Annotated in this window: 47 protein-coding genes and 2 pseudogenes (1 of these 49 running past the window's edge); 19 read left to right on the forward strand and 30 right to left on the reverse strand. The window is 39.6% G+C overall.

The window, feature by feature from the left end:
* Nucleotides 1-84 precede the first annotated feature (84 nt).
* Entirely contained in the window at nucleotides 85-942 is an 858-nt protein-coding gene (locus V7K89_RS19500; RefSeq protein ID WP_335189935.1) for a helix-turn-helix transcriptional regulator, read from the forward strand.
* Nucleotides 943-1050: 108 nt separating this feature from the next.
* Nucleotides 1051-1173 (forward strand): hypothetical protein, encoded by a 123-nt coding sequence (locus V7K89_RS19505; RefSeq protein WP_335189937.1) that lies wholly within the window; start codon nucleotides 1051-1053, stop codon nucleotides 1171-1173.
* Nucleotides 1174-1255: 82 nt separating this feature from the next.
* On the opposite strand, the gene V7K89_RS19510 is transcribed toward V7K89_RS19505, so the two are convergent.
* The 23 genes from V7K89_RS19510 to V7K89_RS19620 form a co-directional block, all read right to left on the reverse strand.
* Entirely contained in the window at nucleotides 1256-2905 is a 1650-nt protein-coding gene (locus tag V7K89_RS19510) for a GMC family oxidoreductase (protein WP_335189939.1), read from the reverse strand.
* A gap of 120 nt (nucleotides 2906-3025) precedes the next feature.
* Nucleotides 3026-4156 (reverse strand): glycosyltransferase family 4 protein, encoded by a 1131-nt coding sequence (locus V7K89_RS19515; protein WP_335189941.1) that lies wholly within the window; start codon nucleotides 4154-4156, stop codon nucleotides 3026-3028.
* A gap of 32 nt (nucleotides 4157-4188) precedes the next feature.
* A complete protein-coding gene (locus V7K89_RS19520; RefSeq protein WP_335189943.1) occupies nucleotides 4189-5658 on the reverse strand; it encodes an O-antigen ligase domain-containing protein in 1470 nt (489 codons plus the stop codon).
* 46 nt (nucleotides 5659-5704) lie between these two features.
* Nucleotides 5705-6631 carry a glycosyltransferase family 2 protein gene (locus tag V7K89_RS19525; protein ID WP_335189945.1) on the reverse strand — a complete coding sequence of 309 codons (927 nt, stop codon included), beginning with the start codon at nucleotides 6629-6631 and terminating at the stop codon, nucleotides 5705-5707.
* Complete coding sequence (locus V7K89_RS19530) at nucleotides 6549-7742, reverse strand: glycosyltransferase family 4 protein (RefSeq protein ID WP_335189947.1); 1194 nt, start codon at nucleotides 7740-7742, stop codon at nucleotides 6549-6551. The genes V7K89_RS19525 and V7K89_RS19530 overlap by 83 nt, the downstream gene beginning before the upstream one ends.
* A 174-nt stretch (nucleotides 7743-7916) precedes the next feature.
* A complete protein-coding gene (locus tag V7K89_RS19535; protein WP_335189949.1) occupies nucleotides 7917-8909 on the reverse strand; it encodes a glycosyltransferase family 2 protein in 993 nt (330 codons plus the stop codon).
* Nucleotides 8910-8973: 64 nt separating this feature from the next.
* Nucleotides 8974-10134, reverse strand: coding sequence for a glycosyltransferase family 4 protein (locus V7K89_RS19540; protein WP_335189951.1), 1161 nt, complete (start codon nucleotides 10132-10134; stop codon nucleotides 8974-8976).
* 184 nt (nucleotides 10135-10318) lie between these two features.
* On the reverse strand, nucleotides 10319-12169 hold the full coding sequence (gene hepA, locus V7K89_RS19545; protein ID WP_335190059.1) for a heterocyst formation ABC transporter subunit HepA: 1851 nt from the start codon (nucleotides 12167-12169) through the stop codon (nucleotides 10319-10321).
* Nucleotides 12170-12380: 211 nt separating this feature from the next.
* Nucleotides 12381-13100, reverse strand: a complete 720-nt coding sequence (gene hepC, locus V7K89_RS19550; protein WP_335189953.1) for a heterocyst development glycosyltransferase HepC — start codon at nucleotides 13098-13100, stop codon at nucleotides 12381-12383.
* 813 nt (nucleotides 13101-13913) lie between these two features.
* Nucleotides 13914-16142 (reverse strand): GumC family protein, encoded by a 2229-nt coding sequence (locus V7K89_RS19555; protein ID WP_335189955.1) that lies wholly within the window; start codon nucleotides 16140-16142, stop codon nucleotides 13914-13916.
* Nucleotides 16143-16250: 108 nt separating this feature from the next.
* Nucleotides 16251-17351 (reverse strand): glycosyltransferase, encoded by a 1101-nt coding sequence (locus V7K89_RS19560; RefSeq protein ID WP_335189957.1) that lies wholly within the window; start codon nucleotides 17349-17351, stop codon nucleotides 16251-16253.
* A gap of 187 nt (nucleotides 17352-17538) precedes the next feature.
* Nucleotides 17539-18852, reverse strand: coding sequence for an NAD(P)H-dependent oxidoreductase (locus V7K89_RS19565; protein WP_335189959.1), 1314 nt, complete (start codon nucleotides 18850-18852; stop codon nucleotides 17539-17541).
* Between the two features lie 299 nt (nucleotides 18853-19151).
* Nucleotides 19152-19709, reverse strand: a complete 558-nt coding sequence (rfbC, locus tag V7K89_RS19570) for a dTDP-4-dehydrorhamnose 3,5-epimerase (RefSeq protein WP_335189961.1) — start codon at nucleotides 19707-19709, stop codon at nucleotides 19152-19154.
* Between the two features lie 110 nt (nucleotides 19710-19819).
* The gene (locus tag V7K89_RS19575; protein ID WP_335189963.1) at nucleotides 19820-20665 is read right to left on the reverse strand and encodes a phytanoyl-CoA dioxygenase; all 846 of its coding nucleotides are present in this window, start codon (nucleotides 20663-20665) and stop codon (nucleotides 19820-19822) included.
* 21 nt (nucleotides 20666-20686) lie between these two features.
* Entirely contained in the window at nucleotides 20687-21529 is an 843-nt protein-coding gene (locus tag V7K89_RS19580; protein ID WP_335190061.1) for a phytanoyl-CoA dioxygenase, read from the reverse strand.
* A gap of 50 nt (nucleotides 21530-21579) precedes the next feature.
* A complete protein-coding gene (locus V7K89_RS19585) occupies nucleotides 21580-22587 on the reverse strand; it encodes a glycosyltransferase family 2 protein (RefSeq protein ID WP_335189967.1) in 1008 nt (335 codons plus the stop codon).
* A 38-nt stretch (nucleotides 22588-22625) separates the two neighbouring features.
* A complete protein-coding gene (locus V7K89_RS19590) occupies nucleotides 22626-23585 on the reverse strand; it encodes a glycosyltransferase family 2 protein (protein ID WP_335189969.1) in 960 nt (319 codons plus the stop codon).
* 97 nt (nucleotides 23586-23682) lie between these two features.
* Entirely contained in the window at nucleotides 23683-24711 is a 1029-nt protein-coding gene (locus V7K89_RS19595) for an NAD-dependent epimerase/dehydratase family protein (RefSeq protein ID WP_335189971.1), read from the reverse strand.
* A 416-nt stretch (nucleotides 24712-25127) separates the two neighbouring features.
* Nucleotides 25128-26342 carry an L-2-hydroxyglutarate oxidase gene (lhgO, locus tag V7K89_RS19600; RefSeq protein ID WP_335189973.1) on the reverse strand — a complete coding sequence of 405 codons (1215 nt, stop codon included), beginning with the start codon at nucleotides 26340-26342 and terminating at the stop codon, nucleotides 25128-25130.
* A 120-nt stretch (nucleotides 26343-26462) separates the two neighbouring features.
* Nucleotides 26463-27236 carry a glucose-1-phosphate cytidylyltransferase gene (gene rfbF / locus V7K89_RS19605; RefSeq protein WP_335189975.1) on the reverse strand — a complete coding sequence of 258 codons (774 nt, stop codon included), beginning with the start codon at nucleotides 27234-27236 and terminating at the stop codon, nucleotides 26463-26465.
* Between the two features lie 328 nt (nucleotides 27237-27564).
* On the reverse strand, nucleotides 27565-29733 hold the full coding sequence (locus V7K89_RS19610; RefSeq protein ID WP_335189977.1) for a tetratricopeptide repeat protein: 2169 nt from the start codon (nucleotides 29731-29733) through the stop codon (nucleotides 27565-27567).
* A gap of 58 nt (nucleotides 29734-29791) precedes the next feature.
* Nucleotides 29792-30574 (reverse strand): PP2C family serine/threonine-protein phosphatase, encoded by a 783-nt coding sequence (locus V7K89_RS19615; RefSeq protein ID WP_335189979.1) that lies wholly within the window; start codon nucleotides 30572-30574, stop codon nucleotides 29792-29794.
* A 52-nt stretch (nucleotides 30575-30626) separates the two neighbouring features.
* Nucleotides 30627-31301, reverse strand: a complete 675-nt coding sequence (locus V7K89_RS19620; protein ID WP_335189981.1) for a vWA domain-containing protein — start codon at nucleotides 31299-31301, stop codon at nucleotides 30627-30629.
* 755 nt (nucleotides 31302-32056) lie between these two features.
* Here V7K89_RS19620 and V7K89_RS19625 point away from each other — a divergent pair.
* Nucleotides 32057-33463 carry a response regulator gene (locus tag V7K89_RS19625; RefSeq protein ID WP_335189983.1) on the forward strand — a complete coding sequence of 469 codons (1407 nt, stop codon included), beginning with the start codon at nucleotides 32057-32059 and terminating at the stop codon, nucleotides 33461-33463.
* 272 nt (nucleotides 33464-33735) lie between these two features.
* Here the strand turns inward: V7K89_RS19625 and V7K89_RS19630 are convergent, their stop codons facing one another.
* Nucleotides 33736-34896: a hypothetical protein gene (locus V7K89_RS19630; protein WP_335189985.1), complete on the reverse strand. Its 1161-nt coding sequence runs from the start codon at nucleotides 34894-34896 to the stop codon at nucleotides 33736-33738.
* 1029 nt (nucleotides 34897-35925) lie between these two features.
* Between V7K89_RS19630 and V7K89_RS19635 the strand changes: the two genes are divergently transcribed.
* The 6 genes and pseudogenes from V7K89_RS19635 (at nucleotide 35926) to V7K89_RS19655 (ending at nucleotide 41409) form a co-directional block, all read left to right on the forward strand.
* Nucleotides 35926-36435 (forward strand): hypothetical protein, encoded by a 510-nt coding sequence (locus tag V7K89_RS19635; RefSeq protein ID WP_335189987.1) that lies wholly within the window; start codon nucleotides 35926-35928, stop codon nucleotides 36433-36435.
* 280 nt (nucleotides 36436-36715) lie between these two features.
* Nucleotides 36716-39166, forward strand: coding sequence for a phenylalanine--tRNA ligase subunit beta (gene pheT, locus V7K89_RS19640; RefSeq protein WP_335189989.1), 2451 nt, complete (start codon nucleotides 36716-36718; stop codon nucleotides 39164-39166).
* Nucleotides 39167-39313: 147 nt separating this feature from the next.
* The gene (locus tag V7K89_RS19645; protein ID WP_335189991.1) at nucleotides 39314-39583 is read left to right on the forward strand and encodes a YciI family protein; all 270 of its coding nucleotides are present in this window, start codon (nucleotides 39314-39316) and stop codon (nucleotides 39581-39583) included.
* Nucleotides 39584-39900: 317 nt separating this feature from the next.
* Nucleotides 39901-40695 (forward strand): Tab2/Atab2 family RNA-binding protein, encoded by a 795-nt coding sequence (locus tag V7K89_RS19650; protein WP_335189993.1) that lies wholly within the window; start codon nucleotides 39901-39903, stop codon nucleotides 40693-40695.
* 307 nt (nucleotides 40696-41002) lie between these two features.
* A pseudogene (locus tag V7K89_RS35980) lies at nucleotides 41003-41206 on the forward strand (histidine phosphatase family protein); the annotation flags it as partial.
* Nucleotides 41164-41409, forward strand: coding sequence for a histidine phosphatase family protein (locus V7K89_RS19655; RefSeq protein ID WP_335189997.1), 246 nt, complete (start codon nucleotides 41164-41166; stop codon nucleotides 41407-41409). The pseudogene V7K89_RS35980 and the gene V7K89_RS19655, both read left to right, overlap by 43 nt.
* A gap of 275 nt (nucleotides 41410-41684) precedes the next feature.
* Here V7K89_RS19655 and V7K89_RS19660 read toward each other — a convergent pair whose 3' ends face one another.
* Entirely contained in the window at nucleotides 41685-42584 is a 900-nt protein-coding gene (locus V7K89_RS19660; protein WP_335189999.1) for an aspartoacylase, read from the reverse strand.
* 177 nt (nucleotides 42585-42761) lie between these two features.
* Here V7K89_RS19660 and V7K89_RS19665 point away from each other — a divergent pair, with 177 nt between their 5' ends.
* Both V7K89_RS19665 and V7K89_RS19670 read left to right on the forward strand, forming a co-directional pair.
* A complete protein-coding gene (locus tag V7K89_RS19665; protein ID WP_335190002.1) occupies nucleotides 42762-43964 on the forward strand; it encodes an AGE family epimerase/isomerase in 1203 nt (400 codons plus the stop codon).
* A gap of 71 nt (nucleotides 43965-44035) precedes the next feature.
* A pseudogene (locus tag V7K89_RS19670) lies at nucleotides 44036-44619 on the forward strand (Uma2 family endonuclease).
* A gap of 368 nt (nucleotides 44620-44987) precedes the next feature.
* On the opposite strand, the gene V7K89_RS19675 reads toward V7K89_RS19670, so the two are convergent.
* Nucleotides 44988-45221: a helix-turn-helix domain-containing protein gene (locus tag V7K89_RS19675; protein ID WP_442941716.1), complete on the reverse strand. Its 234-nt coding sequence runs from the start codon at nucleotides 45219-45221 to the stop codon at nucleotides 44988-44990.
* 386 nt (nucleotides 45222-45607) lie between these two features.
* Between V7K89_RS19675 and V7K89_RS19680 the strand changes: the two genes are divergently transcribed.
* Nucleotides 45608-46090: a cupin domain-containing protein gene (locus tag V7K89_RS19680; RefSeq protein ID WP_335190004.1), complete on the forward strand. Its 483-nt coding sequence runs from the start codon at nucleotides 45608-45610 to the stop codon at nucleotides 46088-46090.
* A 202-nt stretch (nucleotides 46091-46292) separates the two neighbouring features.
* Here V7K89_RS19680 and V7K89_RS19685 read toward each other — a convergent pair whose 3' ends face one another.
* From V7K89_RS19685 to V7K89_RS19695, 3 genes are all read right to left on the reverse strand, one after another.
* Entirely contained in the window at nucleotides 46293-47621 is a 1329-nt protein-coding gene (locus tag V7K89_RS19685; protein WP_335190006.1) for an ATP-binding protein, read from the reverse strand.
* Nucleotides 47622-47713: 92 nt separating this feature from the next.
* Nucleotides 47714-49051, reverse strand: coding sequence for a tellurite resistance TerB C-terminal domain-containing protein (locus V7K89_RS19690; protein ID WP_335190008.1), 1338 nt, complete (start codon nucleotides 49049-49051; stop codon nucleotides 47714-47716).
* A 178-nt stretch (nucleotides 49052-49229) separates the two neighbouring features.
* Entirely contained in the window at nucleotides 49230-50579 is a 1350-nt protein-coding gene (locus V7K89_RS19695; protein WP_335190011.1) for an ATP-binding protein, read from the reverse strand.
* Nucleotides 50580-50666: 87 nt separating this feature from the next.
* Here V7K89_RS19695 and V7K89_RS19700 point away from each other — a divergent pair, with 87 nt between their 5' ends.
* The 4 genes from V7K89_RS19700 (at nucleotide 50667) to V7K89_RS19715 (ending at nucleotide 54137) form a co-directional block, all read left to right on the forward strand.
* On the forward strand, nucleotides 50667-50987 hold the full coding sequence (locus tag V7K89_RS19700) for a TMEM14 family protein (RefSeq protein ID WP_335190013.1): 321 nt from the start codon (nucleotides 50667-50669) through the stop codon (nucleotides 50985-50987).
* A gap of 232 nt (nucleotides 50988-51219) precedes the next feature.
* The gene (locus V7K89_RS19705; protein ID WP_335190015.1) at nucleotides 51220-51429 is read left to right on the forward strand and encodes a hypothetical protein; all 210 of its coding nucleotides are present in this window, start codon (nucleotides 51220-51222) and stop codon (nucleotides 51427-51429) included.
* Between the two features lie 255 nt (nucleotides 51430-51684).
* A complete protein-coding gene (locus V7K89_RS19710; protein ID WP_335190017.1) occupies nucleotides 51685-52944 on the forward strand; it encodes a phosphotransferase family protein in 1260 nt (419 codons plus the stop codon).
* Between the two features lie 104 nt (nucleotides 52945-53048).
* Complete coding sequence (locus tag V7K89_RS19715; RefSeq protein ID WP_335190019.1) at nucleotides 53049-54137, forward strand: T3SS effector HopA1 family protein; 1089 nt, start codon at nucleotides 53049-53051, stop codon at nucleotides 54135-54137.
* A gap of 91 nt (nucleotides 54138-54228) precedes the next feature.
* On the opposite strand, the gene xth is transcribed toward V7K89_RS19715, so the two are convergent.
* Complete coding sequence (xth, locus tag V7K89_RS19720) at nucleotides 54229-55011, reverse strand: exodeoxyribonuclease III (RefSeq protein WP_335190021.1); 783 nt, start codon at nucleotides 55009-55011, stop codon at nucleotides 54229-54231.
* Nucleotides 55012-55469: 458 nt separating this feature from the next.
* On the opposite strand from xth, the gene V7K89_RS19725 reads away from it, so the two are divergent.
* The 3 genes from V7K89_RS19725 to V7K89_RS19735 form a co-directional block, all read left to right on the forward strand.
* The gene (locus V7K89_RS19725) at nucleotides 55470-56540 is read left to right on the forward strand and encodes a glycosyltransferase family 4 protein (protein WP_335190023.1); all 1071 of its coding nucleotides are present in this window, start codon (nucleotides 55470-55472) and stop codon (nucleotides 56538-56540) included.
* Between the two features lie 56 nt (nucleotides 56541-56596).
* Nucleotides 56597-56791, forward strand: coding sequence for a hypothetical protein (locus V7K89_RS19730; protein WP_335084683.1), 195 nt, complete (start codon nucleotides 56597-56599; stop codon nucleotides 56789-56791).
* A 107-nt stretch (nucleotides 56792-56898) separates the two neighbouring features.
* Nucleotides 56899-57671, forward strand: the 5' portion of a protein-coding gene (locus V7K89_RS19735) for a zinc-dependent alcohol dehydrogenase (RefSeq protein WP_335190063.1). The gene runs 250 nt beyond the window's last position; the window shows 773 of its 1023 coding nt (coding positions 1-773); it begins with the start codon at nucleotides 56899-56901; the stop codon falls past the right edge of the window.

The following is a 57671-nucleotide window of genomic DNA, read 5'->3' on the forward strand; positions in this document are numbered from 1 at the left end:
ATTTCTAGCTGATATATCCCTGACATTGTTCATCCTTCATCTGGTTTATTCTTATTCTCTCATCTGTAGTCCAATTTTAGAGAATTGGTATTACAAGTTGCGCTCAATGCCCTACACTCTCAGGCAAGGTATCAGGAAGATCCTCAAATTAACCTGATCTATCAAAGACTAATACGGCGATTAGGGGGATTAAAGCTGAAAGATGAGATGCTTTATCCGGTGAGAACCCAATTAGATCGAGTTATTGTCTACACCGATCCGGTGGAAATGATGGCCAAGGGCAAATATCAAAGCCGAGGCACGCTATTTGAAAAACTAGATGCACTTGAAGCAGCAATTATCAAAGGACAAGCAGTTGAGCTTTATCGCTGTCGTAATCCGTACAATCCTAACAAAGTCAGATATGAGCAAGTTTATCCTTTACAACTGATTTATGCAGATATTGCCTGGTATTTGTTGCACGAGGACTATAAAGACGGTCATCTGGCAGTGTCACGTATCGATCGCTTTACCGATTACTTTAAGGTTCTAGATAGCAAAGGTCGCGGCTCAATTACCCAATGGAAAAGCTTACATATCGCTCATCGGCTCTTAAAGGCGGGTTGGGGCTTGAAGTTAGGTTCAAGAAAAGATCAGCAAAGGGAGATTCATGGAGAACTAGAGCTTATAAAAGTAAAAGTTCGATTTTTTCCTGAAGTTATGGAATTTATCCAGGAAGGCGAAAAGCGACATCCTAAGCAAGAAATCAAACCAGGGCCAACGGGAAAAGATAGCAAACCTGCTTACGTAGATTATATTGTTCAATTGCCTGAGCGATCGCTAGAAGAATTTTGTCGCTGGGTTTATCGTTTTATGGACAATGCTCAATTTATCTATCCTCAATATCTAGCTGAACAACACCTGAAATTTGCTTCTGCCTTAATAGCTCGGTATTTTGTGTAAAAAAATAAAAGATGGTTTGTACAACTATGAGCTTCGTCTGCTCAAAATTGAATCTGTTTAACTGACTTTTGCAAGAGGTCTATTGATTATTACAACGTCTTCCGCAACATGAAGCAAGTCTTGGCAGATTACACTTTGGGCGATGATGGAGGCAAGGAAGACTCACCCATTCAAGAAAAGTCTAACCTGTTTGAGTTACTCGATGATGCGATCGCGCCATCGACAGATTGACGCTTACACCCAACAAATTTGGGCTTTAGTTCCTTAAGTTGCCACCAATGGGTATACCATGACCCTACACTTGCTGCTATATTTAGTGACAAAATTGTGATTTCAGATGGTCAGCCAATCGAATTGCCAAGGCAACAATAGTGAGCGTAGGATTAGCATAGCCTCCTGTAGGGAAAACAGAGCTACCTGCCATAAATAAATTAGAGATGCCGTGAACTTGACAATTTGCATCGACTACTCCTTGTTTTGGGTCATGATGCATACGCGTTGTTCCCATATTATGATGGGTGCTAAGAGAAGCAACTGGACGATCTCCATCCAATTCAATCTGCAACTCACCCAGTCCGGCACTAGCAAACTCTTGTGCAAATACTAACTGCGATCGCTTCACACTGCAAATATCTATTTCGCTCCAATGATTAGTTAATTTTGCTTGCGAATAACCAAGCTTATCTAATTGATTACTGAGTGTCACTCGATTATCTGGATTTGGGGTTTGTTCAGTTTGGCTGAGAACTTCAAACTTTGTATATTTCTGTTCATTATTTTCATGGTAGGACCATCCTCCATGACTCAAATCAGGGAATAAATATTCTTTTTTGAGATTATATTTATACCAATCAATTACTAAATCATCAATATTTGTAATCACATTTTGCAAATGCTGAAAAACATTTTTCGGTAACTGTTTTTGTCGAACTGAAGAGAACAAAATTTTTGCAGAAGCCTTTGCTGCCGATCTAAACCTTTCATCTCTGGGATACAATAAGGCGGTCATATTTAGTAATTTATCGCGGCGCATAACTTGTTCTGTTAAAGCAAATTTTCCCATGACTGTGACATTATTCACGCGGCGTAAGTCATACAAAGCCATCGAATTAAATATTTTGCGATTTTGTGGGATAAGCATACCACAACGAATAAAAGGATGATCCATAAAGAACCTACCCACTAAATCATGTTGATTGCCTAATCCATTCTTTTGAATTCGGTTTGATAGCAGCAATAAACGGGCGTTTTCAATACCACCTGCGGCTAAAATAAATACTTTTGCCGCAACCCAAAATTTATTACCAGATAAACAAGCAACTTGCACACGTTTCACTGTTTGGGCTGCTTCATCTGCTTCAATTTCTACCACATTGGCGTTGAGGAATGTAGTTATATTAGGAGATTGATTAATTTGATGTCGATATTCATTGGTAAAAATATCGCGCGGGCCAAACTGAAACATACTGGTAGTAACTCGGTCACTTGTGAAATGTGTCCGAGGAGATTGAGCATTTTCCCAAGCTTCAGCTTCATAAGCAAAAGAACCGAGTTTACAGACTGCTTGAGCGCGCTCATAAAATGGATTGAGGTGAGATTTACTAAAAGGCCAGCCACTGTATGGCACCCAATCTCGTTTTTCAAAATCTATTTCGTCTAAGGGCATGTGCCTTAGACCAAGTTGATTTTTATTAATTTCAATATTCCAGACATTAGCCAATCCACCAAATTGACGATGACGCATATCTTGCAGTGGTGGAAAAGGATCTCCAACCGTTTCGCCTTGACCAAGAGATGCAGTCTCTTGATTAAATTCTAAATCACCACTTTCTAGTAAGCACACTCGAAAGTCTTGCTTAATTAATTCCTGTGCAAGTGTAATTCCTGCTGGCCCAGCACCAACTATACAAACTTCGGTATTAATAATTTCATCTCTTGGCAATTTGCGGCTATCAATCAACATTGATTTAGTTCCTTTCAATCTAATTTATTATTTTTAACCACAGATTGACATCAATTAATTATCTATGTAAATCTGTAGTTTTGTTTTTATAAAATTGGCTTTTGTAAGAAGTTTAGTACTTCATTCAGCTGATGAAACACTCGGTATTGCAGAACGAATTGCATTAATAAAATTTTGGGCATAATTCTGCGTTGAAAAATCGAGGGCGCGTTGTCTGGCAGCTACTCCAGCACTCTGGGCAAATTCTTGCTCGTCAAGATAGCGGAGAATTGCGATCGCTAATTTATCCGCATCCCCGTAAGGTGTTAATAGTCCATTCATGCCATCAGTAATAATCTCTGTCGGGCCACCTGCACTGCCAGCAATTACAGGTTTACCCAGCGCCATCGCCTCAATAATCACAATCCCAAAGGGTTCTTTATCTGATGCATGAACGAATACATCCATCGCTTGCACCCATTCCGGGATATTACGCTGTAATCCAGCCATAATTATTTGGTCTTTCAAGCCCAAAGCGGTGATTTCGGTTTTTAAGAAGTCTTCATAATCCGGTTCTAAATCATGCTTCCCGCCAACCACTACACAATGAGCATCGGGATACTTTTGTAGAATTTTGGGCATCGCTTGCACCAATACGTGCATTCCCTTCCATCGTTGCAATCGTCCCACAATTCCAATCAACGGCCCGTGTAAAGGTAAGCCTAGTTTTCGCCGTGCTTCTTCAGGAGCAGGTAAAGCATTAGGCTCAAATCGGTCTAATGCGACACCAGGATAAACTAAAGATGTTGGTCTGTGGGGCCAAATTTCTGCTTGTGCTTGCTTGCCATCTTGCGAGAGGGTGATAACTGCCCGCGCTGGGATGAAAGTTGCAATTCGTACCAACCAAGTTTTATCACTAGGTACTTCTAGTTGATACCACACAGCAGGCAACCCCACCAGCATCGCCGCCAAACCTCCAGATATATGTGTAATCCACATCCAATTGACAATTATATCTGCACGTTCGCAGCGAGCGATCGCAGCTATCCGCAAAACAGCGCCAATAAAACGGTGGATTTGGCGTAAACGCCCACTTTCTACAACTCGCGCATCAATACCCAGAGACTTTACTTGTTCGACCATCGGGCCGGATTCTAAAAATATCACCAGCCACTCAACACCAGCATTACGTCCCTGCTGCACCAAATCCCAAAGCATCATTTCACCACCGCCTCGTAGCTCGGCCAGTGGCATAACAACAATTACTTTCATAATCTATAAAAGTCCTATTTAAGTTGGAAGATTTATGAGATTCTCGATTTATTAGAGAAGTTAGGAATGTTGGAGAACATCTGAGGATTGCTATAGTATTTATGTCCTGCCATAGCTATAGCTAAAAATCCCCAAAGAATCATCCCTGACACGCTCAACATCCCACTACCGATAACTAACTGTGAAGCAGAACTGATCCCAATGGCGCGGGCAGCACTGACAAAACTATCGAAACGACCTTCACCATAACTGCTAATAATAATAATTAAGAAAATTAATCCACCCATATAAAATATGCCTCCAAACCAACCGAGGGTGAAAAACATATCTAAAATGCCACTATCAATTACTACTACTTCAATTTGACCAGTTTTTTCGTTGACCTTCCAAATATTTCCTAAGCCGTTACCTAGACCATTAGAAAGGGCTAAACCAAGATTTCTGTCATAAGTTCCCGATCTATCTTTAAAGCTACCATCTTCTTGAATATTAGAAAAAGTTTCAAAACGCGCTGCTACTACCCCAGCAATTGGTTCGATAGTTGTTAATGGCACAACACAAATAGCCATGACCAAAATTATTATAATTAAGCGCATTTGAATTTTGGCTCTGACTGAACCCATAATCATAATTATTCCAAATAACCAGCCTCCCCAATTAGTACGTGCTTGTGTTAATAAAAAAGACAAGTAACCAACAGCTGAAGCCGGAAAAATTAAGTTTCCTGAACTGGTCAATAACAACAGTAACCCAGCCTGCATAACAGAACCAAAGGGGCCGACTGAGTGTAATGTACTCCAGACGCGCATCCCGAAAGGTACAGGGTTTCCAGAACTCATGAATAATTTTGATTGTATGAGCCAGTACCTATCCCATTCCGGAGCTACCACAAATTGATATACGCCATAAGTTCCTAAAATCAATACAGACCAGAGAAATGTTCGTTGAATGTTCTGGCGATAGCTGGGATAATCTCGCCAGTTAATAAATAAGTGAAAAGCGAAAATCACAGGACTGAGCCAATCCATCAATCCGCGTGCTACAGGGATAGGTGGGTTGTAAATTAGACCTACAAGAAAGCCATAAAACACTCCAATAAAAGCCAAAACAAACGGTAAACCCCCTTGGTGAAAGGCACGGGGAAAGTGTCGTAAGAATGTTGCCATAGTTATAAACACCACTAAGTAGGGTGCTATGAGCATTTGGCGGCTAGCATCCCAGCCTACCCGATAGTCAACTAAGCGAGTTGCTAAGGGTGTGAGAAACCAAATCCACCAAGTAAAGCCAATGTAGAGAATGGGATGCCGCAAGTATAAAAATACAGCTACTACTAAAGCTGTCACCGGGAAAATTAGGCGTAATGCGGCAGTAGCACCAGCAAAATAGCAAACTACAGTTAGTAATATAAAGCCTGCGATCGCCATCCAACCCTGTAGCGATCGCTCTTCAGGAGAATAGTTTTCTTGTAAAAAACTATTGAAAAGTATCTGCTTAGAATTCATTCAATTTTAGATGTACATAATTAAAAGTAATTCACAATTTAGTTCTTCAATTACGAATTACAAATTGTTTATATCCCTGCCAACGTCCACGCCAAGATGCTAATAACTTTTTCCCCGCTAACTGCCCTTGGGTAGGTAAAAATCTCAGCCATTGTACTAAGCCCAAACTATCGCATGTACCCACGAATACTGCCCAGAACAAAAATGCAATCCGGTGGAGAAATGGTAAATGCTCTAGTAGAACTAAGGTTTCATTATGGACTAAATTAATAAAGGCAATTTCATTAAAGTTATTTCGCTGATCTTCGTCAAAACGTTGTGCTGGATAATGATCTACAGCAACGCGAGGATCGTAAATTATCTTCCAACCAGCCCGCTTTAATGCCAGGGTGAATGCCATTTCAAAGTGTACTTGCGCTCCAGTACCGCGCATCCGTTCGTCAAAGCGCAGTTGTCCGATTGCTTGGGTACGAAAACTCATGTTCACGCCCTTAAGAATATCGACTTCACGGGGTTCTCCCACTCCCAGGTGATGGTTGCCAATGACTCGCCCAAACCACTGCAACTGTCCCACTACTGAACGGGATTCGTTTTCTAATTTGCTGCCGTGGTATATCCAATCACGCCCTCCCAGTCCGCCAAGGCGACGATCGCAGCTAAAGTAAGCCGCAATTCGCTCTAACCAATCCGGGTGGGGTGCGGCATCATCATCAGTAATGGAAACAATATCGCCCTCCACTGCTGCTAGTCCGGTGTTGAGGGCTGCTACTACCCCTGGTTGTGTCACTTTCACAGTATGCAGTGGCAAGTTGTGCGCTGTATATTGCGCCAGAAATTGCCAAGTTTCTGCATCCGTATCGCGGACAACCACTATCACCTGATCGACTGGTTTAGTTTGCTCCTGTAGCGCCAAAAGGCAGCGTGAAAGGTCTTGTGGACGGCGATAAGTCGGTATCAGAACGGTGTTCCGCATTGCTTAACTCCTCGAATAGATCCACATAAGTTTGTGCCATCGCAGTCCAGCTGTGTTGTTCTGCCACAGAACGAGCAGCTTGACTCATTTGCTGCATATCTACACTTACCAAAGACATCATCGCCACAGCTAAAGCATCGATATCATTTGAGTCGGGTAAGACAATGCCACATTCTGGTGTGACTAACTCTGCACCCCCCGTAGCTGTGGCAGTAATTACTGGTAGTCCTGAAGAAAGTGCTTCTAACAATACGAGGCTACAAGCTTCATATCGGGAAGGAAAAATAAATAAATCTACTGACCGCATAATTTCGGGGATATCACGGCGAAATCCGACAAAATGCACGCGTTCGCTTAATCCCAAGGATACTGCTAGTTGTGGGAAGGGACTACCTTCGATATGACCTACCACCGCCAAATGTAAATCGGGTACTTTCACTAAAGCGTGTAGTACTGTATCTAAATTTTTTCTGGGTGTGCGGATGTCTCCAGCAAACAAGGCTAAAGTGACATTCTGCGGTAAACCTAATTTTTGGCGCTGGCTTTGACCAGGGGTAAACTCTTCTAAATCAACGCCATTGACAATTACCCGAATTCGAGAACGCGGTACACCAATGTTGACTAATTCTTGAGCTACTTTTTCAGATACAGCCACTACAACCTGGGCTTTTTGGAAAGCCTGTTTTTCCCAACGGGCATTAAAAGCCGTAAATAGCCACTGGTAAAAACCATATAAATCGCGGTGGTTACGAGATATATGAACAGGCGATCGCAACCATGAACTATGGACAAAATGTACAGCATTCACATCAGCCGCAGCCAGATTAATTGCTCCATTGACTTTAACTAAATCAATGTTAAAGCGATATTTACGTAACCAATCTGCACTTTTTTGAGCAAATATGAAATTACGTACAAATTCTGTAGGATAGCCTTTGACTGGAATTTTAATCCAATTAACTTGGCTATTGTCTTCTAGTTCTGGTGCGACTTCACTAGCTAATAATGTCAAGTGATGACCGCGACGAATTGCTTCTTTAGCAACCTCATAGTTTACTCGCCCCTGACCATCACCTTTTTTGATTTTATGAGTAACAATACAAAGTTTCATACACCACTTCCTTTAGAATAAAGAGCTTCACGCAAAGGTAGAGGCGCAGAGAAAGAATTTAAAAATAATCTTCTTTTCTTCCCTTTACGCTCTTTACACCCTTTGCGTTAGCCTGCGGCAAGGCGTGCATCTACGTTTAATAAATAAATTTCCCAATTTAGAGATATTGAGATATTATTTTGATACTCCGATTAACTTACTTGCTAAAAATCGCGGAGTAAAACTAAGACTAAGTGCTGCCATAGTTCGCACATTAAATTTTTGTTGATTCAACGCCTGCAAAAAATAAGGACGTGCGGCGGCTATCTGTTCGCTTCGTAGCAAACCAATTCCTAAAGTAGTATTAGCTTCTAACCATTTATGTTGAAAATGAGTTCTAAATTCCTGTAAACGAGGGTCTTCCATAAATACTTGATAACAAAACATTTCGCTTTTAGCTTTGCGAATTTTTGCTTGCACATCTCGACTCCCACTGAGCATAGTATCAGTTTGCTCATGGGCGCGATATCGTGTCAATCTTTCTGGACAATAATAAGCACCATAGCCAGATATACAAAATAAATAGCTTAAATATAAATCCCACATTCCACCAACTTCTGAGGGAATACTATACCAATCCACCAAATTATTCCGAATCACGCAAGATGCAGCAGTAGGTATACTTTTATCTACCAATCCAATTTTATAAAAAGGTTGATGAATTCCTTTTGCTAATTTGTCTCGCTTGTAAGCACGGGTATTTTCTTCGGTGCCAGCATGATTAATTCTGCTATTAGCATCTATAATATATTGGTCACAAAAAGCGAGAATTAAATCAGAATTTGCTTCTAGTGGTGGTACAAGCTTTGCTAAAAAGTCTTCATTCCAAATATCATCATCATGTAAACTAGCAACATACTTGCCTTGGGCCATTTTAAAGCCATACTGCTGATTAGCTAACATACCTACATTTTGCTGATGCTGCCAAAATTTGATGCGTGAATCTCCAAAAGAGGCGACAAGTGCTTGGGGATTTTCGGAACTACAATTATCAGAAATAATAATTTCAATATTTTGATAAGTTTGGTTTATAGCACTTGTGATCGCTTGCTTGAGATAGTCTGGTCGATTATAGGTGGGGATAACAACACTGACTAAAGGTTGTTGACATTCCTGATGTAATGACATATTTTTCTTCCTTTATATTTTCTAAGTAAAAGATGTACTATTTGATATTTTTAGTAAATTCAGCTTATTTAGCTTGAGAGATACTATATAGTTTGTTGGCTTGAGAAGGAAATTCAGCTATTGTTTTTGCATAAATTGTCTGGAGATTATTTACATGAGCAGCCATTGTAAATTCCTTCATCAATAAAGTATGACCTTGCTCACCCATGTATCGGCTTTTTTGATAATCTCTATACAATTCATTAATAGCATCAGCCAGCTTTTGGATATTATTGCTGGGAACAAGAATACCCGTTTCTCCGTCTTGTAAATGTTCTGGAATCCCTCCGACTGCACTACCAATTACAGGCCGACAACGAGAGTATGCTTCCAGAGTTACAAGACCAGCAGGTTCAGGCCAAACACTGGGAAAGATGACTGCAAAACACTGTTGATAAAGTTTATCTAATTTATCCGCATCGCACCAACCATGCCAAGTGATTCGCTTATTTAATCCGAGTGTGCTTGCTAACTTTTCTAACCGTGGTCGTTCCCAACCTTCACCTGCAATATCAAGTTGAATTTTTGGGTCTGTATGTATTAAGGTTTTGAGTAGCCATTCCAGACCTTTATCAGAAACAATTCGTCCAGCGAATAAAATTCTCTGATTTTGATGTACTTCCAAACTTAGAGGGGAAGTTGCTGTTTCTGGTATAGAGATTCCACAGTGTAGCGTTATAGTTTGTTCTGGGGGTACACCGTTTTGAATTAACTCTTGCCGCACATATTCGCTATTAGCAATGAAAGTAATTTTTAGCCTTTTCAAGATATCTAAAAACTGATGAGTAGTTAGAAGTTCCTTAAAAGTTCTTAAAGGTCTACGGCTACCACATTTATCTATTAATTTACCCCAGGTACATCCTAAGTAAGAGAAGTTACGATCGCAGATTGTCCGTTGCTCTGCTAAATACTTTGTGCCACTAGGGCAGTAAAATGAGTGATTATGAACGCTGAAGATAGCAGGACATTCTCCTGTAAGCTGCAATAGCAAATCTGGACTGTGGATATGCAGCAGTTTGAACTGACTTTGATCAATGTTTTTAAGTGATTTTATCACGCGATCGCTAACATCAGGTGGTCGATGTTCAAAAAGAGAAGCCAAATAAGTTTCAACACCTCCGCTCCCACCGACACCGAAACTTGAGCATTGATAGATTAGGTCTTTATCAAAGATTTCCTGGGACATATTTTCTATGAATTTTAAGTATATAGGACTAATTTTAATAACTTATTTATCGGAATAATAAGTGTTTAAAATATTATTGTTTTACTTTTTAGCAAAATTATTGTTACATATTTGTTAGGTTACGGCTGTAGAAATTTACAGCCGATAAATATGTTGTAAGTACTTTGTTAATTGGATGTTTTTTCTAATCTTGCTGCCTTACTTCATACTGCATTTGATGATATTTCCAAAGCTTGCCTTTTAGTTCCAATAGTTCTTGATACTTACCTTGTTCTACTATCCGTCCCTCTTCTAAAACTACAACTTTATCTGCTTTAGAAATAGTAGAAAGACGGTGAGCGATCGCAATTACTGTTTTACCAACAGATAGCTTTTCTAATGAATCTTGAATCAAGCGCTCAGATAGCGAATCTAAGGCGCTAGTTGCTTCATCCAAAATTAAAATTTCTGGGTTACGCAGTAAAGCTCGTGCAATCGCAATTCGCTGTCTTTGTCCTCCAGATAATCTGATACCCCGGTCTCCTAATTTTGTATCAAAACCTTCGGGCATTTCCAAAATAAATTCTAGTGCATTCGCTAGTTTAGCGGCTTCTTGAATTTCCTCACTTGTTGCCTCTGGAGTTCCGTAAGAAATATTTTGCCAAACATTAGTATTGAAAATAAAAGTATCCTGACTGACAACAGCTATTTTGCGGCGTAGAGAGTTAATTTCAAACTGTCGGATCTCGATTTCATCAATGTAAATATATCCATCTGTAGCATTATAAAATCGGGTAATCAAATCAGCTAGAGTTGTTTTACCAGCGCCAGATGCTCCGACTAATGCTGTCATTTTTCCCTTTTCAATTGTCAGGGTAATATTATGCAGCACTAAATTTTCATCATCATAGCCAAAATCCACAGATACTAAATCTATTGATCTATTTAATCCCTTAAACTTGACTCTGCCATTTTGAAAGTAATATTTTTCATCACTTGTCAACAGATTTTTAATATTGTCTGCTGAACCATGTAAAGTACTAAGATATGCTCTCGTACCATTAATATCTTGAACAAATGGAATAAAGCGAAATAGTACAAAGAAAAAGGTTAGTAAAGAAGCAACTTGTAGCGTTCCATTGGTGACAAGACTAGTGAATGCCAAAATAATCATTCCAATCAACACCGTAGTCGCTACCCCTTCGGCAATTGGCTTCACTAGTGTCCAGGTAAATACAACTTTTGTTGTAGTACTTATTACCTTATCGCTAGCTTTATAATAACGTTGACGCTCAAAATCTTGAGTACCACAAGAATGAACAGTGCGAATACCATTAATAAATTCTACGGCTGTTGATGTAAAATTAGCATTAGCAGTTGTCATACCAAAACTTGATTCTCTGACTTTAGCATTCAGATTTGACAACCCTACACCTAAAAGTGTAAATAGCAATGCTGATATTATCGTCAATTGCCATGATATCAAAAACATTGATATTAAGTAGACAAAGGTTGTTAGTCCTCTAGTTACTAAAAAAGCTCCACCACTAAAACCTTGTCTGATTCTTTCAATCTCTGTAGTAATTGTGTTGATTAGTTCACCAGAACGAGTTTTACTAAAGTAACTTAGCGATAAGGATTGTAACTGTTCAAAAATTTGCTTGCGTAAGCGATCGGCAAGATGTAGTTGAGATAATTCAGTATAGACTTGAGAAAAATAATTGAAGGTGGCACGTAACCAAGTACTCAATAGAATCAGCAAAGATACGCGATATAAACGATTAATTGCTGATGTCTTGGCTCCTAAAATCCAAAGATCAAACCATTCTATTCCTGTTTGCACAGGTTGAGCATTGGGGCTAGTTAAGCTTTGCAAAAATGAAAGTAAAAAACCAATACTTACACCTTCAAAGGTTGCTGCCAAAATTGAGAAAATCAGAGCTAAAATTGCAATTTTGCGAAAGTGTTTGAATTCTCGCAATATCAAATAGTTGTCCTGCCAAAAGCTGCTAGCCTTAAGTAGATTACTGAGTGGTTGAGTCAGATGGAAATTCATGGATGTTATCATAATATTTTGGCAAGGTAGATAGATATCTATAGATTGATACGGTTCAGAATGAGCAATAAAATCTTGATGTAGAGATGCGATTTATCGCGTTTTGAAAAACCAATTATCTAAAACCGAATTACTCTATAGATGCTACGTAAACAACTTTTGTTTGAGCCTTAGTGCGGTAGATGAAATCATCAATTATCGCACAGATAAATTACAGGGTTTGGCTATCCAGATGTAATAGATGAGACTGTGCCTCTACTTCCCAGGAAGCTGTAATTTCTGGTAATTTATTTAGCTGTACTGCATCTTCCAAAGTCCAACAACGAGATCCGGTTAAACTCATGTCACCCCGTAGCACGTTAAATAACTGTGGCAGATTGTCGAGATTGTATTTAACCATCCAACGCGCTAGCGGTGTGGTATTGTGGGTACAAAAACCGATCGCTTCAAAGAGTTTACCCCGTTCCCCAACACGCCATTCATGACAAAAAAGTGACCCTGGCGAGTAAACCTGCATTAATCCAATCAATCCCAACATGACTGGACTTATTAATAGCAGCAATACGAAAGCAGCAATCCAATCAATTACTCGCTGCAATTGTCTCAAGGGTTGGTTAGGAAGTTTATTGCTAGCAGGTATGCTTAGGAATATTGGTTTTTGAGCTGCTTGACATGCATCTGCCCAAAATTTGAGCCAAGCCTCACCCAATTTTGGATCTATGCTGACCAAACTTACTGGAGAATGTTGTAAGCATTCTACTAGCGATCGCTTATTATCTAATGAAGCCAAATATGGTTGTTTAACTCGTCCAGGTACTTTCACCAAAAGCTTACCCCGTCGCCACTGAAGTGTGCAGTACCCACAATTATCTTGGTGTGACTGGGTTACATCATATAAATTCTCTAAAGTTGGAATTATTGAAGTTGTCATAATGTCTTTGGGTTTATACAGGAATAAATTACTGAGGCGTTATCAAAGGCTATTAATGCCAAAGACCCAAATCCGAATCTTGTTGTAAGTCCAAAAAGTTGGAGATAATTGAGGGCAAAAATATGCTATAGTATTTGTCACTCAGCCAGGCACGTATTGCGTAGAATTCTGCTGATGTATAAATTTACAAATTAGACAGATACTAATTACATAGGTAGCAATCACCGCTACTATTAACATTCATGGGCAAATCATGATTTTCCGGAAACTACTGACAGTAGAGAAGTGTAGAGAGAAATTACCCATGAATCTATATCTACGTTTAATTACGCTGAGGTGTTCATTGTCTTGATAGATTAAAAAAACCAGTCTGCTCTTGTCTTCTAGCCTTTATGAAGGTGCTTTAATCTCTAGAATATAAGACTATGTAGAAATAGCGATCGCTCAAATAACTTCTTTATTTATTCTTTAAAGAGTCAGTGATTTCTCTGAAAACTTATAAAGATAGCATAAATATACTGAATTCTTCCCGATAGCAACAAAATTCAATTTTGTTGATCAAAACGTGGAGGCAATTTACAAATCATTGCTGTCAATCTCAGGTAAAAGCCAGTCTATAAGCAGCTTTTAGCAGATTGTCTTCCTTTCCAGTTTCAGACTGGAAATGCCCATCCTTGAGGCTTTGCCTGTTTTACTCGCGGCAGCAGCCCAATTAACAGCATTTCTAGCAGAGGCTATAAACGAGAAAAAATGCAAAACGCAAAATCCCCAACTTCTCTAGGAAGTCGGGGATTTTTCATCTAGCCGTACTAGCTATTTTTCTACAGCTTGACGTAGAGCTAATTGCTGTTGTTTGATGTTAGGTACGTAATTACTACTATTTGATACCCCATTAGCTACAACCCCAATTAGATTTAACTTACTCAACATAGCTGTCGCTTGATTAAGCTGACTTCGCGTCACAATACCAATGCTTGCCACCATAACCACGCTACGACAAGATGATGCGGTAAGCATGGCATCCACTAAGCCGAGAACTGGGGGAGCATCTATAAGTACCAAATCATAATTTTCCTCAAATGCTGTCATTAATTGGATCATCCGAGGAGAACTCAATAGATTAGCTGGGTCGGCAGGTTTGGGGCCAGCAGTCAAAATATCGATGTAGGCAGAGCCTGAGTATTGAAGACTAATTTGGTTGGGTAGAGTTGTATCACTCGCCAATAAAGTTGAAAGCCCCTGCTCATTAGGAAGATTCAGTTGATGGTGCAAACTGGGATCGCGTAAGTTGGCATCAATCAGCAGTACCCTTTTGTGTAAACGAGCAGCACTCATTGCCAAACCCAACGCCAAAGCTGATTTACCCTCATCGGCTAAAGCCGATGTAATCATCAAAGATTTTAAATTAGTAACAGTATTTAAAAGTTCAATGTTTTTGTAAATCAGATCCAGCGATTCCCAACGCGGTGGAGATTGCAATACCTGAATCGTCCAAGGAGCGAGAACTTCTGGCTTGCCAAAAGGCAACTTGATCATTGATTCTCTGGGTTTGGCTGGCGGTAACTTGGGAGTTGTTCCCAACAACGGCATGGCCATTTGCTTCTCTAACTCAGCAGTGGTGTGAACTGCATCATCAGCCGATTCGCGAATAAAGGCAGCAATGCCTCCCAACATTAAGCCAACCACAGCACCTAACAGCAAATTCTGTTGGAGATTGGGGCCTAATTTTTCGCCTTTTTGAGGATCTTCTACCACTTCCCAATTAAATCCACCCTTGGAAAGTTCTTGCCGCAATTGCTGTTCTGCTCTTAAAAGCTGCTCTAATCTTTCACGACTAAATTGCAACTGCGGTAGCATCCGATTGTAATAAGCCAACAGAGGCGGGAAGCGTTTGATTTCAAAACGTAGCTCGTTTTCTTTCTGAGCCAAAGTTTGATCGCGAGCAGTTAAAGCAACTATAGTTGTCTGCGTTTCTACTAACTGACCAGCAAGGTTGAGATCGATTTGGCCCAGCTGTCCTTTTTCGAGAAGAGAGTCTCCAGAAGTGAATGCACTAGCAGACTTTCCGCCTAAAGTTCTTCCTACCTCTTGTTGCAATAATTCCTTCTGCCCCTGAAGCTGTTCTTTGAGCTTTTGCACGCTCGGAGTTTGATCTGTAAAGCGTAAGCGTTCCTGTGCTAGTGCCAATTCGCTTTTTTGGATTTCGTTTAGTAAGCCTTGATAGCGAGTAGACTGACTCAAACGAGAAGCAACTAGAGCATTTTGAGGAGAACGGTTAAGTTGTTCTTCTAAAGATTTTTGGCGTGCTAAAGCTTCCCCATACTGAGCACGGGTTGTCTGTCTTTCTTGGGAAAGATTGTTCAAAGCTGTTTCAATCGCTTTGGCTTGTGATTCTGGATCGATTAAGTTCTGATTTCTGCGAAATCTTTGTAAATTTGTCTCAGCCGCGTTTACTTCTTCACTGGCTTTACTTAACTGTTCTCTGATGATTTGCAGACCTTTTTGTAAACGCGAACTCTGTTGTTGTTTGTTATATTCTAGATAAACTTGTCGAATTGCATCCAGGACTTTTTGGGTCTTTTCAGGATCTCCAGCGGTGTATTCAACTTGAAAGATTTTAGTAGCGACATTATCTTCTTTGCTCCTGATTTGAGTTAAGACCAAAGAAGCTTTAATTTCAGCTGAAGTTATATCTGGATAACTAGACTGAAGTTTATCAACTGCTTTTTGAATTAGTCCCGAACTTTGCATCAAGTTAAGCTGGGTGGCAGTATCTATGACCACATTAGAGTCAGTAAACTGATTGTCTACCCCCGCACCACCTTCTGTCTTACCTTGATAGTTAGGTTCTACTAGCAGTTGCATAGAACTTTTATAAGTAGGTTTTGTTTTTACAGTTACGATGCTGGAAATAACAAGAGAACTAATTAATACTGCTAAGAACCAAGGAAATCTCCGCACAAATACAGCAAACATTTGCCCGTAACTTGGTTCACTTTCAGAAGCTGGAGCTAGATGAGGATTTAGACTAGTTTGAACCACTTTGATATCCTTGTCTTCAAGATTTACGCTAAGAGATTCTCCGAAGAATACCTATTTGTTTTACGAACTGCCAAATAGGTAATCTGATAGTGGAAAGAGATTCAGAAATCAAATGAATAATTGATGCACGCCACAAGCTTGATTGATAATTTGCTCAACCTTGCTAAAGAATGCATTCTCTGAAAAGTTTGCTACAGCATGATTGCGGATGCGATCGTAATTCCAAGAAATGCCATTGGCTTCTAGTAAGGCAACTTGTAAAGATTCGGGTGTTTGTCTTTTGAAAAAGACTCCTGTTTCACCTGGAATTTGAGTATCTAATACTCCACCTGCTCCATAAGCGATGACTGGTGTACCGCTAGCATTAGCCTCAACTGGAACTAATCCATAATCTTCTAGGGCTGCGACAATAATAGACTTGGCTTTGGAAAACAAGTCTTTGCGGGTTCTATCACTTACGTGTCCCAAGAACACAATATTTTGTAATGCTTTGGATTTTAACCGTGCTAGTTCTGGCCCGTCACCAGATATTAATAGCCGCCACCCTAACCAATTAAAAGCTTCGACTATTATATCAAGTCGCTTATAACTGATCATCCGGGCAGAGGCCAGATAATATTCATCTTTTATATCGGAAAAAACAAATTTACTAGTATCAATTGGATAGTTCACCATCATTGCCTTTTTGCCATAAGTCTTTTCAATCCGGCGGGCAACAACACTGGAATTAGCTATGTAAAGGTCAGGCTCCTGTGCATATTTCAAATCTACCTTTCTCATTACTTGAAATACTTGTTCGATTAAAGGAGCAAAATATCTATAGTCTCCGTACTCTCTTAAATAAGTTGCTGTATCCCATAAGAAACGGGTGACGTTATGGCAAAAACAAATATGGTGGGCATTGGGATTTTTTCGCACTGCTTTGGCAAAGCTGGTGCTACTACTAATAATTAAATCATAGTCTTGCAGATCCAAGGCACGAAAGGCAGGGAAATATAAAGGAGCCATTGACCTGAAATATTTTGCTCCACCAGGAATCTTTTGTAAGAAGGTTGTATTAACTATGCGATCGCCTAAATCGATCGTTTTTTGGGGATCGTACAAAGATGTGAAAATGTCTGCTTCAGGATAGCGCTTACAAAGCAGTTCAAACACACGCTCTGCCCCACCTCGCTGGGTTAAATAATCATGGACGAGAGCAATTTTCATGAAATTTGACCTAAAGTTTCGATCGAGTTTGTGGAAACGCTTCCCAGCAAGTTACTATCAACAACTTTAGTGTCCCGCAGTATAGCTTTTTATCCTCTTGATGACATTCTGGCGACAAATATATAGGAGCGTACAGCTGTACGCCCTACAGCTAATTCATTTGTGGCAAATATTTTTAGAACCGATATTATCCAACTGCTACTAAGATTTTTTCTGGAGCGAAATAGGTGTTTTGCTCAGTTCGTAGTTGATCGCAGAGTCTGCCTTCAGGTAATTCTACATCCTCATAAGTGAGGACTCGATCTTTAGAAATATCTCGTTTGAGGCGGCACCCTTCAGCTAAACCCATTGGTAGAAGATTTTGCTGTTGGACGATATCGGAATTTTCACATTGTCCGTAGGTCATGTAGTAGCCGATGCCATCTAAGGTTTCTCCTGCTTTCAGGTCGATTTTGGCGGTGGTGACAACATCTACTAGCGGGCCTGCTAGTGGAGACATCACAGCATCACCAAATAAAACAGCACGCGCTACGGACAAGGGAACTTCAAAATGACAGAGGTGATAAGGAGTATAGAAGCTGTAAAGTGGGCCTTCGCCTAATTTGTATAAGTTGAGATAGTGGCGTTGCTTGGGGTCGTCGTGAGTGGCAAATACATATACGCCTGGGCCTGGTTTTGCTCCAACTACATAATCGACAATACCGCCCAGTTCTTTAAGTTGTTCAACATCATATAACTGGGTCATTTCATCGACATGACCGCTAAAGTCATATCCCAACATTCCCCGTTTGGCGACTTTCATGCCTGTGGCATTGGCAACGATCGCTTGCTCGAAGGAAATTTTGCTTCCGTCGGCGAAGCTAGTCACCATGTGGGGCTTTTGACCCCAACGTTTAGCAAATCCTTCCTGGGTGGTGGGATTGCGATAGGGGTCCTGGAGTCCTTTAATGTTACCGCACAATAAGGGAGTTAAACCAATGCTTTTTACAAAGCGATAAAGGTTCATTTGCACCCCTGGCTGATCGCCATCACAAGCGCTGAGAATCACGCCTGCTTTGTCGGCATACACTTTCAGGATGGGGCCAATGGTGCCATCAAGTTCGGTATTCATCATAATCACATGTTTGCGGTGGGCGATCGCTTCCATCACGATCTCAGCGCCAAATTCCACTGCACCTGTGACTTCGATTAATGCATCGATGCCTTCAGCCCGACACAGTAACTTAGCGTCTTCTGTGACTGCATACTTACCGTTAGCGATCGCATCTTCTAATTTGCTGACAGTTGCAACAACTTGAATATCTTCAATTCCTGCTTCCGAATAAGCTTGTTTAGCTGCACCAATCTGACGATTAGAGATAGCAACTAACTCCATTCCTGGCACTGAATTGACAATTTGGTTGGTAATTCCTCGACCCATAAAACCAGCACCAATCATTCCCACCTTGATAGGATTTCCTGCTGCTGCACGGGCTTGTAAGGCGCGATCGATAATAATCATGAACTAAACTCCTTTTTGGAACTGTTTGTTGTGTTACAAATTCTCGATAATTTTGTACTTAATAATTCGTTACAGCTAAATCTTAAGTACATTTTCATGGAAATTATCATTACTGATAGCTACTAACTACTTGTTTGCTAGATGTTATAGTAGTCTGTTTTTTTTTGACTGTGATTTTTAATAATTTGCTCCACAGCATTTCTGTAAGCTTGGGAAAACTTTTCTTTGGTATGATTTGCTCATGCAGAGGAGCCAGTGTGTTGTACATAAAACACCTGGCACAAAGAAATAGTCTATAGTTATCTGGAAGCTGTACCGCCAACAGTCATCATTCTCAACAAAGGCCAATTTAAATCTTTCTCGGAGATTTCAGTTACATCTAGAGGCCAATCAATGTTAAAGAATGGGTCATCATAGCGTAAACCTCTTTCATATCCTGGAGTGTAAAATTCACCCACTTGATATATAACTTCAGTCTCATCGGTGAGTGCTTGATAGCCATGAGCAAACATTTCTGGAACATACAAAGCGCGGCGATTTTCTGGGGTTAGCTCTACACCAATGTGTGATAAAAAGCTAGGAGATTCGGGACGCATATCGATAATTACGTCGTAGATTGCACCTTTAGTACAGCGAATTAATTTTGTTTCTGCTGCTGGCAGAATTTGATAGTGCATTCCCCGGATAGTGCCTTTTTTGTAATTAAAAGATAGGTTACATTGGGCAACTGTTGGCTTTAACCCGTGTGCTGCAAATTCTTGAGCGCAGAAAGACCGAGCGAAAAAACCACGGCGATCTGGCTTTTCTTCTAAATCAATGATGAATGCGTCTTTGAGTGCAGTTTGAGTGAAGATCATGAATGAATAACCTTGAGAGGAATATTAAGGACAACAAAACTTGGCAAGTTTAAAAAAACTTGTTACAAACCTCATCAAAAAAAGTCTTGAGCAGGTTTTTAGATTAACAATTAGCTTGCTTCGACTGAACTGTATGGTGCTAACTTTGGTTGGGGAAAAGTATTGTCTCGATATTGAGTACAAACTTCTGGACGTTCTGGAGAAGTAGAAGTGTAGCAAGAGAATAGTGTTAACCTATCTTCTGTGCGAAATGTACCGTGATGTATGGCTTTTTTGGGATCTACAATGATGACTGTTCCTGCCAAACCCATACAAGCTTTCCAAGCCTGTTTCGGGATAATTTCATTTAGTTCTTCATCTGTGATACCTAAATGACCAGATTGCCAAAGCTTGTAGTAAGTACGGTAATAGTTTAATCTCAACAAAGAGGTTAAAGAAGCTGGAATATATTCAAAAGGGCCGTGCTTTTCTTCCACATCATTTAAGTAAATAATGATTTTGATCATGCGGCGGTCTTCTGCATCTTTGTGCCATAGTTGTGTACCAAACTGATTTTTATTAGGGAAATCTTTGCGGAGATGTACACCATGAAAAATGATCGGCAGACCAATGTAGTTTTCAATGATGTTTAAAAGCCTTTTTTCGCTTCCCCAAGTAGCAAATTCAGGTAGATATGTAACTGTATAAATTTGGGGAAATTTTTCATTGAAATAGTCGTTATTGACAGATGTCATTTGGGACAAATAACTATAAGCTGCCTTAAGCAATTCTGATGTTGAATCGAATCCTAATTCAGTAAGTGTAGTGATATGAATACCATCACATTTAAGATTATCAAGAATTTGGCGATCGCTTTCTTCTAGTGCAGGCAAATTAGCAGCGTGTTTCAAAAGTGCTAATCTGTAAACTAACTCAGATCCCAGCGAAGATATTTTGCGTTTAATCTTGAGCAGCATGGCATGACTACCTTTAATACACTATCGGCTATTTTCTATTTGTTGCCTTAACTCTGCTCTGGGATAAGTATCATCCCAGTATTGTGTACAAAGTTCTGGTCTTTCCGGAGGGTTGGCGGTGTAACAAAAGAATAGTGTTGAGCGTTCTTCTGTGCGGACTATGCCGTGATGCAAAGTATTTTTCGTATCTACAATCAAGACTGTACCTGCTGGGCCTAGACAGGATTTCCAAGCTGATTTGGGGATGACTGCTTTCACTTCTTCATCATCAATGCCCCTATAACCTGACTTCCAAAGTTTGTAGTAAAGCCAAAAATAATTCCAACTTAATAAGGAAGTTAAAGAGCGAGGAATATATTCAAAAGGCCCATTTTTTTCTTTTACATCATTTAAGTAAATAAAGATTTTGATAATGCGACGGTCTTCGGAATCGCTATGCCATAGTAGTGTGCCAAACTGATGTTTGCTAGGAAAATCTTTACGTAAATGTACACCATGAAAAGCAATCGGAAGACCAATATAGTTTTCGATCAGATTGAGAAGTCTTTTCTCCATTGCCCAGGCATAAAATTCTGGTAAACCTGTAACTGTGTAAATTTGTGGTAACTTTTCATCTAGATGGTCGTTTTTAGGATTTTCCATCTGAGATAATTGCTGGTAAGCAGCTTTGAGCAGTTCAGCACTAGAGTTGAAGCCTAAATCTGCTAGTGTTGTGACACAAACACCCTCTTTTTTGAGAGCCTTTAGGATATGGCGATCGCACCCTTCCAATACTGGCAGATTTCTGCTATGCTTCCAGCGAGCTATATAATATTGAAACTCAGTAGACAGCGTAGATATTTTACGTTTAATTACACTAAACATGTAGTAAATACTTTCTAGTTTTAATGTCAATTGTTCTGTAATTTAGTAGCTTATGGCTTATAGCTTTGCATTTCTGGAGTAGATATTTCACTTGATTCTGCTAAACTAAAATCTTTAGAAACCATCACATCAAAAGCACATAAACTGACTAAAGCTAAAAATGGGACTACTGTCTTAATAGCAGACATAGGCCATCTTCTTAAAGCACCTAAGAAAACTTTCAAGTTGACTTCTTTACCGTTTTGCAAAAGCATCCGCCGACAAAACTGCTTAGAATATCCGCTCTGCTCCAATTTCAAAATTACTTCGGGTATGTGTTTGTATTGCATTAACAGTGCAGATTTTGGTTCTTTTTGCCAATAACTCACACCCACAACACATTCTAAATAAGTCTCTTTCGTGACAATTACACGACCATTAGAAGCACAATACCCAGCTAAATATGCTAAAGATATCCAATTATTCTCAGCATCTTGCCAATTTTGGAGAGCGCATTTCACTAAATCAGTACGGTAGATTGTAGCAGTCAGAAAAATAACTGCACCGACACTTTTTGAGAAACAATGCTCAAATATAGCTTTACCATCACCATCACCATCTTCATTATCTATATCAAACCAGCGATTACCAACAATTGTTGGTGGATGAACTGGTTCACCAGTAATTTGGTTTCGACCGGAAAAGTTGAGAAACAATAGTGATAAATCTTCGTATTGCTTAAGTTTGCTAATTACATAAGCAATGGCTCTATCTTGAATTGGATCATCGTCACCAATTGTCCAAACATATTTTGTTTTTGTCGAATTTAGGCAGTACATAATATTTTTGACAACGCCTAAATTTTGAAGATTTTTATTTGATTGAAATGGTATATTGCTAAGTATCATTTGCCATTTTTTGATTACATCCTGTGTATTATCTGTTGAACAATTATCAGAAACTAAAATTTCACAATTATCTTCAAAACCTTTGATAGCTTGAGCTAGCCATGCTAACTGTTTATCCAGTAATTCAGCCCGATTATAAGTTGGTATAGCAATGGTCAGTAATTTCTGCATGGTAATAAATAGTAGTTAAGAAATTGATATATAAATAGTCACAGGCTAGTCTCTAGCTGTTTGGGTGGAAAAAGAATTGCCCAAGCTGATATACTTAACAAACGTAGGTAAGGAATAAATATCTTGATTGTTAAGAAAGGCCAACGTTTTAAAGCACCTAATAAGATTTTCAAGCCAGTTTTTTGATGGAAATTCTGCCAAATCATTTCCTGACAAAATTTATGAGGATATCCTATTTGTAGTAGTTTGATATAAACTTCAGGTATGTATGCATATCGCATTCTAAAGTTCCATGTTGGGTCAAGATCCAAAAGACTAGCGCCCATAGTACATTCTAAATAAGTGTCTTTAGTGACGATGACACTTCCATGAGCAGCACAAAATGCAGTCCAATATGCTTGAGACGCCCAATTATTAGTAGCAGACGGCCATTTTTGTAAAGCGCGTTGTATTAAATCTGTGCGATAAATTGCTGCTGATATAAAAAGTACACCACCAAAATTTTCATTCAGGTAACTTTTAAATACAGTTTTACCATCAACTTTTAGTTCGTCGTTATCACTATTCAACCAGCGTTCTATGACAAGTTGACCTGTTTGTTTTTGACGACCAGAGAAGTTTAAAAACATTAGTGATAAATCTGAATTTGAATATAGTTTTAGTGTTTTTAATACATAATCTAAGGTTTGCTCTTGAATTGGATCGTCATCACCAATTGTCCAAATATATTTACTAGTTGGGTTTTTTAAACAACAAGCAATATTAGCCATAACCCCGATATTTTCACTATTTTTATTTGATATAAATATGACATTACTAAGAATTAGCTGCCATTTTTTAATAACTTCTTGGGTATTATCTGTAGAACAATTATCAGAAATAAAAATTTCACACTCAGACTCAAACCCTTTAATAGATTTTGCTAACCAAGTAAGTTGTTTATCTAAAATATGGGCACGATTGAATGTAGGAATTGCGATAGTCAGTAATTTATTCATATAGTGTGCAAATAATTTCATGGATGGAATAAGCCCGAATCAACAGTATCTGATTCGGAAGCTTAGATTATTTGTCTGTTACTATTAAAGGAGTTGGCTACTTTTTATTCCAGAAGAAATCTTTGTCAATTTGCTCTGTCCGAATTAGATACTCTAGCTGTTTTAAGCGAGTAAATCCTCTAAACAAGAAAGTATCTTCAGCCATGTGTATTTGACTGAATAAATCAAATAGCTGCTGGGCACCAAGTCGGGCATTCCAATCACATTTAAATCCGGGTAGGATTGTGTTAATTTTCTCGAAAGATACGCGATAGCTACGGTTATCTGCGCCGTTGTCACCAAAGGATAATTTACAATCTGGGAAAACATCAGCAATAATTTCTGCGATTTCTTTAACGCGATAGTTATTTGCTGTATCTCCCACGTTGAAGATTTGGTTATGTACAATGTCTCGTGGTGCTTCTAAGGTGCAAATTATTGCTTTGCAAATATCCAATGCATGGACTAATGGCCGCCAAGGTGTGCCATCACTAATCATTTTGATTTCTTTGCTAGTCCATGCTAACCCTGCTAAGTTGTTTAAAACAATATCAAAGCGCATTCTAGGAGAAGCACCAAAGGCTGTTGCATTCCGCATGAAGGTGGGAGAGAAGTCATCGTCAGCAAGTGGTGCGATATCTCTTTCTACGAGAGTTTTACATTCTGCGTAAGCTGTTTGAGGATTAACTGGGGATTCTTCTGTGACATCACCTGCGGTAGCAACACCGTAGACACTGCATGAAGACATATATACAAAGCGACGCACATTCATAGCCTTAGCCAGACTAGCCAGACGAACTGAACCTACATGATTAATTTCATAGGTAATATTGGGTGCCAATTGTCCGGCTGGATCGTTGGAGAGTTCTGCCATGTGAACTATGGCTTCAATACCTTCTAAATCATCAGGTGTGATGTTGCGGATATCTTTGTTAAGGGTTTTGGGTGTCACTCCACTAGAGTTGTACAGCCAACCAACTTTATAGAAACCAGTATCTAGACCAATAACTTCATGTCCTCGTTCGATTAACAGAGGCGGTAATAATGAACCTAGATAACCTTCTGTTCCAGTTACTAATATTTTCATTGTGGTTAATTCCTTTGTATTGTATTAATGAGTTGAATTCTTCGTTTAACTGGACGCATAGATGTACGCCCTATGTGTTGCATCTAGAAGGGAAGCGCTGTATAGCTGTAGTCACATAGGTTAGGTTAGGACAGTGTTGAGCGCTCAAAACCTTGACAAAACTGGGTTTTTACTCAGCACGGGCTACACGCCCCGCTGACGCTAACAGCACTTTGCTATATATGACTTGGCTAACAGTCATTATGTAGTTACTAAAACCTTTGTAGGTTTACTTATTGGGTAGCAGCACTCTATAGCGCTTTTTTCTGGTGGGATGGGTGTCTTACCTGTCCCTTATATTTTCAGGCAGACAAAGATGCCCACTATACAAGATTCATCCCTTAATTCAGCTGTCCCGGAAATAACAACGATGCTATCTATGCAATTACTACACTCTCTAGATGCGAAAGTTGGGGAATTTCTGCCACAAGTGCTTTGCCGATTTCTAGAGAAGATGTGGCAGCAGGAGAAGGAGCATTGCAAACATGAATGGAGTTTTGACCGGAAACAATCAAAAAGTCGTCTACAAGCTTGCCATCGTTCATCAAGGCTTGAGCACGGACTCCTGCATGGGTGGGAACTAAGTCTTCTGCTTGCACTTCCGGAATTAGTTTTTGTAAACTTCTGGTGAAGGCTGCTTTGCTAAAAGAACGAATGATTTCTTGGATGCCTTCATCAGCGTGTTTAGCTGCTAACTTCCAGAAACCGGGATAGGTGATGACTTCCAGAAAATCTCGTAAGTCAAAGTCGGTTTTTTTATAACCTTCGCGTTTGAGGGATAGAACCGCGTTTGGCCCTGCATGGACGCTACCATCAATCATCCGGGTAAAGTGGACACCCAAAAAGGGGAAATCTGGATTGGGAACTGGGTAGATTAGTGTCTTGACCAGATAGCGTTTTTCTGGGGTAAGTTCGTAGTATTCTCCCCGGAATGGGACAATTTTGGTTTGGGGTTCAACTTGACCTAGTTTGGCGGTGCGATCGCTATGCAATCCAGTACAATTAATTACAAAGCGGGTTTCAAAGTTACCTTTGTTTGTTTGCAGTACCTGATTTTTACCACTTGGAGATATTTTCAGGACTTTTGTATTGAGGTGCAAATCTCCACCCTGCTGTTGAATAAGCTGGGCATATTTCAAACAAACTTGCTTGTAATTAACAATACCAGTTGAGGATACCCGAATTCCACCTACACATCTGACGTGAGGTTCAATTTCCTTAACTTCCTCGGGGCTAATTCTCTGGACTTCTATGCCATTGTCTAAGCCGCGTTGGTAGAGATTTTCTAAGCGTGGTAGTTCTTGTTTTTCAGTTGCAACAATTACCTTACCACAAACTTCATGGTCAATTCCATGCTCTTGGCAAAATTCTACCATCGAACGAGAACCATTACGACAAAATTTAGCTTTGAAACTCCCTGGCTTGTAGTAAATACCAGAATGAATTACCCCGCTATTATTGCCAGTTTGGTGAAATGCCCATTGGCTCTCTTTTTCTAGTACTAAAATCCGGGCATTGGCATAGCGTTTTCCTAAAGCCAATGCTGTCGAGAGTCCAACTATTCCCCCACCTATAATCGCAAAATCATACATTAGTATTATTGTAGCTAAGAGCCAGAGTAAATAAGTGTTTTTTGGAGTTACAATCTAGTACATTAAGACAGAAGCCAACATACCATATTATACTTTTGACTTTTGACTTCCGCCTAGCGGCTACCATACCTTCCAAGGAGCCTGATTGTTTTTCCACAGCCCTTCTAGATAGTTTTTATCACGTAAAGTATCCATCGGTTGCCAAAATCCATGATGTTTAAAAGCAGATAGCTGTTCCATATCAGCTAGCTTTTCTAATGGCTCTTGCTCCCATACCGTAGAGTCATCAGCAATTAAGTTGATTACTTCTGGTTCTAACACAAAATAGCCACCATTAATCCAAGCTCCATCACCTTCCGGTTTTTCCCGAAAGCTGGTAATTTTTGTTTGCTCATATCCTAAAGAAATAGCACCAAAACGTCCGGCTGGTTGAACAGCGGTAAGTGTTCCTAAGCTATTTTGTTCTTTGTGAAACTTAATTAGTTCGGTGATATTAATATTACTGACACCATCACCATAAGTAAAGCAAAAAGTCTCGTTACCAAGATGTTCACTGATTCGCTTTAAGCGTCCGCCTGTCATTGTATTATCACCCGTATTTACTAAGGTGACACGCCAGGGTTCTGCATAACCAGAATGCACGTTCATCTGGTTAAAGCGCATGTCAAAGGTAACATCTGACATGTGTAAGAAGTAGTTAGCAAAATACTCTTTAATGATGTAACCTTTGTAACCGCAACAAATGATGAAGTCATTAATGCCGTGGGCAGAGTATGTTTTCATTATGTGCCAGAGAATTGGCTTACCACCAATCTCAACCATCGGCTTAGGTCTAATACTGGTTTCTTCACTGAGGCGTGTACCAAGACCTCCAGCCAAAATCACCGCTTTCATGCAATTACCTCGAAGATTTGTAGGGATATGATTACTTGACTTTTTCGAGATGAAGAGGATGCACTTAAAGGGAGAAAATGTATTTCTGATTTTTGTTTCTCCGTCAATAATTTAACTGTAATTTACGATGAAATTATAAAGGTAAGATAAATTAAAATCTTTTCTATATAAAAGCTCTATGAATATTTATAAATACATAAATAAATTACTCAATAAAATAAAAAAATATCACTTATAAAATAACTAGGATTAGCTGGCGCTAACCCTAGTCAGGCTTGATTTTTTCAATCAAAACCAATAATTTGCTAGTAACAAAGCTTACTCATTTCTAGTTAGTTTTTTCCAGATTACTCGAACCTTGGAATAAAGGGTCACATTTGTTTTCTACAACTACGCACATATTGCTAAGTGCTTGCTGATAATTATCCATGTCATCTTGTTCAAGAAATATTTTAGCAGATGCCTGTATATCTTCGACAGCTTTTGCCTGGTTTTTGTTAGCTTCACTACCGCCATATTGTGCCAGTTCATAGCGAACCATACCTCGTTTGAGATATGCTTTTGCTAGTTTAGGACTTATAGTTAATGCTTGGTTAAAGTCAGCGATCGCTTGATTATATTCTTGCTGATAATTGCTGCTATATTGAGCAATTTGATAATAAACAACACCCCGCTGGAAGTAAGCTTCGGCTTTAAAGACATTACGTTTTATTGCTTGAGTAAAATCGGCGATCGCTTTTTTGTAAGTTTGTTGAGATTCACCGCTATATTTAGCCATTTGAGCGCGGACAATCCCCCGTCTGACATAAGCTTCAATTTCATTATTATCCAGACCAATGGCTCGATTATAATCAGCGATCGCTAGATTATATTCTTTATCAGGATCGTTGCTATATTCGGCGAGCATATAGCGGGCATTGCCCCGATTTACCAAAGCTTTGATTTGATTGGGATTAATTTTCAGAGCTTGGCTATAATCTGTAACTGCTCCTTCGTAGTCTTTGAGGTTATAGCGGGCATTACCACGATTTACAATTGCTCTAGCATGTGTCGGTTCTTGTTCAATTGCTTGGCTAAAGTTGACAATTGCTTTCTCGTAGTCTCGCTCTTTATAAGCAATATAACCTTGCTGATAAAAATCAGCGAAGCTAAGTTTATTATTTGGCTGGGAAGACTTGATTGTTTGTTGGGTATAAGCATTTTGGGAAACCAACGGCTGAGTAAATTTAATCATTACGTCTGCATATCCCAATAAACCAAAACCCAGCAAACAACAAATAATCGGGTACAACTTTGACTTTTTGGAAGGTTTATATGAACCGCTGGGAGTCATTATTGGCTGCCAGTAATTAGCTAGCTGCTGCGGTGACATGGCTCGCTGGGGAAAATGCGGTGTCTGAGTGTAGCGCTTTTTCGCTTTGATTCGTGGTTGGAGATGTTCTCTAGCTTCTATAGCCCGATGTGATGGAAAGGGGTCGCGTCCGCCTAATCGCACGGTACGTTCGCACCACGGACAGCTACGCATGTGGTTGTTGTAGCGATGCTGGGGATTTGTTGTGCAGGTAATCAGGGAATCTTCGGCTTCAGCCAGTGCTGAGAGCCAAGTTTGAGCACTGGGGCGCAGTTGGGGATTATTGTGACCCTCTTCAAAACAACGGACAAATAGTTCCTGTAAGCTGGGATGAAGAATTTCCCAAGGGGGAGCAATGGGTGTCGGCAGGTAGGGTACATAACGCTTTTGGCTGTAAGTGAAATGACCCGATGCAATGCGTGCTTCGTAAGGTGGTGGCTCAATCGCACCTTGAAAAATTCCCGAAAATGGGTGGGTGCCTTCCATTAAAAGTTGAAATACTAGCACCGCTAACCCAAATAAATCGTGAGAGATTTGGCGATCGTGCTGGGCAAAAGTTTTATTCTGTAATTCTGGTGGAGTAAACTCTGGTTTACCTACTGGACAGCGATAAACAACATTGTTGTTGGGGTCGGTTACTTGGAAAGAGTCTGTGTCTATCAAAGTCACCAGTGCTGTATCACTGACAAGGATATTAGACTCGTTCACATCACCAATGCAATATCCACTAGTGTGCAAAGCGGCAAAAGCCGCCGCCAGGTTACGAGCTGTGCGGAGCAGGTACTGATAGTTGAATAAAGGGCAGTGTTGCCGACGGGTTCTGGGGTTGTAAAAGTCGATGATTGGACGCATCCCCTGAATACGTGGCATCAAAAAGCCCAAGATGATATTTTTGCCATCTGCCGCCCGCAATAAATCCTCTGGCCAAGCGATAGAGATATGCCCTAAACTCGCCGTCGGGTTTTCTGGTGGGTTAGCAAGCATCGCTTGGAGTTTCTCTGCATGGGCAGTGGTTGGCTTGTGGTAAATCTTCGCCACCAAGTCGTTATCGGATGGCACTGCATAAACACAAGCTTCACCGCCACGACCCAAACTGACATTGAGACTGAGGATTTCTTTTCTAGGGGAACAACGTAGTACCTGCATAATGAAATTACCGTTAACGGAAGTTATTGTTAAGATGTGAAACCTGTAGATTGATTGCTCATGAGTCGTTAAATGCAGCTATAATGAGTGTTAAATCATCATCAGTGCGTTGTGTAATCCGCTCTGAGCGTAAAAATTTTACTAATTGTTCCTTCGCTTCTGTCTTATCCTCGGTATTGGCGACAAATTCAAATAGCGGAAAAAAGAATGGTTTATGAGGTTCGCCAACAACCATATTTAAAGCCAGCATTTGTAATCCGTCAGTGATAATACCAACGTTTACTATGTCTGTGCGCCATAGTCTCATTTGTGCTGTATCTAAGGCATTGGGCGAAGTTAAAAAAGTGGTTTCGTTGATGTATTCACCGCTGTCAGGCATCGTCAGTGCCAACAGGTTGCCCATACGATCTTTTGCCACTGCCAAACCATCACCTATCTGAACTACAGCTACAACTTCTGGTGTGGCAACCAGCATAATTAAGGTAGTTGCTAAATCTTGAAGCTGTTTGTCACAAGTAGCCGCTTCATCCTCCACAGCTTTTTTGGCGGCGAATATGGCATCATTTAAGAGCGATCGCACCAAAATATCATCAGTCAAACTTTTTCGGGTCAGCCCTTTGGTAGAAATGTTTTCTATTGCTGTCTCTACAGCAACCATCGCTCCTACTTTCCCAAGGCTAGCAGAACCTGCGCCATCTGCTGCGGCCGCCACTAAAACATTATCTGACAATATCTGCCAGTGATGAGCATCCTGACATAATTGATTGTTTTTTAAGTGACTTGTACCACATACAGACGCAGCCACGATCCGCCATTGAGCAATCTGTTTTGATATATTCATAAATTTTTTTTTCTAGCAGCTAGCTGTATAAACATCAAGCTGCAATTTTTAATTAAACAGTCCCCCAACCAATCGGCGGTAGTGCTACCTGTTCGTCTATTTGTGAATGAGAAACGGCTGACATACTAGTTGACAGCCAGACAAACATTTCGATAAAGTTTAATCCTTTAAGCTTTAAGGGAGTACGTACAGTTATTTGATTTAAACGCGTCATATTCGCATTTTCTACTCCAACTGTAAAGAATGCTACCCGCTTGTTTGCCTCGTCTCCCTGTAGGCGATGGGATGCTTGCTCTACCACTTGCTCTAACTCACCTTGTGGTTCTCCATCGGTAATCATAAATACCCAAGGACGATAGTAAGCAATCCCGTTGGCACGATACTGAGATTTCCGTTCTTGAATTATGTCCAAAGCTTTATGAATTCCCGCACCCATTGTAGTCAAGCCCTGCGCTGTCAAAATAGGCGGATTGAATTGATCAGCAGTTACAAAGTCTTGTACTACATTGATATTACTATCAAAAGTGACGATCGCCACTTCCACCCGTCTGGCGGCTAAGGAATTTTTGACCAATTCATCCTTTAAGCTTAGTAAACCTTGATTTAAAGCCTCAATCGGCTCTCCTTGCATCGAGCCAGATGTGTCTAATAAAAGTACACAAGGACAACGTGGTTCTGGATTCTCAGCAAATTCTACTACTTCATCAAGTCTTAATGTATCATGCATAACTTTTTGTGTTATGTTAAAGTCCAAAGCTTTATTTTCCTTTGCTCAAAGTATATAATTACAATCGCTGAGGCGACTACAGAATATAGTATCTAGTGGTAGATGCTCTAATCTTTATTAAACAAATTATTTTCATGAAGTTCTCTATATACTCTATATATTTAAGATGAACTTGAGCACAGCTTAGTTTAGCAAAAAAGAGTTTATCAAAACCCAGTATTACCTGTTGTAATGTATCTACCAAAAATTTATATCCATTAAACCTACAGTACAATAAATATGTAAACTTTCCTAGATAAATTTTTAAAGATTTTATGTAGAAGAATCGTTTCTTTAAGGAAGAGTAATTAACCATAATTAAGCTCGTTAACTCTAGAATTATACCAGTGTAACTGCGCGAACTTGGAATCAAATTTGCCTCTGAAGTGAGTGGGTATAAATAAACGTCATTATTAAGGTCTTCACTCAAAAGTTGTCAGTAGTTAACAAAATCCAGAATTAAACAACATCGACTGATAATCTAGCTATGATAAATGTTTACCTTTATTGATACCTACTTGTTTTTGGAGATAGATTAAGTAAAATGTGCAAAATGTAACAAATAGCTTATGAAACTTACAATTTTTAATATATGTACATATTTTCAAACAAATAATTTGTGAGTAGAAAAATATTAGAAAGAAAAGAATACTTTATAGCTCATATTTTCAATCTACAAATGTTCGGTTGTTAATTCCGCAAAAAACTTGAAAAATATGAATAACTCAGGTACATTTACCAAACTATGTCCTCTAAGTTTGTTAAGACAATTATCCAATTGTTCCGACAGTACTTGTTTACAAGTATTAAGTAACTCAGTTTCTTGGTCGATTTACTTAGAACAGGGCAAAATAACTTACGCTACCCATTCCGTAGAACCCTTTGATCGACTAGAACGCTATTTGCAACGCCTCAGCCAGCAAATTCCACTCCTTACAAATGAGGTTCGCGTTCAAGTACGGCTAATGTTTGAACCTGACTCACACAGTCAGTTAATCAAAAATGACAGTAATTCGAGAAGCTACCCTCCTGAGTATCAGGCTATATCCTGGCTTGTTAGTCAACAATATCTACATTCTACACAAGCAGCAGTGCTGGTTCAAGAATTAGTTAAAGAGGTAATTGAATCATTTTTGCTCATCAAAGAAGGTACTTATGAATTAACAGAACCACTCAATAGAATGCCAAAAATTTGCAGACTAGGTGTAGAAAAGATTTTAGAATATTGCCAAATAAGATTACAGAATTGGCAGGCTTTTGTACCGAAAATTTCTTCTCCATATCAACGTCCATATCTATTGATTAGTAGCAAGTTTGATGACCAAGATTTACCAAATCTACAGCCAGATTTAATTAACTGGATGAAGGGTTTTAGTCTGTGTCATCTGGCTGCCATTTTGAATCAAGATGAAATTCAACTAGCTCAAAATTTATACCCTTATATCCTTAAGGGTGCGATTATCCTCCATGAACCCGACCCACCATTTGATAAATTACCAAAGATTTTTGAGGAGCAATATCTACGACGGGCTACGCCTACGCTTTGCTCAAAATTGATTTCAGGGTTCGTTGACACCAAAAAAGAACTAAGTATCACTGTAAATTCTTATCCAAATATTCCTAAAGAGAAAATAGTTCCTGCTCAGGGATTACCACAATTTTCTACTCATTCAAAAGAAAACTTTCAGAAACCAACAATATCAAATAACATAAATTCTGTTTCCCAAAGAGTAACGGCTGCTACTGTAACGGTACAAAAAGCCCATAAAATTGTTTCTGTAGATGATAGCCCCACAATTCTTAAAGAAATTAGTTATTTCTTAGAAAATGAAAATTTTTCTGTAGTGACTATTAACGAGCCAATGAAAGCAGTTTTGTCAATTATAAGACACAAACCTGATTTAATTTTGTTGGATTTAAACATGCTAGGAATCGATGGCTATGAGTTGTGCCGGATTATACGAAATAATTCCTTGTTTCAAAACACTCCTATTATCTTTGTCACTGGAAATAAAGGGATTGTAGACAAAGTAAAAGCCAAATTAGTCGGGGCATCTGGCTATTTAACCAAACCGTTTACCCGTGCCGAATTACTAAAAATAGTCTTTATGCATTTGACTTAAATTAATCATTCCAATGAGTTGCGGTTAATTATTTCTTCTATACCTTACCCACTACATTTCAAAGAGTAATACTTCTGGGTTAATTACAGATTGAAATTCTTGAAGTGCTAGAAGGTTGATTCTTGCGCCGCTCAATGAGAGCAATGTCAACTGCAAAGCTTAATCCAGAAGTATTGTATTCAAAATATAATTAACTCAAGTTGGTAAAAAGGCCATTGCTACAATAGACAGGCTTACCGATGCAAAAACTGGCTCCTATCTGCTACAAACTTTTAGGCTATGGTAGAGAAATCATAATTTGGGTTGTTATAGCCTGGATTTGACATAGCGGATGTTACAAGGTCAGAACTGCTGAGTAAACTGCTGACATCAGTTCCTATATCTTGGCTAGGCTTAGTACTACCTAGTGATATCAGTTCGCCACTAACAGGGAAATTCCAGCCTTCATTACCAACGAGTGTTTTGTCATCACCACTGGCTTCAATCCGGTTTCCCAGGAGATTGCTGTTAGTTACATTGGCAGTGTTGCCACTACCAAGGATATCGTTTTTACTACCAGGTAGTGTATTGGCATTACCAAGGATGTCGTTGTTATTGCCTAAGTTCCAGTTACCGTTACCGTTGGTTGTGCTCTCGTTACCAAAGCCCCAATTGCCATTACCTTCGGTTTTGCTGCCATCACCGTAGTTCCAGTTACCGTTACCGTTGGTTGTGTTACCGCTACCAAAATTCCAGTTACCATTACCGTCGGTTGTGTTGTTACTACCATATAGCCAGTTACCGTTACCTTGGCCACTGTTACCGATAGCATCTGCACCATCTAATTTTTGAATATCAGATATCCAGTTGTCGCTCTTATAAGGTACAGGTTGACCGTTGCCAGTTTCAGGTAGGTTGGTACCACTTTCCTTGGAAGGCGGAGTGCTGCCAAATGGTAAGTTACCAGGGAGGTTGCTAGCGCCACCAGATGCGCCACCACCAGCAAAAGGGTTGCTAGCGCCACCAGATGCACCACCACCAGATGCGTCAGCCAAGGGGTTGCTACTGCTACCAGATGCGTTACTACCAGATGCGTCACCACCAGCAAAGGGGTTGCTACCATCACCTAACGCAGTAATATCACCGCCAAGAACTCCGATGAGTTGATTGAACGGATTATTAGTATCAGTTAAAGCCCGCTCGTCAAGTGGTCGCTCATAATTATATTTGTACTTTCCATCTTCACTGGTTGTGGATGAGTTACCACCACCGATGAAGGAAGCGAAAGGATTACTACCACTAGCAGCGCCACCAAAGCCACTGCCACTATCTAGACTGCTGCCATCGGTAGACTGCCATTTGCCATCACTGAAAGAAAAATTGCCATTACCAATTGAATTGTTGCTAGTACTTTGTGACCCAGTAGTTTGATTGCTATTATCAGAAGTTGCCATTAGAATTAAACTCCTATTACTCAAACTGAAATTCCTCTATTAAGAGGAAGATCAACAATATGAATGAAAGCATTTTTTTACTTTCATTTTCAATCAAAAATACTAATAAAAACAGCAAGCACCACACTTAGTAAAAGTATAGAAAATCAGATTTACATTTAAAATGAACAAAATTTCGATTGGATTGCCGATTCTTTAGATTGGATTGTCTATTCTTTCGATATTGTTGAGGTAGATTTAATAAAAATGTCCGACAATCCTTATGGTGAATGCTTCAGAGGCAGTTTTTATAATGATTTTTTAGTATAAACAGGGCAAATTTACCTCTTTGGAGTTCTACAATACAATGTAATATAATTACACTACAAAAAAGGGTGAAGTGTAATTTTTGTAGTCTATTTAGTGAGAAAATATTACTTGGAGATTTTATCGAGTTTTAAAGATTTAAATTCTGCGATCGCCAGAGTAAACGCATCTAAATTACTCTTGATCACAACCAATGTTAAGAACCAACGAAAAAATCAGTATTTCTCATTTGATTTATTTTTTAAGTCTCAAAGCTATGTCTACGACGGGCTACGCCTTGTGAAATCGTGGTAATTGCTCATCGCAAAAAACTGGGCTTGTTGAGAACAGAGAAAAAATAATGTCCCTTTTACATAATGTAATAATTGCTCAACTATGCAGTAATAATGCTAGAAAGTAAAACTAGAGTGAATTTTCAAGATAAATTAAGCAATAAATTCTTTGAAAAGCGCTATTGTGTTTAAGTTCTTGAAATCAGAAAAAAGCTTGTATATTTAGATTGCTGGTTTTATGGGATTCTACCTCAAGCGTGAGAAACCAAATGGCTCTCAATCGGAATGGTTATGCAAGAAGCGATGTCTACGATGGGCTGCGCCTACGCACATCGCGTTAGCTAATTGCGTTTTGTATTTTGAAGCTTCACTCTAGCAGAAAACAGAACAATTTATCAGCCTGCTTTCTAGCTCAATTAATAATAAAAATTTTTGACTATGGAGTATAAAAATGAAAAGTTTAGTGAGTACAGCAGTTATCTTAGCGTTTCTTAATGGAGTAAATTGTCTTCCTAGCTATGGAATCTTATCAAATCTCAAGCCTTCAAAAATTGAAGTCCAATCAATTGCTCAAGGTAATCATCAGCAATTGATGGCTAGAGTTGGAACGACTTTAGATACTTCATTTTATCTTAAATATGGAAAGACAGCTTACCTCCCCACTGAAAATATTGAAATCAAATTTTCAAAAGTTATCCAGGATTCTCGGTGTCCAACTAATGTAACTTGTATTTGGCAAGGGCAAGTTATTATTGGATTAGACATCATAAAAAATGGGAAGCAAGTTTCAACATTAACGCTAACCCTGATTCCAGGTCGCGATCCTTTACCAGTTCAATTTTTAGATAAATATTCGGTGAAATTGATACAGGTTTCCCCGTACCCAATCAGCGGAAAGACGATCGCGCCCCAAGACTACATTATTAAAATTGTTGTTAGTAGAGAAGTAGAAAGTACATAACTAACCTTTGACACGCTTTTTTTCAAAAACAAAACGCCCGGATTTTTCACAAAGGAGAAATCCGGGCGTATGTAGTTTAACGTCAAAATCAACCAAATAAAAATAATGCTTTACTTTCCTGCGTAGATACATTCTTAGTATTTACTTATTTTTACATTGCCAGTCTAACGTAGTAGGATTGTTCAAGTGAAAGGGTAAGCCTTGCTGGGCGAGTAGCCATCCAGCGCTTCTTGCATCCTAAAATAAGAGCAAAAGACGATTCCTAAAACAAGCACACTCCATGCGTATTTCTCTAAATTGGCTGCGCGAACTAGTAGAGATAAAACTTAGTCCAGAAGAATTAGCCGAAACCCTGACAATGGCAGGGTTTGAAGTTGAAGAGATTGAAGACCGCCGCACTTGGGCAAATGGCGTGGTTATCGGCAAAGTGCTTGAGCGTCAACCCCATCCCAATGCCGATAAATTGAGTGTTTGCCAAGTGGATGTCGGTAGAGGTGAAACTTTTAATATTGTCTGTGGCGCTGCCAATGTCAAGGCAGATATCTATGTCCCAGTGGCAACCACGGGTACTTATTTACCCAAAATTGATTTAAAAATTAAACCTGCAAAACTGCGTGGTGTCCCATCTCAGGGCATGATTTGTTCTTTAAAGGAACTCGGTTTGCCCACCGATATAGACGGAATTCATATTTTTACCCAAGAAAATTTACCATTGGGTAGTGATGTCCGTCCGTTACTAGGTTTAGATGATGTAATTTTAGACCTGACTGCAACTGCCAATCGCGCTGATGCTTTGAGTATGGTAGGCGTAGCCAGAGAAGTAGCAGCTTTAACTGGTGGAAAGTTGAGCATTCTTGAACCTGCTGAAGTCTCTATTTCCAAAAAAGCTGGAAATTTAGCTTTAAAAATTGCCGATACCCAAGCTTGTCCTGCATACATTGGTACGGTAATTGAACAGATCAAAATTGCTCCATCTCCCGAATGGCTGCAACAGCGTTTGCGGGCAGCTGGGGTACGTCCCATCAGTAATGTGGTGGACATTACTAACTACGTTTTGTTGGAATGGGGACAACCACTGCACGCTTTTGATGGCGATCGCCTAAAATCTGTTGCAGGTAGCGAAAATTTAACTATCGGCGTTCGCTTCGTCAATAATGGAGAATCCCTCAAAACTCTGGATGGACAAACTCGCACTCTAGCATCCCAAAATTTGTTAATCACCGCTAACGATAAACCTATTGCCCTGGCGGGAGTCATGGGTGGAGAAGAAACAGAAGTCCATCAAGGTACTCAAAGCCTAGTTTTAGAAGCAGCTTTATTTGATTCCGTGGCAATTCGCCGTTCTTCCCGGAGTGTTGGGTTAAGAAGTGAGGCTTCTGGCAGATACGAACGGGGAGTTAACCGAGCTGAGTTGGAAATAGCTAATCGCCGCGCCTTATCCTTAATTAGCGAATTAGCGAGTGGAATTATAGTCCAGCAAGAAATTGCCGACACCCGCCCCGATCCATCTAGTTGGAGTCGTTCTATCGCCCTGCGTTTAGACCGAGTTAATCAGATATTGGGGCCCATCGATTTAGGAGAAGATACAGGCGAACTGCAAAAACAAGATGTTGAGCGCATTCTAACTGCATTGGGATGTCAGTTGACTTTTTCAGGAGAAGATAGCACCCATCAACCTACGTGGTCAGTTTCCGTACCACCCTATCGTTACCGCGACTTAGAGCGCGAAATTGATTTAATTGAAGAAATCGCGCGTCTCTATGGTTACAACAAATTCTGTGATACTTTGCCAGACAAAGCGGAAGCTGGCTATCTACCTTTAGATGAGGAAGTGATTCGCAAATTACGAGCTTTCCTGCGGGCTGAAGGATTGACAGAATTAATCCACTATTCTTTAGTCAAACCAGGAGAAGACAGAAATATAGTACTGTCAAACCCGTTATTTGTCGAATATTCAGCACTGCGAACCGATTTGATCTCTGGATTAATTGATGCCTTTCAATACAATTTAGAGCAGGGTAATGGTGCCCTCAACGGTTTTGAAATCGGGCAAATTTTCTGGCAAGAAGAAGACGGTTTGCAAGAAACAGAAGCCCTGGCAGGAATTATGGGAGGGGATATTTCCGTTGGCAAATGGTCAAAAAGTGGACGCGAAGAACCGATCAGCTGGTTTGAAGCCAAAGGCATTTTAGAAAGTGTATTTCGGCAACTTAGCTTGCAAATCGAATTTCAACCCGATCGCCGCGACGATCGCTTACATCCAGGACGCACCGCTTCCCTATGGATTCGGGGTAACAGCCTAGGTATTTTTGGACAACTCCATCCCCAACTGCGACGAGAAAAAGGTTTACCAGATTCCGTTTATGTCTTTCAGTTGGATCTAAATGTGCTTTTAGATTCTTTGGGAGAAGATGAAATTCTCGTCTCTACATTCCAGCCTTATTCTACATATCCAGCGAGCGATCGCGACATTGCCTTTTTCGCACCTGTAAAAATTTCAGTTGTCGAAATTGAAAAAGTAATTACCAAAGCTGGCAAAAATTTGCTCGAATCGGTGGAATTATTTGATGAATATCGTGGTGAAAATGTCCCCGAAGGACAGCGGAGTTTAGCATTCCGCTTAATTTATCGGGCTAGCGATCGCACCCTTACTGAAGCAGAAGTGGAACCAGTACACAATAAAGTCCGCGAAGCCTTAGTGGAAAAATTCGGTGTCAACTTGAGAAGTTAGTTATTGGGCATGGGGCATGGGGCATGGGGCATGGGGCATGGGGCATGGGGCATTGGGTATTAGTTATTCCACTCTTGCTTCCCCTGCTCCCCCATCTCCCTTATCTCCCCACTCCTTGTTCATTTTTTTATTTGGAATTAATTAGCTATGCCTAAATATGTACTCTGGGGAACTTACTGCGAAGACGTTATCGAAAAACGCGCCCCCTATCGTCAAGCTCATTTAGACGGATTAGCAAAACAGAAAGAATCCGGTGTGCTGATTACCATTGGCCCCACCAAGGATGTTACAAAAGTTTTTGGCATTTACGAAGCCGAAGACGAAGCCACTGTGCGCCAGTTGATTGAAAATGACCCCTACTGGAAAAATGGCATTTGGACTGAATATGCTGTCAAAGAATGGATTCAGGCTTTATAAATTGGGCATTGGGCATGGGGAATAGGGGATGAGTCTTTAATACTCGCGAACGAGTCTTTTATACTCGTGAATGAGTCTTTGATACTCGCCGACGAGTCTTTTATACTCGTGAATGAGTCTTTGATACTCGTGAATGAGTCTTTGATACTCGCCGACGAGTCTTTTATACTCGTGAATGAGTCTTTGATACTCGCCGACGAGTCTTTGATACTCGTGAATGAGTCTTTGATACTCGCTGACGAGTCTTTAATACTCGCTGACGAGTCTTTGAACTCCACTCTTGTGTTCCCTCTGCTCCCCCTACCTCTCCCCAGCGTATGAAAATTTGGCAGGTTGATTTTTATCGTCGTCCCTCACAAGATGCGTCTGGACAAATTTTATGGGAGTTGTTGATTTGTGACGCAACTCGCAGCTTTAAGTATGAAGCCACCTGTCTCCAGTCAGCAGCAAATTCTAATTGGGTAGCTGCTCAACTTGAGCTAGCTGCTAGTGAAAAATTGCCAGATGTAATTCAGGTGTTTCGTCCCCAGTCTCTAAGTTTAATTGAAGCGGCTGGACGCAATTTAAGTATTAATGTCGAACCTACCCGCCACACCTTGGCGTTAAAGCAGTGGTTAGAAGAAAAGCAATATCCGTTAACGCTGGATAAACCACCTCCAGCACCATTACCAGAAAACCTCTGGGGAGAACAATGGCGTTTTGCGACTCTAGCTGCTAGTGATGTAGAAACGAGTTTTAGCGATCGCCCCATTCCCATTTTGCACATCCCAGAACATCGCAAACCAATCAATTTAGGTTTAGCTTCAACAGTGCCCATCCCTGGTGTGGTAATTTATGGTGGACGGCAATCAATGCGCCTAGCACGGTGGTTGCAGCAAGCCCGTCCCGTAGGCTTGAATTACATATCTGGCGCACCAGACGGCTTAATATTAGAAGCTGGCTTGGTGGATAGGTGGATTGTTACCACTTTTGAAGATCCAGAAGTTACAAAAGCAGCCCAAGCATTTGAACAACGCAAGCAGCAAAGCCGAGGATTGCATTTTTTGTTAGTTCAACCCGATGATTCTGGTATGACTTATAGCGGCTTTTGGTTATTGCGGGCAGAAAATTGATATTAATTGCCAAAAATATTTTTCTGCTTAATTTTTATAGCTAAAGAAATCGACTAAAGCGATGTCTAACTGCAAGGGAATATGTGTCTACGCTTTACTGTAATTTGCCTATAATAGACCAGGTTATAAGTTTAGCAAATTTTAGTATGATGATAAAGTCATACTAAATTTACGAATTAGCATGAATAGCTTACGAAAACTAATTTTAGTTAGACATTCAATTCCAGAAAAAATAATAGGTATGCCTGCTAAAGATTGGCATTTATCGACAGAAGGACAACAAAACGCCTAGTTACTAGCTAAGAATTTAGTAAATTATCAACCGACAATAATCGCTGCTAGTACAGAGCCAAAAGCAATAGAAACTGCCCAGTTCATTGCTGAACAATTTGGGAAATCGGTTGAAGTTGTTGAAGGACTAGAGGAGTGCGATCATAGCAATATTGGTTATTTAGAAGAAAAAAATTTTTGGAAACCATTGCTGCTTTTTTTGCTAGTCCAAATAAATTAGTGATTGGACAAGAAACAGTAACTCAAGCTCTCCAACGCTTCCAAAAAGCTTTAGAAAATATCATCGCTCAAACTTCAAATGGTAATGTAGTGATTGTGTTGCACGGTATTATCATCACACTGTTTACTACGAATTTTAATGGCAAAGAGCCATTTCAATTCTGGCAGAAACTTGAGTTACCGATGGTTATAATTTTGCCTTAATCCGATTTCAAATCATTAGAAATAACTACTTTAAAAAGCAATAAATAAATGAATCAATCATAATGCATTCATTTAATTGGACTCTGCTAAAATCAAAATATCTTATTAAAATACACTACTGGCAAAACACCGCCGCCGAATTTTAGCAGCAGAAATGATTATAGCGCTAAGGCAGGATGTTGAAAATACAGAGTATCAAGCTGAAATTGCTGCTTGGGACGGCGTTGCAGGAAATGGCATAAATGCCAGGGAGTAAGGTTAAAAGGGCGAACAAATTAAACTATTTCTTCTTGCTTTTGACTTAAATACATCGCAATTCCTTTTTCGTAATAAGCCGCTTCATTAATAAAAATAGGATAAACAGTAGACTCGCCCTTATAGAAAATATCTTTTCCTGCAAAAGTCAGAAACATTGGATCGCCTGGATGTAAAGGTTCATAATCCCTAAACTGAAGCTGGGGGTGAATCATAGCTTGAATTTCTCCGTGTAGGCGCAGCCCGCCATAGGCATCGCTTCTCGGATAATCAATAGTCTGAATGTATTTATAAAGTGTAAGGTGGTTGCTTGTCTGCGGAACATTCCCCTGGTTGCACCCTTCAAAATAATCTAAAACTGTATAAATAAGCTGTTCTGTTTCCTGAAATAATTCGGCGTTTAAAACATTTTGAGCTACAGCCCCAACTTCTATAACAAAACCCAATTCACACAAACAACGGAGATAACCATCTTCTTTTGATTGCTGATTAATACAGACTTTCACTAAAGGATTTATTGAACTTAGATAAGCGCCTAACCGAAGTAAGAAAGGATGCATATCAGACAAAATCAGACTTAACCCCATGTTGGCAGTTGTGCTGTGCAAATCAATAATTACATCTACAAAAGGCTGATTTGGTGGTTGCAATATCTGTTTAATTGCTTTTGCCCGCGTATCTTCATAACTTGAAAGTTGGGGATTTTGTAAGCCTTGATTAGTAAAACAACGATTTAAATCCTTGTCAATGTATCGTTTACCTTCTTCAATAGCCTTGAGATTACCAAGTAATACCAGAGTTTCAAAACTTGCCCTGTTAATTAAATTAGGATATTGCTGAAACTTTTTGACTAAATGTACTCCTGTTAACTCATTACCGTGGTTTCCTCCAACGATCGCAACTCGTTCAATCTGACTCATAACAACCTCATATCTAAAAAACTACCCTACAGTTATTGAGAATGCTGCAAGATACAAGATAGAAGTATAACTGCTGCTGACTAAATCTTGTAAAAGACTGACGCGAACGCTCCATGTTCGAGCCAAAATATGATAACTGTTAAGCTGTTGGTTTTAGCACAAAAGGGGAGGAAATTTATGGAGTATAATTTTCAAGCGATGCCTCCGGCGGGCTACGCCTACGCTGAACTTTACAAAAACGCCCTCCTCAACGACGTACTCCCCTTTTGGGAAAAATATTCTCTTGATTGGCAGCAAGGCGGCTATTTCACCTGCCTTGATCGCGAAGGCAAAATTTATGATACAGACAAATTCATCTGGCTGCAAAACCGCCAGGTGTGGACTTTTTCTATGCTTTATAACCAGCTAGAAAAACGCGAAAACTGGTTAAAAATTGCTAGCAATGGCGCTAATTTTCTCGCTCAACATGGCAGAGATAGTGATGGTAACTGGTACTTTGCCCTCACCCGTGAAGGGAAACCATTGGTTCACCCTTACAATATCTTTTCTGATTGCTTTGCAGCAATGGCATTTAGTCAATATGCACTCGCTGGCGGCGAAGAATGGGCAAAGGATGTGGCAATGCAGGCTTACAATAATGTATTACGCCGCAAGGACAACCCCAAAGGCAAATATAATAAAACCTATCCCGGCACACGCCCGATGAAATCATTAGCTGTACCGATGATTTTAGCCAACCTGACTCTAGAAATGGAATGGTTGCTGCCAAAGGAAACACTAGAGAATGTCCTAGCTGAGACAGTCCGCGAAGTGATGACCGATTTTCTCGACCAAGAACGGGGACTAATGTACGAAAACGTTGCCCTTAACGGTTCCCACATAGATTGTTTTGAGGGACGGCTGATTAATCCAGGCCACGGTATCGAAGCGATGTGGTTTATCATGGACATCGCGCGTCGCCAAAACGATACCAAAACTATTAACCAAGCCGTTGATGTGGTGCTAAACATCTTGAATTTTGCTTGGGATAGCGAATACGGCGGATTGTATTACTTTATGGATGCAGATGGTCATCCCCCACAACAATTGGAATGGGATCAAAAGCTGTGGTGGGTTCACTTAGAGTCTTTGGTTGCATTAGCGATGGGCTATCGCCTAACTGGGCGTGAGGTGTGTTGGGAATGGTATCAAAAGATGCACGATTACGCCTGGTCACATTTTGCTGATTCAGAATACGGTGAGTGGTTTGGCTATCTCAATCGGCGTGGGGAAGTATTGTTAAACCTCAAAGGCGGCAAATGGAAAGGATGTTTTCATGTACCGCGTGCATTGTACCTTTGTTGGCAGCAATTTGAGGCATTGCAAAGCCTGCGGCAGTAAACAACACAGCCAGTTTAATCTCTGTTAGTGTACAAGTAAAAGTGGAATCATTGCCATTGTAAGGATGTCTGATGAATACTGTGACACCTAAGCGATTTACAATCGCTGAATACCATCGATTGATTGAACTCGGATTTCTCACAGAGGCCAATCATATTGAATTAATTCGAGGAGAACTAATTCAAATGACAGCAAAGGGAACACCTCATACAGTTTGTAGTTCTATACTGTACCGTCAATTGGATCGGCTTTTAAGTGATCAAGCAGTCATCCGTGGACAAGATCCTATCACCCTTCCTAATCAGAGTGAGCCTGAGCCGGATGCATTGCACGAGGAAGAGATGAAGATTATCTCGCTCATCATCCCTATCCTGAAGATATTTTGTTAGTGATTGAAATTTCAGATAAAACTCTAGATTACGATCAAACAACCAAGCTTTCATTGTATGCAGAAGCTGGAATTTTTCATTACTGGATTGTGAATTTACTGGCTCGTCAACTTGAGCGTCATAACCAACCGTATCAAAATGCTCAAAATAAGTTTAGCTATCTCAGCAAGCAGATTTCTCTATCTAATCAGTCAGTAGCGATTCCTGGATTTGAAAATGCTTTATTAGACTTAAATTGCTTGTTTCCAGAGAGTGCTAGTGAATGATTTTGTTGGTATGATCGCGTAAGAAAGTGTTTTATTCTCTGAAATACGTTTAAATACTGATACTTTATATTTTAAATAATTGATATTATACTAAAATACGCAAAAAGTATGCTGTTAGTATGCACCACATCAAACTAATTATATTAATTTTAGATTTGTTTCCGAATTACATGGGTTCAGACAAGCTATTGAGAATGCTAAAAATGCTTGATAATCATTTTAATGTAATTGACAGGCAGATAAGTGAAATAAAATCTCTTCTGTCTATGCTGTAAGTAAGCATTTTTCAGTTTTCTAATACATAACTACAAACTTTTGTTTGAGCCTATGTTTGAGATTTGGGTTTCAACTTCACCACTATTTCCACATCACCCTTCGGGTTCAGCAGTCCCCTGCGACGGGAAACCCGTCTTCAGGGCTGCTTCACAACCTAAAGTATTTAAAAATCTGAAAAGTCGCTCTGTTGAAAAACCTGATAGTTTTCCCCTTATTAAAGCAGAAATCTTAGGTTGATCAACTCCCAATAGTGCGGCGGCTTTAACTTGATTCATCTCCTGTTTAGCGATGATTTCACTGATTTGACGTGCAAGTTCTGCTTTCACAAGTAGTTCATCCAGGTTTGCTAGACCTAAATCTGCAAAGACATTACTGCTACTTCTTTTACACTGATTTCTTCAGTCATTTTCTCTTCCTTTTTTTCAGGCTATAGTTTTGTGCATGATGCTCTTTTGCCCAATTAAGCCTTGCTTTAATTAATTCGATGTCTTGTTAGCAATCTTGATGAAGATGAAATAGTTTTTGAATATATTTTCAAAACCTATTTTAAAATAGTAGATGAAAGGTACATTGAACTTAATCCATAAAGGGCAGATGAGGTTCAAAATGTACTCAGAAAATTATCTTAATAGCACTGGCAAGTTAAGTAATTAGACAAACGAAACGCAAAATGATTTAATTAAAGGTATTGCCAAAACAAAAAACTTTTAATATGAGAAAACTATCTCTGATTCTTCCTTTAGCTATCCTAGCTTTTGGTAGTGTAGTTGTTAAGAGCCAAGAAATCTCCTCACCCAATACTTACACTCAATCTGTTACCCGTGAAGTTTTAGCGAGTGGTTATCCTACTCAAGATCAAAAGCAGATTCTTGAACTTGTACGCTATACCATCGCACCAGGAACAAAACTCCCTACTCATACTCATCCGGGAATGCAGATTGGACGAGTAGAAGCGGGAACTTTAACTTTTACTGTTGTAGAAGGAGAAGCTAAAGTAACCAAAGCTAACGGCACAGTATTGATTCTTCAAAAAGGAAAAACTATGCAGCTTACAGTTGGAGATTCTTTAGTTGAATCTGTCGGAATAGTTCATTATGGAGAAAACCAAACAAACAAACCGATTATTCTGTTGTCTGCTTCTCTATTTAATGCTAATCAACCAAAAGCTATTTTAATCAATCCTGAAAAAAGATGAATTTGATGAGAGATTTTGACTTGTGTCAGAGGTTTACTCATTAGTCTTTGAAATGGTATCACACAGATGACGATATGAGTTACCAGAGTTTAATCGTGTTAACCCTCTCAAGTTAAATCTGGAAGAGTTTACCAACTTTGCAAAGTGTCACAGAAAACTGAAGATTTAAATAATGTTCTAGGCTCAATATCTTGATTATTAATTACAAACTAAATTCGGCGGCACCATCCTCATCCACATCTGCATCTTTACCCACAGCAGTCGGTTTAAATTTAGAGCCATGAATTAATTCAGCAAACGTAATTCCTGGATTTTGGTGAAGAATATTCAACACACTCATAAAATCTCGCACAATTTCCCCTGGTGTCAGTAATGCTTCTGCACCCAGGCGATTAATAATTTCTTGCACAAACTCCTTCAACTCACGATTTGTCAAAGTCTGTTCATACCCAAAATTGAGTGCATGAATCTCAGTTAAACGTTGCAGAAGCGTCAAAATTTCTGCTTCACTCAATGGATTTAGCCGAATTACTGGCCCTAAATGTTCCTGAACATTAGCTTGTACAACAAAACGGCTTTCTTTTGTGCGTCTTTGCCAAGCTTGGTCTGCAAAAAGTCCCCGTTTGGGGTCTTCTAAAAATTTAGTGGTTCCACCAATGACAATACCAAGATGTTCTGCTTTGCACTGCATAATATTGTTAAACATTGCTAGAAGTCGATTATAATTCTTTTCTCGCGTTACCGTAGTAGATATTTGATATAAATGTACGGCTTCATCAACTAAAACTAACATTCCTTTATAACCAATTTCAGCGACAAATTTAGCAAATAGTTTTATATAGTCATACCAACTATCATCATCAATAATGACGCGCACTCCTAAAGCTGCTTTCGCCTCAACTTTAGTAGTAAATTCTCCACGTAACCAGCGCATTGCCGCATTTTTTAAATTATCATCATCCAATCGGTATCCACGCCAATAAGCGATAATCACACTACCAAAATCAAAACCGTGAACTAAGTCTTCAATATACTGAACTACTTCCCTAATTTTCGACTCAACTTGGTCATCAAAACCATCGTCATTCGGGCGTATTTCAGTTTCTTTAACCACTTGTTGTTGAATTTTATTAATCCATCCTTCTAAAATAGAAACTAAAGCACTACCATCAGGACGAGTTTTTGTAGCTAAGTGGCTCATTAATTCTCGATAGGTAGCTACACCTTCATTGTTGCTTCCAGCTAATCGACGTTCTGGGGATAAATCAACATCAGCTACTACAAAACCTTGCTCCATAGCCCGGTTGCGAATTAGTTGCAATAAAAAACTTTTACCAGAACCGTAGTTACCAATTATGAAGCGAAATGCTGCTACACCTTCTGCTATATCATCGAGATTTTGTAATAGGCTTTTTAGTTCTTTTTCTCGACCTACTGCTATATATTCAATTCCTACTCTTGGTACTACCCCTGCACCAAGGGAATTTATTAAAGCAGTGGAGATTTTCTTCGAGATTTTGAGCTTTGCCATGTCTTACACTTTATTTTATTCTCAACGCAGAAGCACGCAGTAAGTAGGTAAGATATTCACCTTACTACTAATCTTACGACGGTAATAATAATTTAATTTGACGAAGCATGTCTAGTCATGAAACCTTCATACATTGCAATTATTTTTTGGACATGCGTCATATATTCCTGATAAACTTCTGGAATTTCCGAATTTGAATTAATGATTAATTCCCCAATAGTATCATTGGCTCGTTCATTTATAGAATCTATTAATAGATTTGGCATAGTAATGTTTGCTTCAGCAATTTTTTTAATAGTAGCATTAGGATTATCTTGTTCGACTATAGCTTTTAATACTTGTAGTTCGTATGCTGGGAGATTTTCTAAAAAATTAGTCCATTCTTCAGAGACATTTTCCGATGTCTCAACTTCCGAATTATCAATGATATCTGAAGATTCAATTATTTCGGAAAATGGAAACAACTCACTATTATCTTCTTGCGACTTATCAGACAAAAGCTCTGGATTGCATGTTTCTACTTGTTGTAGTAATTCCCATACTTGATTTTGTAATGAGTCTCGTTCTTCTTGCAATAATGAAACTTGTTGCTGTAATTGCTGTAATTCGGCTTTGTGTTCTGCTAGTTGGGTTTTTGAAGAATTAAGAATAGCTTGGATATTTTCTCTTTCGGTTTTTGTTGCTACAAGCAATTGATTCTTTTGGGTTGTCTCAACTTCTAGCTCTTGAATTGCAATTCGCAGTTCGTATAATTTTTCTTCTAATTGAGGTTTTAGTCTGCCTAAAAGAGTTAAATTACTTTCAACTTCTTGTTTCTCGTATTGTAGCTCAGAAATTTGACTTTGCAATTGGGTGATTTCAGCACGAGATACATTACAGTTTGACTTTAAACGGCGCTTCTCTGCTGTGAGGATAGAAAAAGCATTATTCAATTCAGTTTGATTGTTCTGCAAATTATTAATTTCAGTTTGCAGGCTACTAACTTCTGTTTCTAATTGCTTCTTTTGTCCTGCAAATGTTCTTAATTCTCGATGTAAACTATCTCTTTGGCTATGGCTTTCTATGACTTGATTTTGCAACTGTTGTGATTCAGCATAGAGTAAATTATGATGTTCTTCAATTTGATTTATTTCTCTGACAACACGAGCTTTTAATCCCTCCATATCTTTAATTCGCTTGCGGAGAGAACCTAAAACAAACATTTCATAATTTCTGCGTCGCTTGTCTATGAATAATGCTGTTGTATGGATAGTAACAGCAGTAATTACACCTGTGAGAAAGGCTTTATTAAAATCCCAACTTGGAACAAGGCTAAGACCAAAACTCACACTAAAGGCAACTATCACTAGTATAAATCGATTGCTGATCGTTACTGATTGCATATTGCTGGTTTTTAGCGTAGTTAAATTATCTGAATAAGTAGCTCTCATAGTAATTATTAATTCAAAATTATCTACATATAAAATACTTAATTAATTGGTTTAGTGAAACAAAGCATTTTTATCAACTTTAGGATCGTAATCGTTCTCAAGTATCTAATTTTACTTACTAGTGCATAACATTGTTGTGTAAATCACAAAAAAGTACAATCATCAATAAAATTTCATACTACGTATTGGATGTATTATTACCTGTATTAAAAAGTGTTAAATCGGCTTTTAAAAAATCAACAAACTGCCGTGCTGTACGTCCAGAACGACCATTATGACGAGTTGCCCATTGTAATGCCTGAAATTCCAAATCTTCTTGGGTAATATTAATTTCAGCTTGTGTCACTAGATGTTGTACAATTTTTAAATAAGTTTTCTGATTGGCTGGTTCAAAGGTCAAAGTTAAACCAAAGCGATCGCTAAACGAAAGCTTCTCCTGCATCGTATCCCAGGCATGGATTTCTTCGTTATCCTTGGGAGTTGGTCTATCCACAAAAAACTCCCGAATCAGATGGCGGCGATTAGAGGTAGCGTACACCACTACATTTTGAGGGCGCGCCGTTAAATTACCTTCTAAAACTACCTTGAGGGCTTTAAAGGCATCATCATCATCTTCAAATGAAAGGTCATCGACAAAGATAATAAATTTTTGTGACACACCCCGTAAATGTTCCACAATTTCTGGTAAGTCTTTTAAATCAGATTTTGCCACTTCCAATAAGCGGAGGCTGTGATTACTATATTCATTCAACAAAGATTTCACTAAAGAAGATTTGCCAGAACCGCGACTACCGTAAAGTAATACATGCAGTGCCATCTCTCCTGATAATAAAAACTCTGTATTTTTCAGCAAAGCATCTCTTTGAGATTCGTAACCGACAAGCGCACTCAGTTTAACCGGGTCAGAATAGCGGATACCGATAAACTGCCCAGATTGCCAGCGTAAAGCGCGATATTCTGCAAATAAACCAGAGCCACATTGCCGATAATAAGCTGCTAACTCTTCTACAGCATCACCCCAATTATCTAACTCTTCTAGATATGTAGTGAATTTTGTCTCTACTCCTACTAATTCTTGCCCTTTATACCAGACTACCGGTGAAATCGGCATATGAGCTACACCTTGTACCCACTCGCTCAAAGAAGCGCTACTACATTCATAGAGACTTTGTAATGCTTGTAAATCATGCTGAACTGCTGTTACTAAAGCTGGGGGCAAATCTTCAAATTCTTGCACTCCCGCCAACCTTGTAAAAGGATTCTCAGAGAAGAGAATTTGAGTAATTAAATAGTCTTCCCAATTTTGATTTCTAGCAGCCAAAGCGTAAAAGTAACTGCCGTAGGCTTGAAGACAACTCCGTGCATCGGCTTGAGCGTAACGTATAGCTTGCAAAAGTTCCAGAAATGCTATCCCCACTTCACCTTGCAGAACAGATTGGTACAGTAAAAGTGAGGCTGCTTGGCGCTGGAGATATTGAACCTTTGTATATGAGGAAGTACTTGCCATTGGTATCGCTTGATTATCCATTAATCAATTGTGTGGTATAGCTAAATAGCTATGGTAAATTGTCTGCTGACCCTGGCAGTAAAGTCAAAGTCTACATAGGTTTTAACAATGAATTTAGGTATAGTTGCTGCTTTTGCCTACGGCATATTAGCGATTGCTGGTGGCGTTATTGGCTACATTCAAGCTACAAGTAGAGTTTCACTCCTAAGCGGTAGCATTAGCGGTTTATTACTAATACTTGCCGCTTACTTTCAACTCCAAGGACAAACTTGGGGTTCGATTTTAGCATTGTTAGTTACTGCTGGTTTAGTAGTTTTATTTGCATTTCGATTAGTAAAAACACGTAAGTTTATGCCTGCGGGATTAATGACGATTTTGGGTATATTGGCATTGGCGGTGATGGTGAATCAATTTGTGGCTTTAAGGTAGCACTAGTCTCTAAGCAATAACCATTCTCCTGTTTTTTTGGTATGGCATGACTTTCCCTGCTTTGAATTATATTAGTACATTTATATTACTTAAACAGTTCTATAAGATGCGCTCATGTAGGCTTTATTTGCGATCGCCCATAGTCATCTACAATTTGTAGGTGACAAAAACAACCTGATAATAAGCATTCCAGACATCAATTCTGAAAATTAAATCAAAAAATAATTATTAATTGCCGAAAAACTCCGGTTTTTTTGGCTTTGTGATGATAAATAAAAGTAATAGTGTTGAATCGCGTGCTTCGTACCGCGAAGGATTACTGAAATTCTTCGCTGCTCTGAGGATGACTACTAAACATCAAATAACATCTGCTGCCAATCAGTTTTTTGCTGGGGATGCTTCTTTGCCACATCAAAAAGCTCTACGACAAAACTTACTGTAGATGTATCTAAGTAACTATGCTGATAAAGTGTAAAGATGTCAAGGTATATCGGAGCAAATTTTAAAGGAATTGCAAAGTACTTGGTGCCATTTTGGCAGGTTTTTCTCCCAAATATGGGATATTAGTAGATTGTAGAAATCTTTATTATTATTCACATCTCTCTTCTTGCATTAGTTCCTATCTACTGAAAACTCTTAAGACCAAGTAAATTTGACACGATAAGTTTAAGTAATTTAATGAAGTAGGAAATAATACATGGTATTATCACTTTCTTCTCATAACGTTATCCAGTATCTGCAAGACGCGGGTCTGTGTAGCTCAGAAGATGGCTCATCAGATAAATCTGAGTTGCCAGGAAGTAGTCAGAACAATTTTAATTTACTAGTGACTTTAGCAGATAATCGCCAACTGCTCCTGAAACAAGAACGTAAGGTTAACAACAATGACGGCGCGCCTCATGAATTGTTTCAGGAGTGGCTGTTTCACCAGTTGCTCCAACAGTTTCCAGTTCTAGGTAATACTTCAGCGATGCCTACAGCAGTAAACTACGCGCCATTGGTAGTGCATTTTGACGAAGGAAATTCGATTCTCGTCCGTAGCTACTTCAGTGAATATCTAGAGCTTGCGACATTCTACCACAACAATGAGATTTTTCCCCAAGAAATTGCCTCTGCCATCGGCACGACTTTGGCAAGATTGCATCGCGCCACCTACAACCGCCGAGAATATCGGGATTTTATGGCAACTGCTCCCCAAGGAGAGTTTCGCTATGGGTTTTATAATCCAGCTCAAGGGGTAGGGTCAATTGGGCCGGAGATTTTTGGAACTGTTCCCACGGATGCACTGAAATTCTATGTTATCTATCAACAATACGAGAGTTTGTCATCTGCGATCGCAGATTTGGCATATAGCTGGAATCCTTGCTGCTTAACTCACAACGACCTAAAATTGAACAACATTTTGGTTCATTCCAGGTGGGAACAACTAGACAATTGTCTTGTACGACTAATTGACTGGGAAGCTTGTTCTTGGGGAGACCCAGCCTTTGATTTAGGAACTTTACTGGCAAGCTATTTAGGAATTTGGCTTAAGAGTCTGGTTGTAGACCCCACCATTGAGCTAGAAGAATCTCTACATTTGGCGTTAACACCGTTAGAGATTTTACAACCTTCAATTATTGCCTTAATTAGGGCTTATATAAATGCTTTCCCGATGATTTTGGAATACCGCAATAATTTTATTTCGCGGGTTATCCAGTTTGCGGGACTGGCACTAATTCATCAAATTCAAGACATGATTACGTGCCAAAAATACTTTAATAATGCTGAACTCTGTATGCTGCAAGTAGCTAAAAGTTTACTTGTAATGCCAGAACAAGCTGTGCTGACTATCTTTGGGATATCAGAGTCAGAAATGCTGAATTATATGGCAAAGATTCATAAATTTCCTCAGCCTGTAAAGGAACAGCAGTTACTTCGGATTTATTACGAAAAAACTCGGCTGCGTGGTTGTTAATACCAAAGGATAAGACCGCGCTACCAAACCAGTCATACATACTTAAATTCTGAATTCTGATTCCTGAATTCTATTTTTTTAAAGTTTGATTTTTGAATGGATTAATGCTAAATTCCTCTATCAATCAATCACTAAATTCTCTATTTGATATTACTCAGAATATCCAGATTGAGTCCAATTTTTGTATTTACCATCCCAATTATCAACCCTTCGCTCTGCCGACTAAAATAGCCGAGAGATTTCAGCAAAATTCCGTAGATTTACAACAGAAGTATCTTACTCTCCTACTACGAAATTTTCTTTATGGAATCTATTACAATGGCTCCCTGCAAAGTACTTTGGCAGTCAATAATGATAATACTAATCGCCCACAAAAGCATAATTTAGCAGATAATTCTATTTTAGAGATTGACTGGGACTTTTATGAACAACTGCACGCCAGTAATCACGGCATAGGTTACTTTGACCCTCGATGGCAGGTGTTACGCAAAGAACCTGATGGGACTATGGCTGTGACTAAAGGCGGTTTAACACTTTATATTGAGCCAGACTGCCATTTAGAATCCAGTAAAAAATCTACCAAAGTGGGTGACATGGTAGCAATCTGGATGCCCAAAAATCGACTGCAAAATGGCTGTTACTTAGCAGTTAGCAATATTGGACAAGAACGGCAAAGCAACCCAGACGCCGATTTAGGAGCAGGGCGAATCTACTTTAACTTTACGGCATCTGGTGCAATCGCTCTCATGGAAAACTTGACATTACAACTAAATGCAGCCTTGATTCCCTTTAGCTTTCAGGTTCTCCACAACCCCTCTGCATACGGACGCTATGATTCGGGGCTACTCTACTTTGAACTTCCTGACTATCCAGCAATCCGCACAATCCTTCAGAGTGTTTATATCGAAAATCAATCCCATTTCCAGCCCGAAATTCCTTTGTTTACCAAATTTTTAGCTCCAGGGTTAGGTTTAGCTGAGGAACCAACCCAAAAATTTGCGGCACAAGAAAGTTTTGGGATGAACCGTTGCCAAATCGTTGCTAATGCTTTGTTGGAAGCTTGGCAAAAAGGTAAAAATGCGATGGAAGAACGGATGAGGGTTATTGACCAACACTTTGCGCGACACCTAATAGATTTACAGCGTCCTTATCTCAATCCCTATTCTGAGGATATTTATAAGCCGTTAAATTGATTAGATTAATTGGGCATGGGGCATGGAGATAAGGGATAAGGGAGTATAAGAGAAGTTGCAGCAAGTTTTTCCCCAATGCCCAATGCCTAATTCAAAATTCCAAAATTACCGGCACATGGTCGCTGGGTTGGGTTAATTTTCTGGGTGCGATATCAATGATGCAACTTTTAGCACGCTCATACAAGATTGGTGTGAGATAGTGATGGTCAATACGCCAACCTAAGTTACGACGGAAGGCGGCGGCGCGATAATCCCACCAGCTATAATTTCCGCCTTCTGTGGTGAATTTGCGAAAAGCATCGGCAAATCCCAGTTTCAGAATATCCCGTAAGGCTTGACGCTCTGTTTCTGTTGCCATAATGTGATTTTCTGTACTCACTTGTTCATGAATATCCTTATCTTCAGGGGCAATATTGAAATCGCCGCACACACAAATTGCAGATTCTGATAACACCAGCAATCGTAAATACTCGTGTAGGGCTGTCAACCAGCGTAGTTTGTATTCGTATTTTTCAGTTCCTACCGCTGCGCCATTAGGAATATATAAGTTCACAATCCGAACACCATCAATTACACCTGTAATCACGCGCTTTTGCTCGTCCCATTCGTGATGTAAATCTGACAAAATTGCCCTAAACCCGCTACTGACATTTAGGAGTGGCTGGCGGCTAATCAGGGCTACGCCGTTATAAGATTTTTGTCCTGACATATAAAGGTTATAGCCTAACTGCTCAAAAGGCGATCGCGGAAATTCAGCATCCACAACTTTAGTTTCTTGCAAGCAAAGAACATCAACGGGATTCAGGGTTAACCAATCGATAACTTGTTCAAGGCGAGTGCGAATTGAGTTGACGTTCCAAGTAGCGATTTTCATTAGTTAATTATCAGATTTTTTCTAAATTACTAATTACGAATTATGTAATTATTGTACAATTACTTAATATTTATAATTTCTGTTCTCTTTGCTAATTACCTTTAAATGAAGCTTTAATGACTTGATCCCATTCCAGAATTTAGTATTTGCAGCTACAAAACATTCCATTTTGTAGGTTGTGCTACAAAATATTCTACCTTATTATGATTCCCAAGATAGATGCAACAAGTAATAGGTTAGCTATAGGTTAGAAGTGTAGATAAGAGTTGACTTTCGCCGATAGTCCGTTAGATTTGTCGGTAGAAAATTTGCGGTACGGTTAACCGTTATTGCGCTTTTGTTAGTCTGTTAGGTTAATTTAAATGTCAAAAGAGTAAGTACAAATGCTCTTTACTCATAAAATAATGATGTCACTCATAATATTGAGGACAATTTCATAGACTGAACCAGAAAAATTTATGAAAATCGCTCAAGTTGCCCCCTTATGGGAAAGGGTTCCACCTCCTAATTATGGAGGAATCGAACTGGTAGTGAGTCGCTTGACTGATGAACTTGTTCGTCGCGGTCATGAGGTAACTTTATTTGCCTCTGGTGATTCTCAAACCTTGGCTCATTTAGAAGCAGTTTATCCACATGCATTGCGCTTAGACCCAAACGTGAAAGAGTATGCAGTGTATGAAATGTTAGAATTAAGCCAAGTTTACCAACATGCTGCCCAATTCGATATTATCCATTCTCATGTAGGGATTTCGGCATTACCTTTAGCGAGTTTGATAACAGTAACCTCTACAGTCCACACCCTGCACAATAATTTTACAACTGATAACCGTCACGCATTTAGCTACTACCAAAAGCAACCATACATCAGCATTAGTAACTCGCAGCGTCAAATCGATCTTAATTATGTTGGTACGGTTTATAACGGAATTGAGTTAGTAGATTACCCATTCGTAGCCCAACCGTTAGAACCTGGATATTTAGCATTTTTAGGTCGTTTTTCGCCAGATAAAGGCCCGCAACATGCGATTGCCATTGCTAAACAAAGTGGTTGGCGCTTGAAGATGGCAGGAAAGGTTGATGCAGTATACTCTGAGTTTTTTGAACAAGAGATTGTCCCCCATATAGATGGTCAGCAAATCGAGTATCTCGGTGAAATTAACCACACCGAAAAAACTCAACTTCTGGGCAATGCTGCGATAACTCTTTTCCCCATTAGCTGGCAAGAACCTTTTGGCTTAGTAATGATTGAATCAATGGCAACTGGTACACCAGTGATTGCCATGAATTTCGGTTCCGTATCTGAAGTTATTGCCCACGGCAAGACAGGTTTTATCTGCAATAGCTATGCAGAAATGGCGACAACGATTCCACTAGCTTTGGAACTCAATCGTCAAACCTGTCGAAAACACATAGAAAACAACTTTAGTGTTAGCCAAATGGTTAACGGATATGAAGCTGTTTACAGACAAATTATTAAAGACCGCATAGAATCGAATGGCCGCATTCATGCAGCTAAAATTCAGTTTTAATTAACTGCTTTTTTTAATCAGCTTAAAACAACAATTTTTTTAAGGAGGATATTGGTATGAGTACGAGAGCCAACACCTGCCCATGCTGCGGTGGTTCCCTCCTGCGTCATGCCCGTCATGGTGAACTATATTGGTTTTGCCTATCATGCCGACAAGAAGTACCGCTATTAACTGCTACTCGCCTGCCTAATGTGGCTAATGTGGAAACCCGGAACACCGGAGTGGTTCCCCAGCCAGCGGTGAATACCTAGTTTTTCAACATATAAAACCTACTAAAAATCAATACTGATTTAGTTTAAACCTATCAATAAGCCTCAACTGGTAAAATCGAATGGAGCTAATTGATAGGTTTAAAGTTTTGTTAGCAGCCTTACTTTACGGTCAAGAAGATTTACGTCTAGAGCAAGTTTCTGACCCCACTCCGGCGGCTGGGGAAGTCGCGATCGAAGTAGGGGCAGCAACAACTTGTGGTACAGATTTGAAAGTCTGGCGGCGTGGTGGTCATGCCAGGATGCTGATATTACCAACGCTGTTTGGTCACGAAGCGGCTGGGCGAATTGTTGCTGTGGGTGTAGGGGTGACAAATTGGCAAGTTGGCGATCGCGTCGTCGCTAATAATTCTGCTCCATGCATGGAATGTTTTTTTTGTCAACGTCAAGAATATTCCTTATGTCCAAATTTGACCTGGAATAATGGGACTTTTGCCCAATACCTAAAAATTCCCGCACCGATCGTCGAGCATAATTTGTTGCAGGTTCCTGATGAGTTGCCGTGGGAATTGGCAGCGATGACAGAACCTTTAGCTTGTGTGTTGCATGGCGTAGCGCGTTCTAATATTAAGCCCAAAGATAAAGTAGTCGTTTTGGGAGATGGGGCGATCGGGTTGATGTTTGTGGCAGCCTTGAGTGAGAAAGCTGAGGTTTTGCTATGGGGAGGTAATAACCACAGGCTAGAAATTGGTCAGAAATTGGGTGCAACCCAGACCTTTAATTATCATCAAATTCTAGAGATTCCCAGTGTAGTGAAAGAATTTACCCAAGGATGGGGTGCAGATGTAGTAATTGAAGCCACTGGTGTACCAAGTGTTTGGGAAACTGCGATCGCCTGTGCCCGTCCTGGTGCAACAGTCAA

It is taken from the genome of Nostoc sp. (assembly GCF_036917515.1).
Lineage (GTDB): Bacteria > Cyanobacteriota > Cyanobacteriia > Cyanobacteriales > Nostocaceae > Nostoc.

What these genes read in the sequence shown, in the direction of transcription:
- V7K89_RS19595 (WP_335189971.1), bottom strand. Translation starts at nt 24,711, where the DNA reads ATGAAAATATTAGTAACTGGAACAGAAGGTTATCTAGGTTCATTATTA.
- hepC (WP_335189953.1), bottom strand. Translation starts at nt 13,100, where the DNA reads ATGACAACTTCAATAATTCCAACTTTAGAGAATTTATATGATGTAACC.
- V7K89_RS19665 (WP_335190002.1), top strand. Translation starts at nt 42,762, where the DNA reads ATGGAGTATAATTTTCAAGCGATGCCTCCGGCGGGCTACGCCTACGCT.
- V7K89_RS19615 (WP_335189979.1), bottom strand. Translation starts at nt 30,574, where the DNA reads ATGAATATATCAAAACAGATTGCTCAATGGCGGATCGTGGCTGCGTCT.
- rfbC (WP_335189961.1), bottom strand. Translation starts at nt 19,709, where the DNA reads ATGATCTTCACTCAAACTGCACTCAAAGACGCATTCATCATTGATTTA.
- V7K89_RS19690 (WP_335190008.1), bottom strand. Translation starts at nt 49,051, where the DNA reads ATGAGAGCTACTTATTCAGATAATTTAACTACGCTAAAAACCAGCAAT.
- V7K89_RS19590 (WP_335189969.1), bottom strand. Translation starts at nt 23,585, where the DNA reads ATGAATAAATTACTGACTATCGCAATTCCTACATTCAATCGTGCCCAT.
- V7K89_RS19530 (WP_335189947.1), bottom strand. Translation starts at nt 7,742, where the DNA reads ATGAAACTTTGTATTGTTACTCATAAAATCAAAAAAGGTGATGGTCAG.
- V7K89_RS19715 (WP_335190019.1), top strand. Translation starts at nt 53,049, where the DNA reads ATGCTAAATTCCTCTATCAATCAATCACTAAATTCTCTATTTGATATT.
- V7K89_RS19685 (WP_335190006.1), bottom strand. Translation starts at nt 47,621, where the DNA reads ATGGCAAAGCTCAAAATCTCGAAGAAAATCTCCACTGCTTTAATAAAT.
- hepA (WP_335190059.1), bottom strand. Translation starts at nt 12,169, where the DNA reads ATGAATTTCCATCTGACTCAACCACTCAGTAATCTACTTAAGGCTAGC.
- V7K89_RS19505 (WP_335189937.1), top strand. Translation starts at nt 1,051, where the DNA reads ATGAAGCAAGTCTTGGCAGATTACACTTTGGGCGATGATGGAGGCAAG.
- V7K89_RS19680 (WP_335190004.1), top strand. Translation starts at nt 45,608, where the DNA reads ATGAGAAAACTATCTCTGATTCTTCCTTTAGCTATCCTAGCTTTTGGT.
- V7K89_RS19575 (WP_335189963.1), bottom strand. Translation starts at nt 20,665, where the DNA reads ATGCTGCTCAAGATTAAACGCAAAATATCTTCGCTGGGATCTGAGTTA.
- V7K89_RS19700 (WP_335190013.1), top strand. Translation starts at nt 50,667, where the DNA reads ATGAATTTAGGTATAGTTGCTGCTTTTGCCTACGGCATATTAGCGATT.
- V7K89_RS19525 (WP_335189945.1), bottom strand. Translation starts at nt 6,631, where the DNA reads ATGCGGAACACCGTTCTGATACCGACTTATCGCCGTCCACAAGACCTT.
- V7K89_RS19540 (WP_335189951.1), bottom strand. Translation starts at nt 10,134, where the DNA reads ATGTCCCAGGAAATCTTTGATAAAGACCTAATCTATCAATGCTCAAGT.
- xth (WP_335190021.1), bottom strand. Translation starts at nt 55,011, where the DNA reads ATGAAAATCGCTACTTGGAACGTCAACTCAATTCGCACTCGCCTTGAA.
- V7K89_RS19560 (WP_335189957.1), bottom strand. Translation starts at nt 17,351, where the DNA reads ATGAAAATTGCTCTCGTCCATGATTATTTAACCCAGCGAGGTGGGGCA.
- V7K89_RS19725 (WP_335190023.1), top strand. Translation starts at nt 55,470, where the DNA reads ATGAAAATCGCTCAAGTTGCCCCCTTATGGGAAAGGGTTCCACCTCCT.
- rfbF (WP_335189975.1), bottom strand. Translation starts at nt 27,236, where the DNA reads ATGAAAGCGGTGATTTTGGCTGGAGGTCTTGGTACACGCCTCAGTGAA.
- V7K89_RS19695 (WP_335190011.1), bottom strand. Translation starts at nt 50,579, where the DNA reads ATGGATAATCAAGCGATACCAATGGCAAGTACTTCCTCATATACAAAG.
- V7K89_RS19650 (WP_335189993.1), top strand. Translation starts at nt 39,901, where the DNA reads ATGAAAATTTGGCAGGTTGATTTTTATCGTCGTCCCTCACAAGATGCG.
- pheT (WP_335189989.1), top strand. Translation starts at nt 36,716, where the DNA reads ATGCGTATTTCTCTAAATTGGCTGCGCGAACTAGTAGAGATAAAACTT.
- V7K89_RS19515 (WP_335189941.1), bottom strand. Translation starts at nt 4,156, where the DNA reads ATGAAAGTAATTGTTGTTATGCCACTGGCCGAGCTACGAGGCGGTGGT.
- V7K89_RS19610 (WP_335189977.1), bottom strand. Translation starts at nt 29,733, where the DNA reads ATGCAGGTACTACGTTGTTCCCCTAGAAAAGAAATCCTCAGTCTCAAT.
- V7K89_RS19660 (WP_335189999.1), bottom strand. Translation starts at nt 42,584, where the DNA reads ATGAGTCAGATTGAACGAGTTGCGATCGTTGGAGGAAACCACGGTAAT.
- V7K89_RS19585 (WP_335189967.1), bottom strand. Translation starts at nt 22,587, where the DNA reads ATGCAGAAATTACTGACCATTGCTATACCAACTTATAATCGGGCTGAA.
- V7K89_RS19520 (WP_335189943.1), bottom strand. Translation starts at nt 5,658, where the DNA reads ATGAATTCTAAGCAGATACTTTTCAATAGTTTTTTACAAGAAAACTAT.
- V7K89_RS19710 (WP_335190017.1), top strand. Translation starts at nt 51,685, where the DNA reads ATGGTATTATCACTTTCTTCTCATAACGTTATCCAGTATCTGCAAGAC.
- V7K89_RS19730 (WP_335084683.1), top strand. Translation starts at nt 56,597, where the DNA reads ATGAGTACGAGAGCCAACACCTGCCCATGCTGCGGTGGTTCCCTCCTG.
- V7K89_RS19510 (WP_335189939.1), bottom strand. Translation starts at nt 2,905, where the DNA reads ATGTTGATTGATAGCCGCAAATTGCCAAGAGATGAAATTATTAATACC.
- V7K89_RS19565 (WP_335189959.1), bottom strand. Translation starts at nt 18,852, where the DNA reads ATGATTATTATCGATCGCGCCTTACAAGCCCGTGCAGCAGCAGGAAAT.
- V7K89_RS19535 (WP_335189949.1), bottom strand. Translation starts at nt 8,909, where the DNA reads ATGTCATTACATCAGGAATGTCAACAACCTTTAGTCAGTGTTGTTATC.
- V7K89_RS19625 (WP_335189983.1), top strand. Translation starts at nt 32,057, where the DNA reads ATGAATAACTCAGGTACATTTACCAAACTATGTCCTCTAAGTTTGTTA.
- lhgO (WP_335189973.1), bottom strand. Translation starts at nt 26,342, where the DNA reads ATGTATGATTTTGCGATTATAGGTGGGGGAATAGTTGGACTCTCGACA.
- V7K89_RS19645 (WP_335189991.1), top strand. Translation starts at nt 39,314, where the DNA reads ATGCCTAAATATGTACTCTGGGGAACTTACTGCGAAGACGTTATCGAA.
- V7K89_RS19630 (WP_335189985.1), bottom strand. Translation starts at nt 34,896, where the DNA reads ATGGCAACTTCTGATAATAGCAATCAAACTACTGGGTCACAAAGTACT.
- V7K89_RS19580 (WP_335190061.1), bottom strand. Translation starts at nt 21,529, where the DNA reads ATGTTTAGTGTAATTAAACGTAAAATATCTACGCTGTCTACTGAGTTT.
- V7K89_RS19620 (WP_335189981.1), bottom strand. Translation starts at nt 31,301, where the DNA reads ATGCATGATACATTAAGACTTGATGAAGTAGTAGAATTTGCTGAGAAT.
- V7K89_RS19635 (WP_335189987.1), top strand. Translation starts at nt 35,926, where the DNA reads ATGAAAAGTTTAGTGAGTACAGCAGTTATCTTAGCGTTTCTTAATGGA.